The 47,964-nt window shown below is 51.0% G+C and carries 44 protein-coding genes and 1 pseudogene; 18 read left to right on the plus strand and 27 right to left on the minus strand.

The genetic code is table 11. The features are described from left to right. Both WBV27_RS00865 and rlmN read left to right on the plus strand, forming a co-directional pair. Positions 1–550, plus strand: a 550-nt coding sequence (locus tag WBV27_RS00865) for an NRAMP family divalent metal transporter (RefSeq protein ID WP_424198575.1), incomplete at its 5' end; no start/stop codon positions are given. A 204-nt stretch (positions 551–754) separates the two neighbouring features. After that, the gene (gene rlmN / locus WBV27_RS00870; RefSeq protein ID WP_424198577.1) at positions 755–1,819 is read left to right on the plus strand and encodes a 23S rRNA (adenine(2503)-C(2))-methyltransferase RlmN; all 1,065 of its coding nucleotides are present in this window, start codon (positions 755–757) and stop codon (positions 1,817–1,819) included. Positions 1,820–1,866: 47 nt separating this feature from the next. Here the strand turns inward: rlmN and WBV27_RS00875 are convergent, their stop codons facing one another. Beyond that, a complete protein-coding gene (locus tag WBV27_RS00875; protein WP_119092293.1) occupies positions 1,867–2,205 on the minus strand; it encodes a hypothetical protein in 339 nt (112 codons plus the stop codon). Positions 2,206–2,340: 135 nt separating this feature from the next. On the opposite strand from WBV27_RS00875, the gene WBV27_RS00880 reads away from it, so the two are divergent. After that, positions 2,341–3,207, plus strand: a complete 867-nt coding sequence (locus WBV27_RS00880) for a DegV family protein (RefSeq protein ID WP_424198580.1) — start codon at positions 2,341–2,343, stop codon at positions 3,205–3,207. A gap of 60 nt (positions 3,208–3,267) precedes the next feature. Here the strand turns inward: WBV27_RS00880 and WBV27_RS00885 are convergent, their stop codons facing one another. Next, positions 3,268–5,655 carry an AAA family ATPase gene (locus tag WBV27_RS00885; RefSeq protein ID WP_424198582.1) on the minus strand — a complete coding sequence of 796 codons (2,388 nt, stop codon included), beginning with the start codon at positions 5,653–5,655 and terminating at the stop codon, positions 3,268–3,270. A 235-nt stretch (positions 5,656–5,890) separates the two neighbouring features. Here WBV27_RS00885 and pfkB point away from each other — a divergent pair, with 235 nt between their 5' ends. Further along, a complete protein-coding gene (pfkB, locus tag WBV27_RS00890) occupies positions 5,891–6,805 on the plus strand; it encodes a 1-phosphofructokinase (RefSeq protein ID WP_424198584.1) in 915 nt (304 codons plus the stop codon). Positions 6,806–6,871: 66 nt separating this feature from the next. Here the strand turns inward: pfkB and budA are convergent, their stop codons facing one another. Together budA and trxA are read right to left on the minus strand one after the other, a co-directional pair. Continuing rightward, the gene (budA, locus tag WBV27_RS00895) at positions 6,872–7,585 is read right to left on the minus strand and encodes an acetolactate decarboxylase (protein WP_424198586.1); all 714 of its coding nucleotides are present in this window, start codon (positions 7,583–7,585) and stop codon (positions 6,872–6,874) included. 165 nt (positions 7,586–7,750) lie between these two features. Continuing rightward, positions 7,751–8,065 (minus strand): thioredoxin, encoded by a 315-nt coding sequence (gene trxA, locus WBV27_RS00900; RefSeq protein WP_424198588.1) that lies wholly within the window; start codon positions 8,063–8,065, stop codon positions 7,751–7,753. A 182-nt stretch (positions 8,066–8,247) separates the two neighbouring features. Between trxA and WBV27_RS00905 the strand changes: the two genes are divergently transcribed. From WBV27_RS00905 to WBV27_RS00920, 4 genes are all read left to right on the plus strand, one after another. Beyond that, positions 8,248–8,688, plus strand: coding sequence for a MarR family winged helix-turn-helix transcriptional regulator (locus WBV27_RS00905; RefSeq protein WP_424198590.1), 441 nt, complete (start codon positions 8,248–8,250; stop codon positions 8,686–8,688). A gap of 56 nt (positions 8,689–8,744) precedes the next feature. Next, positions 8,745–10,484, plus strand: a complete 1,740-nt coding sequence (locus tag WBV27_RS00910) for an ABC transporter ATP-binding protein (protein ID WP_424198592.1) — start codon at positions 8,745–8,747, stop codon at positions 10,482–10,484. Next, the gene (locus tag WBV27_RS00915) at positions 10,474–12,360 is read left to right on the plus strand and encodes an ABC transporter ATP-binding protein (protein WP_424198594.1); all 1,887 of its coding nucleotides are present in this window, start codon (positions 10,474–10,476) and stop codon (positions 12,358–12,360) included. Before WBV27_RS00910 ends, WBV27_RS00915 begins: the two co-directional genes overlap by 11 nt. 192 nt (positions 12,361–12,552) lie before the next feature. Further along, entirely contained in the window at positions 12,553–13,116 is a 564-nt protein-coding gene (locus WBV27_RS00920) for a DUF6512 family protein (RefSeq protein WP_424198596.1), read from the plus strand. Between the two features lie 118 nt (positions 13,117–13,234). Here WBV27_RS00920 and WBV27_RS00925 read toward each other — a convergent pair whose 3' ends face one another. From WBV27_RS00925 to recQ, 3 genes are all read right to left on the minus strand, one after another. Next, positions 13,235–14,233 carry an asparaginase gene (locus tag WBV27_RS00925; protein WP_424198598.1) on the minus strand — a complete coding sequence of 333 codons (999 nt, stop codon included), beginning with the start codon at positions 14,231–14,233 and terminating at the stop codon, positions 13,235–13,237. 51 nt (positions 14,234–14,284) lie between these two features. Then, positions 14,285–15,952: a L,D-transpeptidase family protein gene (locus WBV27_RS00930; RefSeq protein ID WP_424198600.1), complete on the minus strand. Its 1,668-nt coding sequence runs from the start codon at positions 15,950–15,952 to the stop codon at positions 14,285–14,287. A 188-nt stretch (positions 15,953–16,140) separates the two neighbouring features. Next, a complete protein-coding gene (recQ, locus tag WBV27_RS00935) occupies positions 16,141–18,327 on the minus strand; it encodes a DNA helicase RecQ (protein ID WP_424198602.1) in 2,187 nt (728 codons plus the stop codon). 267 nt (positions 18,328–18,594) lie between these two features. On the opposite strand from recQ, the gene selD reads away from it, so the two are divergent. From selD to WBV27_RS00955, 4 genes are read left to right on the plus strand one after another with little or no spacing between them, the layout of a single operon-like run. Beyond that, a complete protein-coding gene (gene selD / locus WBV27_RS00940; RefSeq protein WP_424198604.1) occupies positions 18,595–19,626 on the plus strand; it encodes a selenide, water dikinase SelD in 1,032 nt (343 codons plus the stop codon). Between the two features lie 43 nt (positions 19,627–19,669). After that, positions 19,670–20,293, plus strand: coding sequence for a sulfurtransferase-like selenium metabolism protein YedF (gene yedF / locus WBV27_RS00945; RefSeq protein WP_424198606.1), 624 nt, complete (start codon positions 19,670–19,672; stop codon positions 20,291–20,293). Then, a complete protein-coding gene (locus WBV27_RS00950; RefSeq protein WP_424198608.1) occupies positions 20,290–20,562 on the plus strand; it encodes a DUF3343 domain-containing protein in 273 nt (90 codons plus the stop codon). The genes yedF and WBV27_RS00950 overlap by 4 nt, the downstream gene beginning before the upstream one ends. Further along, positions 20,555–21,715 (plus strand): aminotransferase class V-fold PLP-dependent enzyme, encoded by a 1,161-nt coding sequence (locus tag WBV27_RS00955; RefSeq protein WP_424198610.1) that lies wholly within the window; start codon positions 20,555–20,557, stop codon positions 21,713–21,715. The genes WBV27_RS00950 and WBV27_RS00955 overlap by 8 nt, the downstream gene beginning before the upstream one ends. Positions 21,716–21,914: 199 nt before the next feature. Here WBV27_RS00955 and mnmH read toward each other — a convergent pair whose 3' ends face one another. The 3 genes from mnmH to WBV27_RS00970 all read right to left on the minus strand — a co-directional run bounded on the left by mnmH (position 21,915) and on the right by WBV27_RS00970 (position 25,199). Continuing rightward, positions 21,915–22,955, minus strand: coding sequence for a tRNA 2-selenouridine(34) synthase MnmH (mnmH, locus tag WBV27_RS00960; RefSeq protein ID WP_424198612.1), 1,041 nt, complete (start codon positions 22,953–22,955; stop codon positions 21,915–21,917). Positions 22,956–23,107: 152 nt separating this feature from the next. Continuing rightward, the gene (locus WBV27_RS00965; RefSeq protein ID WP_424198614.1) at positions 23,108–24,556 is read right to left on the minus strand and encodes a DEAD/DEAH box helicase; all 1,449 of its coding nucleotides are present in this window, start codon (positions 24,554–24,556) and stop codon (positions 23,108–23,110) included. 166 nt (positions 24,557–24,722) lie between these two features. Beyond that, positions 24,723–25,199, minus strand: a complete 477-nt coding sequence (locus WBV27_RS00970; RefSeq protein WP_424198616.1) for a hypothetical protein — start codon at positions 25,197–25,199, stop codon at positions 24,723–24,725. A 438-nt stretch (positions 25,200–25,637) separates the two neighbouring features. Here WBV27_RS00970 and WBV27_RS00975 point away from each other — a divergent pair, with 438 nt between their 5' ends. From WBV27_RS00975 to queC, 4 genes are all read left to right on the plus strand, one after another. After that, positions 25,638–26,735: an RNA-guided endonuclease InsQ/TnpB family protein gene (locus WBV27_RS00975; RefSeq protein WP_424198618.1), complete on the plus strand. Its 1,098-nt coding sequence runs from the start codon at positions 25,638–25,640 to the stop codon at positions 26,733–26,735. 154 nt (positions 26,736–26,889) lie between these two features. Further along, positions 26,890–27,387: a QueT transporter family protein gene (locus tag WBV27_RS00980; protein ID WP_140185451.1), complete on the plus strand. Its 498-nt coding sequence runs from the start codon at positions 26,890–26,892 to the stop codon at positions 27,385–27,387. 18 nt (positions 27,388–27,405) lie between these two features. Then, positions 27,406–27,906: a preQ(1) synthase gene (queF, locus tag WBV27_RS00985; protein WP_086989253.1), complete on the plus strand. Its 501-nt coding sequence runs from the start codon at positions 27,406–27,408 to the stop codon at positions 27,904–27,906. Beyond that, on the plus strand, positions 27,907–28,575 hold the full coding sequence (queC, locus tag WBV27_RS00990; RefSeq protein ID WP_424198621.1) for a 7-cyano-7-deazaguanine synthase QueC: 669 nt from the start codon (positions 27,907–27,909) through the stop codon (positions 28,573–28,575). Between the two features lie 230 nt (positions 28,576–28,805). On the opposite strand, the gene WBV27_RS00995 is transcribed toward queC, so the two are convergent. The 4 genes from WBV27_RS00995 to amrS form a co-directional block, all read right to left on the minus strand. Further along, positions 28,806–29,501 carry a methyltransferase family protein gene (locus WBV27_RS00995; protein ID WP_424198623.1) on the minus strand — a complete coding sequence of 232 codons (696 nt, stop codon included), beginning with the start codon at positions 29,499–29,501 and terminating at the stop codon, positions 28,806–28,808. Next, the gene (gene metK / locus WBV27_RS01000) at positions 29,494–30,723 is read right to left on the minus strand and encodes a methionine adenosyltransferase (RefSeq protein ID WP_424198625.1); all 1,230 of its coding nucleotides are present in this window, start codon (positions 30,721–30,723) and stop codon (positions 29,494–29,496) included. The genes WBV27_RS00995 and metK overlap by 8 nt, the downstream gene beginning before the upstream one ends. A gap of 74 nt (positions 30,724–30,797) precedes the next feature. Continuing rightward, positions 30,798–31,430, minus strand: coding sequence for an AmmeMemoRadiSam system protein B (gene amrB / locus WBV27_RS01005; RefSeq protein WP_424198627.1), 633 nt, complete (start codon positions 31,428–31,430; stop codon positions 30,798–30,800). 16 nt (positions 31,431–31,446) lie between these two features. Continuing rightward, positions 31,447–32,319, minus strand: coding sequence for an AmmeMemoRadiSam system radical SAM enzyme (gene amrS / locus WBV27_RS01010; protein ID WP_424198629.1), 873 nt, complete (start codon positions 32,317–32,319; stop codon positions 31,447–31,449). A 255-nt stretch (positions 32,320–32,574) separates the two neighbouring features. Between amrS and WBV27_RS01015 the strand changes: the two are divergent. Continuing rightward, positions 32,575–33,123 (plus strand): annotated as a pseudogene (locus WBV27_RS01015) (sugar O-acetyltransferase); the annotation flags it as partial. 250 nt (positions 33,124–33,373) lie between these two features. On the opposite strand, the gene WBV27_RS01020 reads toward WBV27_RS01015, so the two are convergent. Then, complete coding sequence (locus tag WBV27_RS01020; RefSeq protein ID WP_424198631.1) at positions 33,374–34,507, minus strand: Maf family nucleotide pyrophosphatase; 1,134 nt, start codon at positions 34,505–34,507, stop codon at positions 33,374–33,376. A 243-nt stretch (positions 34,508–34,750) separates the two neighbouring features. Here WBV27_RS01020 and WBV27_RS01025 point away from each other — a divergent pair, with 243 nt between their 5' ends. Beyond that, entirely contained in the window at positions 34,751–35,992 is a 1,242-nt protein-coding gene (locus WBV27_RS01025) for an OFA family MFS transporter (protein ID WP_424198655.1), read from the plus strand. Between the two features lie 51 nt (positions 35,993–36,043). On the opposite strand, the gene WBV27_RS01030 is transcribed toward WBV27_RS01025, so the two are convergent. The 12 genes from WBV27_RS01030 to pabB all read right to left on the minus strand — a co-directional run. Continuing rightward, the gene (locus WBV27_RS01030) at positions 36,044–38,425 is read right to left on the minus strand and encodes a homocysteine S-methyltransferase family protein (protein ID WP_424198633.1); all 2,382 of its coding nucleotides are present in this window, start codon (positions 38,423–38,425) and stop codon (positions 36,044–36,046) included. Positions 38,426–38,444: 19 nt separating this feature from the next. Next, positions 38,445–39,110 (minus strand): vitamin B12 dependent-methionine synthase activation domain-containing protein, encoded by a 666-nt coding sequence (locus tag WBV27_RS01035; RefSeq protein ID WP_424198635.1) that lies wholly within the window; start codon positions 39,108–39,110, stop codon positions 38,445–38,447. After that, a complete protein-coding gene (gene metF / locus WBV27_RS01040; protein WP_424198637.1) occupies positions 39,107–40,006 on the minus strand; it encodes a methylenetetrahydrofolate reductase [NAD(P)H] in 900 nt (299 codons plus the stop codon). The genes WBV27_RS01035 and metF overlap by 4 nt, the downstream gene beginning before the upstream one ends. Positions 40,007–40,205: 199 nt before the next feature. Beyond that, a complete protein-coding gene (locus tag WBV27_RS01045) occupies positions 40,206–41,117 on the minus strand; it encodes a LysR family transcriptional regulator (protein WP_424198657.1) in 912 nt (303 codons plus the stop codon). A gap of 217 nt (positions 41,118–41,334) precedes the next feature. Then, positions 41,335–41,589 carry a DUF6718 family protein gene (locus WBV27_RS01050; RefSeq protein WP_424198639.1) on the minus strand — a complete coding sequence of 85 codons (255 nt, stop codon included), beginning with the start codon at positions 41,587–41,589 and terminating at the stop codon, positions 41,335–41,337. A 96-nt stretch (positions 41,590–41,685) separates the two neighbouring features. Further along, a complete protein-coding gene (locus WBV27_RS01055) occupies positions 41,686–42,885 on the minus strand; it encodes a hypothetical protein (protein WP_424198641.1) in 1,200 nt (399 codons plus the stop codon). Positions 42,886–42,926: 41 nt separating this feature from the next. After that, positions 42,927–43,811 (minus strand): VOC family protein, encoded by an 885-nt coding sequence (locus WBV27_RS01060; protein WP_424198643.1) that lies wholly within the window; start codon positions 43,809–43,811, stop codon positions 42,927–42,929. A gap of 173 nt (positions 43,812–43,984) precedes the next feature. After that, positions 43,985–44,545, minus strand: a complete 561-nt coding sequence (locus WBV27_RS01065) for an NUDIX hydrolase (RefSeq protein WP_424198645.1) — start codon at positions 44,543–44,545, stop codon at positions 43,985–43,987. A 30-nt stretch (positions 44,546–44,575) separates the two neighbouring features. Next, positions 44,576–45,040 (minus strand): hypothetical protein, encoded by a 465-nt coding sequence (locus tag WBV27_RS01070; RefSeq protein ID WP_424198647.1) that lies wholly within the window; start codon positions 45,038–45,040, stop codon positions 44,576–44,578. A 49-nt stretch (positions 45,041–45,089) separates the two neighbouring features. After that, positions 45,090–45,953 (minus strand): tRNA 2-thiocytidine biosynthesis TtcA family protein, encoded by an 864-nt coding sequence (locus WBV27_RS01075; RefSeq protein WP_424198649.1) that lies wholly within the window; start codon positions 45,951–45,953, stop codon positions 45,090–45,092. Between the two features lie 159 nt (positions 45,954–46,112). Then, positions 46,113–46,925: an aminotransferase class IV gene (locus WBV27_RS01080; protein ID WP_424198651.1), complete on the minus strand. Its 813-nt coding sequence runs from the start codon at positions 46,923–46,925 to the stop codon at positions 46,113–46,115. A gap of 2 nt (positions 46,926–46,927) precedes the next feature. Beyond that, positions 46,928–47,964 (minus strand): aminodeoxychorismate synthase component I (pabB, locus tag WBV27_RS01085; protein ID WP_424198653.1); only part of this gene is annotated, 1,037 nt, incomplete at its 5' end.

Raw genomic sequence — 47,964 nt, forward strand, 5'->3', positions numbered from 1 at the left:
GATTGTCGGGATGTTTTTTACGACTGTCACTGCTTTCATGATTGTGCTGACAACGGCCGGGACCCTTCACCTTAGCGGCATTACCACCATCAATTCCGCTTCGGAGGCCGCTCAAGCGCTTCGTCCATTGGTGGGGGACTTCGCCTATTGGCTGTTCGCTTTGGGCATCATCGGAACAGGCCTGCTTGGTGTGCCTGTTTTGGCCGGCTCCTCGTCCTACGCCATTTCCGAATTTTTCGGTTGGGAGACTGGTCTGGGTAAGAAACTGAAGGAGGCGCATGGTTTCTACGGCGTCATCACCATCGCCACGCTCATCGGGCTGACGATCAATTTTGTCGGGATTGATCCGATGAGGGCTTTGTACTATTCCGCAGCCATCAACGGCTTGATGGCCCCGCCGCTGATGCTGCTGATCCTCTTCATCGGGAATAACAAAAAAGTGATGGGCAGCCATACGAATCACCGTTTGGGGAATGTGGTCGGCGGTATTGCGACGTTGGTGATGTTCATCATTGGCTTGCTTTTCATGAAGGATTTCTTCGGCCTCTAGCAGACGGCTTTTATCGAAAAAAATTTATACAAAGAATTGGCCTCGGATAAATGTTATCCGGGGTCAATTTTTTTGCGCATACATCAGAGCGAACAGGTTTTCGTTTTTGCACTTTTTCACTTATTTTAAGGATGTAATTCCATTTTCATAAAAATGTGTTATGATATGGATTGAAAATTTGCACGGTAAAGAAAGGAAAGTAAAATGAATACACCTTCTATTTATGGATTGACTTTGGATCAGCTGGAAGCTTGGTTGTTGGAACAAGGCCAGAAAAAATTCCGCGCCCAACAGATCTGGGACTGGCTATATATCAAACGAGTCCTGGACTTTTCGGAAATGACAAACTTGTCAAAAGATTTGGTTGCCCTTCTCTCCGACAACTTCCTGCTGCAGCCCCTGAATCAAGTGGTCGTCCAAGAATCAGCGGACGGCACCACTAAATATCTCTTCCAACTGGAAGACAAACTGATGATCGAAACCGTCCTGATGCGTCAGGAATACGGCCTGTCCGTCTGCGTCACGACGCAAGTCGGCTGCGATATCGGCTGCACGTTCTGCGCAAGTGGTCTGAAACGGAAACAACGCGATTTGACTGCTGGCGAAATCGTTGCGCAAATCATGCAGATCCAACACTACTTGGATCAAAAAGGTGAAGGCGAACGCGTCAGCCACATCGTCGTGATGGGCATCGGCGAACCGTTCGACAACTACGACAATGTCATGGCCTTCCTGAACATCGTCAACCATGCCAAAGGTTTGGCAATCGGTGCACGTCACATCACCGTTTCCACTAGTGGATTGGCTCCGAAAATCCGCGAATTCGCGGAAAACGGGCTGCAAGTCAACTTGGCTTTATCCTTGCACGCGCCGAACGATGAAATCCGCAGCCGCATGATGCGCATCAACCGCAAACACCCGCTGAAGGAAGTCATGTCCGCCATCGATGAGTATCTGGAAAAGACAAACCGCCGCATCACTTTTGAATATATCATGATCTCTGGTGTGAACGACAGACCGGAGCAGGCGCACGAATTGGTCGCCTTATTGAAGGATAAGCGTCACCTTTCCTACGTGAACCTGATCCCTTACAATCCGGTTGCCGAACACATCAAATACGAACGCAGCACCAAAAAGGATATTTTGGCGTTCTATGATATCCTCAAAAAGAACAACATCAACTGTGTCATCCGCAAGGAACACGGCACCGACATCGATGCCGCCTGCGGCCAACTGCGCAGCAAACATCTGGAAAAAGCAACTAAATAATTGACCTTTCGCTAAGCAACCTCGGTAAAATGAGGTTGCTTTTTTAATTATTCCTCATCAGGCGCGGTATCCTGCATCCAACCTTTGAATCCGCAATGTGGGCAAGTCAACCGTTTGCCTTGCTTGCCTCCGTTCAACGACAACAGATCCGTCAGGAATTTGATTTTGAATTTGCGCCGGCACTGTGGGCAGACGTATGCATTCACGCGCGAATGGTAGTAGACGATCGCGAACAACGCAGCGATTCCAGCCAAAATCATAAGCGCCGGATAAAAGCCGCCTGCTCTCTCAGCCGCAGGAAAGCCAACCACCAAGAACAGCACATACCCCGCAACCGCAAGCATCGTAACGATATCCGATTTCCGGTTTTTCCCATTTTTTGCCATGCCTCATTCTTCCCTTCCTGTTTCTGATTCAATCATAACACTTTTTGGTTGGGCACTAAAAGTGTGGTATATTGGAACCAACAAATTAAGTCCATTGGCAATAACATATTTGACCATTGGAGACGGAGGAATAGTATGAGCAGAGTAATCCTTACGACTGAAAGCGGCGCGGATATCCCCACTGATTTGGCAAAGAAACACAATATCCAGATTGTATCGATGCACGTCATCATGGATGATATCGATCATCTTGATGGATCTTTTCCGGTCACGGATCTGTATGATTATTACGAGCGAACAAAAAAAACGCCTTCCACGACCGCAACCAATCCAAACGAATATACCGCTTTTTTCGAAAAGATCCGCTCTGAGCTTCCCGACAGCATCATCGTGCATATCGGCTACACCTCCAAGGCCTCTTCCTCATTCCAGAGTGCCGTGTTGGCGGCGGAAGATTTCGAGAACATCCACCTCATCGACGCCCTGAACGTATCCGGCGGCTTGGCCGCGATCGTGCTTTATGCCGCTGATCTGCTTGAAAAGGAACCGGATATCGCAGTGGGAAAATTGGTTTCCGCCATCGAAGCTGTAGTGCCGCGCACGCACTTCTCGTTCATGCCATCCGGTCTCGAGTTCCTGCGGGCAGGCGGCCGCGTCTCCAATGCAGCTTATCTGGGCGCATCGCTCCTGAAGATAAAACCGACTATCGAATTGATCGACGGCAAATTGGTTTCCACAAAAAAATACCGCGGCAAGATGAGCCGCGTCGTTGTCGATTTTTTTGATGACTACCTGAAGGCTTACGCCATCGACGACAATAAGCTGTACCTCATCCAATCGCTCGGCTTGGATGAAGAAATCATGAACCAAATGGAAAACTACGCGAAGGAAAAAGGCTACCAGGACGTCACTTGGATCCAGACCGGCGGCGTCATCACTTCCCATGGCGGTCCTGGCGCTTTCGGGATTGCCGGAATCGAGAAAACAGTAAACGCCGAATAAAACAAAAAAACTTCTGCATTACGGAATAATTCCGTAATGCAGAAGTTTTTTGTTTGTCCACTAATTCTCTTCGATATCCTCCGGCAGGATCGTGAACAGGTCGGCCTCCTCATCTTCGGCCAGGCGGTTGCTTTGGTGCAGCTTCGCCTTCTCGAAGAGGCTCCTGGCTGTGCGGGCGTTGCCGAAATGGCTGTCGCGTGTTGTATAGGACTGCACGAACAGATTCTTCACTTTCTCCTGGGCTTCCTCCGTCAGCACAAAACCTTGCTGGGTGGCGGCCATGTGGAAGATTTCCGTCAGTTCTTCGCTGTCGTAATCCGGGAAATCGACCGTGTAGGCGATCCGGCTGCGGATGCCGGAGTTCATGCTGAGCATCTGCTCCATCTCGCTCGGATAGCCGGCCATGATGACGACCAGTTTGTCGCGGTTGTCCTCCATCTCCTTGATCAGCGTACTGATGGCTTCATAACCGAAGTCGTTTTCGGAGGCGGAATAAAGGGAATAGGCCTCATCGATGAACAGCACGCCGCCGTAAGCTTCCTTGATTTTCTCCAATGTCTTCGGTCCGGTCTGGCCGACGTATTGCCCGACAAGCTCTTCCCTTGTGACTTCGATCATGTGGCCGCGCTTCAGCACACCGATGGATTTCAGGATTTGGCTGATCAGCCGTGCGATGGTTGTCTTGCCTGTGCCGGGGTTCCCGGTGAAGACCATGTGCAAGGACAAATCGTTCATCGGATGTCCCATCTTTTCCCGGCGCTTTTCGGCACGTACGTAATTCATGATCGAGCTGACTTGTTTTTTGACATCCTTCAACCCGACCAGATTGCGCAGCTGCGCCATCAAATCTTCAATATTATCCCCGAACAGTTGATTCGGGTCGATGCCGAAATCAAGCGGCTCGAGGATGACCAGATCATCCTTCGTCACCGGCTTTTCGCTCAGACGGAAGGCTCGTTCGCGCATCGCTTCTTCCATGATGTTCCTGACGGCACGGGCATTGGCGAACTGCGGGACGACTTTTTCCTGATTGATTTTGACCCTGAAAGCCTGCTCCGCTTCCTCAGTCAACGTATAATGATTATCCTTGGCTTGCGCCTTGGCGATTTCCAACAGTTCCTGGTCGGAAAAATCCTCGAAATCGATCTGCATGTTGATCCGGCTAGACAAGCCAGGATTCGATTTCAGCAACTGCTTCATGCCGGTGTCATAACCCGCCAGGATCACGATGAAATCATTACGGTGATCTTCCATCGCTTTGATCAAAGTGTCGATGGCTTCGGAACCGTAATCGAGCGAATCGCTGTCCGAGGACGCCAAAGAATAGGCTTCATCGATGAACAGCACGCCGCCCATGGCTGATTCGATAACGGCCTTTGTCTTCTGCGCTGTCTGGCCGACGTAGCCGCCGACCAGATCCGAGCGATCGACTTCCACCAATTGTCCCGATTCAAGGATGCCCAAGGAATAGAAGATATCCCCCAGAATCCTGGCGACCGTCGTTTTCCCTGTGCCCGGATTGCCGGAAAAGGCGAAATGATAGGAAGGCTGTTCATTCTTCTCGATCGACAGCATATAGGCCCGCTTTTTGTCATATTCGACAAGCTTCACGATCCGGTTGATGGTCTCCTTCACTTCCGTCAGACCGATCAGATTGTTCAGTTCGGCCAAGGATTCTTCAAGCGAGACTTTGACTTTCCGGTTGGAATGGGTCGCATCCATATGGAAGTAATCCGCTTGCGGCCCTCTTCTTGCCAACCGACTCGATTGCATAGTCGCGATCAGCTTGCCGACTTTTTCGGTGCTGTGCGAAAGCGGCCGGGTTCGTTCCAATTCCTTGTGGATGCGGCGGCATTCGTCAAAGCGGCCGTGGATGTAGTAGGCATAGACGCGGTCGTATTCGATGGCATCGTCATAGCCGTATTTCTCGGATTCTTCGATGGAAGCCAGGATTGTTTCCAGTTCCTCTTCTTGTTGCAGGTAGATCTTCGATTTCAACCGCAATGCCGCAAAGGATTTCGGGCTGTGCTTGAGCACCTGATCGACGAGTTCCAGCGCCCTCGGGAGGTCGTTCTTTTCGAAGGCCATCTTCGCCAGTACAAGGGCCGCTTCCCAATTGGCGGGGTTGCGGGTGAAGGCGGCTTGCGCATAGCTCTCCGCTGCCTTATCATCTCCGTCCTCCGTATACAGCTTCGCCAGCAGCGTCAAATAGGCATCGCCGGTGCCGTCCAATTCCACTGCCCGCAATGCATAATGCATCGCTTTTTCCAGATTGCGGTTCTTGTAGTGGCTGAGCCCCAGCAAATAATTCACATGCGGATGGTCCGGATGCGTCCGGATGGCTTCCATCAGGACCGGGACACTGCTCAAGGACATGTTTTTCCTGATGTTGTTCTCGATCCCTTTCAGCCTCTCGTCTATGTTTTCAGTTAAATTCTCGTCTGTCATCCGATGCTTCTTCCTTCCCGTTCATATATTCTATTTATTTAAAATCGACCTTTTCACGATGCCCTTTATTTTAGCACAATTCCGTCCCTTTTCATGCGTTTACGCTCACCGTTTTTCTCGTTCATACCTGGGAGCCTGCGCAAAAAGGCTATCTTTTGAGTTTGCCTGCCGACAGGGTTATACTTTGGTTGAAAGCGAAAGAACTGCGTGCCATCCCAGACTGGAGGAGTTATATATGATTTACACGATCACACTGAATCCGACCATCGATTACATCGTCACTGTCCCTCAATTGACTTTGGGCCATTCCCATCATATGCAGGATGAACTGATCACGCCCGGCGGGAAAGGCATCATGGTTTCGCGCGTCCTGAAAGCACTCGGAATCCCCTCAATTGCATTGGGCTTCCGCGGAGGCTTCACCGGTGACTTTGTGCGCGAATACATGGAGGAACTGAATATCCTCAACCAATTCACCGTGATCAAAGAGCGCACTCGCATCAATCTCGTCCTGAAGTCGGACCAGGATACCGAAATCAGCGACTACGGTCCCAGCGCAACCGACGAGGAAGTCGCTCGTTTCATGAAAGGTTTCGAGGACATCTCAACGCAGGATTTTGTAGTGATGTCGGGCAGCAAGCTCCCTTCCATGCCGAAGGATTTTTATGAACAGCTGATCCGGTCCCTGCACGAGGAGGGCGTGCCTTTTGCCTGTGATATCACCAAAGATGAATTGCGCAACAGCCTGCAGTATCATCCCTTGGTCGTGAAACCCAACCAGAAGGAAGTCGGCGAATTTTTCGGCCGGACCTTCACCACTTGGCAGGAGGTTATCCCTTACGGCAAACAACTGGTTGAATTGGGCGCCCAGCATGCCATCGTTTCCTTGGGCGGTGATGGCGCCTTGCTCTTCACACCGAATGAAGTCATCTATGCGCCGCCTTTATCCGGAAAAGTCGCCAATCCGGTCGGAGCCGGAGATTCCATGGTGGCCGGGTTCGTTGGCACCTTCATCCGGACAGGGGACTCTTCGGAAGCTTTCCGGGTAGCCGTAGCCGCCGGAACCGCGACCGCCTTCTCCCCGGATATCGCAACCACTGAAGAAATCGAGGCGCAATTGGGCCGCGTTGTTCTGGAAAAAATCGAATAGAATACAAATTTTAAAAGCGTTGGATAATCCCGGTCTCCGGAGGTTATCCAACGCTTTTTTTCTTTATTAGCCTTCTGCTTCGGCCATTTCTTCCGCCAAGTTGTGGTAGCCGATTTCTTTGTCCATGAAATCATCCGATTGGACGGCGAAATGTTGCATGATGCTTTCGATGGTTTGGATCTCGCATTTTGCTTCATCAACGATGTAATCGAGGATGTGTCCGCCAAATTTGCGGTCATCGCTGATGAAATGACAATGGAAGCCACCCTTGGCTACGCCATCAAACAATTCAGGTGTATAGATGCCGATTGCCGTCCCTTGCATATCGTAGGACTCGAATTCCGGCTGGACACGCGTCGCTTCGATCAGGCGCGGATACGGTTTTTGCTGCTTCGGCACCGCCCGCGTATGCATGTATTCAAAATGCCCGGTTATTTTGACGACCGAGAACACATTCCGGCTGCGCACGCGCTTGACAATATCCGACCTGACTTTTCTCAGCGTCATCGGCCGGTCGATGTCGTATTCACGGTCCGGTTGAAAAAAAGTCACCGCAGCATGCGGCGTTGTCTGGGATGGATCGACTTTCGAAATCGATCCGTCCGCCTTCGCTTGATAGGCGATGCCGTCCAACAGGATTAGTTCCCCTTCAAAATCATGGAAAGTCCCGATTCCGATGTCCCCATGCTTCAATAGCTCTTCAAATGTCAGGGTTCCGTCGAATACCCCCGCCATCAAATCCCCCAGCGTCTGATGCTGATACAATGTACTTTCGCCCATCTGCTCCCGCCCCTTCTGTTCCCTTATGAGATCATTTTTTCTGTCTGAACATGATAGCCCATTATATCACAGCGGAAAGGCGTCAAACAATCGCATCACACATAATGTCAGGCGGCAAACAATGAGGGCCGCCCCTAAACGAGACAGCCCTCCATTCATACTATATTACGCTAATTTTGTTTCCAGATAATCAACCAAAACATCTTTCGGATGGTAGCCTGTCAGTTTTTCCACCGGTTTTCCATCTTTGAACAACACCATCGTCGGAATGCTCATGATGCCGAACTGGGAAGCCGTCATTTGGTTCTCGTCGATATTCAATTTGACGATTTTCACCTTGTTGTCCATCTCTTCTTCGATTTCTTCCAAAACGGGTCCAAGCATGCGGCAAGGTCCGCACCAAGGCGCCCAAAAATCCATCAATGTCAAACCGTCTTGTACTTCACTCTGCCAGGTTGTATCTGTCACTTGTGTGCTCATTCTTTATCTATCCTTCCTTAAACTGTATATTTTTACTTAAATTTCTTATCAACAAAACGTATTATACCCCACCCGGTATTATTAGTAAATAAAAAAGATTCAAAAGTAAGCAAGATGATTGACAATCCCTCTTAACAGGCATAATATAGTTAGGGCACGAACTACATGGGTGGTGAAAAATAATGAGCAACACAGAACTGCTAGGATTCCGGATCAGGTCGGTTTGGCAACAAGTTAAGCGCCTCATGAACAGGCACTTGACCGAAAATGATGGTTATGGCCTGACAGGCATGCAATTTGCGATCGTTTCCTACATCGCCAAAGAATCCGCAGAGAGGGACGTCTTCCAGAAAGATCTCGAGCAGAAATTCGACATACGCAAATCGACAGTCACAGGCATCCTGAATACGATGGAAAGGGATGGCTTGCTGCTGCGGGAGACCGTTCCTTATGACGCCAGACTGCGGAAAATGATGCTGACGGATAAGGCTTTGCATGCAAAAAAAAATACGGAACAAGTGATTGATTCCGTGGAGAGCCAATTGTCCAAAGGCTTGACCGAAGAAGAAATCGCCACCTTTTTGAGCATTCTCGAGAAAATATCGAAAAATGCAGAAGGCTGATTGCCTCAACAATTTCTAAGAACCCCCAATCATTATTTACGGAAAGGATTAACGCTATGATAAAAAAACTCATGGGCAGCATACGCGAGTATAAAAAGGATTCGATCCTTGCCCCTATATATGTCACTTTGGAAGTCGTACTTGAAGTGCTTATCCCCTATCTGATGTCTATGATCATCGATAAAGGGATCGGAGAAGGAGACATGCCCTTCATCATCCGAATCGGACTGATTTTGATCGTCTCCACCCTCTTCTCATTAGGGTTCGGCGTCCTATCGGGTTTGCATGCGGCAAAAGCTTCGGCCGGATTCGCCAAAAATATCCGCAAGGACATGTACTACAATATCCAGGATTTCTCATTTTCGAATATCGATCAGTTCTCGACATCCAGTCTGATCACCCGTTTGACGACGGACATCACGAATGTCCAGAACTCTTACCAGATGATCATCCGGATCATGGTCCGGGCGCCGCTTATGCTCGTATTCTCATTGTTGATGGCTCTGAGCATCAACAGTGAACTCGGGATGGTCTTCCTTGGAGCGATCCCGTTCCTGGGCTTCGGTCTTTACCTGATCATGTCACAAGCCTTCCCGATTTTCCAGAGAGTTTTCCGCACCTATGACAAGCTGAACCGGGTCGTCCAGGAAAATCTTTATGGCATCCGGGTCGTAAAGTCCTTTGTGCGTGAAGAGCACGAAACCGAGAAATTCAAATCCGTCTCCAAAAAAATCTACACTGATTTCACTAAAGCCGAAAAAATCTTGGCGTTCAACAGCCCTTTGATGCAGTTCACGATGTACGCAAGCATACTGACGTTGTCCCTATTGGGCGCGCGCATGATCGTCTCCGGTTCGATGACGACAGGCCAGCTGATGAGTCTGATCACTTACGCTTCCCAAATTCTGATGAGTTTGATGATGATTTCGATGGTCTTCGTCATGGTCACCATCTCCCGCGCTTCAGCGGAGCGGATTGTGGAAGTACTGAGTGAGGACAGCGACCTGAAGAACAACAGCAATCCGATCATGGTCATTCCTGACGGATCGGTCAGTTTCGAGCAGGTGGACTTCAGTTACACCAACGATCCGCAGAAGCTTGCCTTGAAAAATGTCAGTTTTTCCGTCAAATCAGGGGAAACGGTCGGCATCATCGGCGGGACCGGCAGTGCCAAAACATCATTGGTCCACCTTATTCCGCGTCTGTATGATGCAACCGGTGGTACAGTGAAAGTCGGCGGCATCGATGTACGCGATTATGATATGCAGACATTGCGCAGCGAAGTCGCTATGGTGCTCCAAAAAAATATCCTGTTCTCGGGAACGATCAAAGACAATCTGCGATGGGGTAATCCTGCCGCTACCGATGCAGAGCTGATGACCGCGGCGCGACAAGCTCAAGCCGATGAATTCATCCAACGTCTTCCTGACGGATACGACACTTATATTGAAGAAGGCGGCACAAACGTTTCCGGTGGGCAAAGACAAAGGCTCTGCATCGCGCGCGCTTTGGTGAAACAACCAAAAATCCTGATTCTAGATGACTCGACCAGCGCCGTGGATACCCGGACGGATTCCTTGATCCGGACCGCTTTCAAGGAAGAAATCCCGAACACAACCAAATTCATCATCGCCCAGCGCGTCTCTTCCGTTCAGGATGCCGACAAGATCATCGTGATGGAGAGCGGCAGCGTCAATGGCATCGGAACGCATGATGAATTGCTGGCAACAAACACCATTTATCAAGAAGTCTACTATTCACAAACGAAAGGGGGAAAAATTGCTGATGAAGCCTAATCAACCAAAACGGCGCGGAGCCAAAGATGCCGGCAAAACGACAAAACGCCTCCTGTCCTATATTTCCAAAGGCCACAAATTCACCTTTAGCCTTGTATTGATCTGTATCCTCATAAGCGCCCTTGCCAATGTTGTGGGTTCGCTTTTCCTGAAGACGCTGATTGATGAGTATATCACGCCTTTACTGGGCGTAACCAATCCGGTCTTCACCAGCATGTACCGTGCGATCGCGATGATGGCCGGCATTTACATGATCGGTGTCGTGGCGACGTATGTCTACAACATCCTGATGGTTTCCATTTCACAGGGGATCCAGAAAAAAATCCGCGATGAGCTGTTCGCGCATATGCAGACCTTGCCGATCAAATATTTCGATACGCATGCGCACGGGGATGTCATGAGCCGCTACACCAATGATATCGATACTTTGCGCCAGATGCTTTCGCAAAGTATCCCGATGGCCTTTTCTTCCCTAGTCACGATCATCAGTGTATTTGCTGCGATGCTGGCGGTAAGTTTGCCGCTGACGCTCATTGTTATCCTGATGGTCGCCTTGTCAATCACCGTCACAAAAACAATCGGCGGAAAAAGCTCCGTCAACTTCGTCAAGCAGCAGCAGACGCTCGGTAAAGTGAACGGCTATATCGAGGAGATGATGCACGGACAAAAAGAAGTGAAAGTTTTCGGACGCGAAACGGAATCGAAGGAACGTTTCGACAAACTCAACGACGAGTTGCGCGAGAGCGCGACGAACGCAAACATCTACGCAAATATCCTGATGCCGATTCTAGGGAATCTGGGATTCCTGCAATATGCTCTGATCGCTATGTTCGGAGGAGCCATGGCTGTCGCAGGCATCGGCGGCCTGACCTTGGGGGCGATTGCTTCCTTCCTGCAGTTGAGCCGTTCTTTCACAATGCCGGTCAACCAGATTTCCCAACAAGTTTCATCGATCGTGATGGCTTTGGCGGGTGCTGAGCGGATCTTCGAATTGATGGATGAAAAGCCTGAGTTGGATGAAGGCACCGTCACTTTGGTGAATGCAACCATGGTCGGTGATGAAGTGAAGGAAGCCGAAAACCATACCGGACTTTGGGCATGGAAAGTGCCTCAAGCAGATGGTTCGGTCCGTTATACGCAACTGACCGGTGATGTCCGATTTTTTGATGTCGACTTCTCCTACAATCCCGACAAACAGATTCTGCATGACATCAGTCTTTATGCCCATCCTGGCGAAAAAGTCGCTTTTGTGGGATCGACGGGTGCTGGCAAAACGACCATCACGAACTTGATCAATCGTTTCTATGACATCCAGGACGGAAAAATCGTTTATGATGGCATCGACATCGCAGACATCAAGAAAAATGATCTGCGCCGTTCCCTTGGTATCGTGTTGCAGGATACCAACCTCTTCACCGGAACGATTCTGGAAAACATCCGTTACGGCAATCTGCACGCATCCGATGAAGAAATTTATGCGGCAGCGCGTTTGGCGAATGCCGATGATTTCATCTCCCGTTTGCCGCTGGGATACAAAACAGTCATTTCCGGCGACGGCGAAGGTCTTTCCCAAGGGCAGAAGCAATTACTTTCGATTGCCCGTGCGGCAGTTGCCGATCCTCCCGTCATGATACTGGATGAAGCAACTTCCAGCATCGACACGCGGACAGAATCGATTGTGCAGCGCGGCATGGATGCGTTGATGCAAGGACGGACCGTTTTCGTCATCGCCCACCGCCTGTCCACCATTCAAAATGCGGATGTGATCATGCTGATGGAGCAAGGCCGGATCATCGAACGCGGCGATCATGAGAAATTGATCGGCGAACAAGGAAAATATTATCAGCTTTATACCGGAGCATTCGAGCTCGAATAAAGCATTTAAGAATCAAATCGAAACACCCCGCAAAATGGAAGCTCCAATCAGGAACTGCCATTCTGCGGGGTGTTTTTGGCATGCAGCCGAGTTAGATGAAGCCAAGGCCGACGCGTGGTAAAATGATCACGAAAGATACTTCATCCACCAAATTCGTGACGTTTGCCGGCCCGAGAGAAAGAGGTCCTTGCGATGACTGAAAAGAGAGTTTTCCGATCCGATGCATTCGTCATCCGTTCCTTTGTTGCCGGCATCCCGTTCATCCTGATGTTCGGCGGCCTCTCCCACTTCGCATTCGCATGGTTAGGGAATGTGAGTTGGGCTGCGCCTTTCGTCCCCGTGAACGAGAGTGTCTGGGAACATCTGAAAATGAGTTACTGGTCCACCTTCCTGTGGTTTCTATTCATCTTCCTCTTTTTCGGAAAAAATAACCGTCTTTCGCCATCCCGCTGGTTGCTGGCGGGGATCGTGTCCATGCTGTTCTGTCCGCTCCTCATCGTCACCGGATTCTACACGCTCAAAGGCGCTTTCGGCATTGAATCCCTTTTCACTGATGGGATGCTGTTCTTTTTCGGCATAATCAGCGGTCAACTGTTGGCTTCCCGCACTTATCGCTATGTCGATCCTCGCCGCATTTGGCTTGGAACGGCAGCCGTTCTCTGGCTTCTATTCGCGCTTGCGTTTGTGCTGTTCAGTTTCCAGCCTCCCGCCCTGCCGCTATTTCTGGATACGCCGACCGGAAGCTATGGTTTTTAGATTGCTTAGGGTGGGATCCGCTTAAGGGTGGCTGCGTTCACACCGTCAAAAAATACTAAACCTACGAAAAACAGAAAAGAGCGGAAAAGCCATCCTCAGCGAGGGCTTTTCCGCTCTTTCAATACAGGATATCGTTGCTGATCGTGGTGTAGAACAATTCCTTGATCCGGGCCGGGTCTTGGGTCTGGCCCAATATCCACATCAGTTTGCATACGACCGCTTCGGTGATCATGTCGTAGGCTTCCAAAATATTGACCCGCGATTTCAGTTCGTGGCCGACTTTGTAGATTTCCATGTCGCTGCCCTCATTCGGGACCTGCGTCGTCATGACCACCGTCTTCCCTTGGCCGATCCAGTGGTTGATGACCTCGAAATATCCGTACTCCGGCGCCGAAGGGATGCCGCCGACTCCGTAGCTTTCGATGATGATGGCATCGTTCCGCTCAAGCATGTAAGCAAGAATATCCGAATCCACTCCCGGCGTCAGCTTGAACAACGCGACCTTCGCATCCAGACTGTCGTAGAAACGCGGTGCTGGCGCTTTTACTTTTGTGATGTAGGAGATCACGCGTCCGTCCTGAATGATCGCCAGATAAGGGTAATTGATGCTGGAAAAAGCCTGAAAGCTCTTGGAATGCGTCTTTCTTGCCCGTGTTCCGAGGATGACCTTCCCGTTGAAGACGATCTGGACACCGCTGGCGGAATCGGACGATGCATAAAGGAAACTGTCGAAGAGATTCGTCTTCGAATCAGTGATTTCCATATTGATCGGTTTTTGGGCACCAGTGATGATGATCGGTTTGGGTGAATCCTGGATCATATAGGAAAGCGCGGCAGCCGTATAGGCCATTGTGTCGGTTCCGTGGGTGACGACAAACCCGTCATATTGTTCATACTTTTCCCTGATGGTGTCCGTCATCAGCACCCAGATGTCAGGCGCGATGTTGGTGCTGTCGATATTGCAGATCTGCAGGGTATCGACCTCGCATATTTCTGAGATACCGGGAATAAAAGCCAATATCTCTTCTGATGTCAGTTGGGGATCGAGCCCATTCGGCGTTATTTTTGATGCGATCGTACCGCCCGTTCCGATCATCAATATCTTTTTCTTAGTCACACCTTCACCTGCTTGTTCATTATTTTTTTCATGGTTTTCCGCGTCTGGTGGTTAATAAACCACGACCGGCGTGCCGACGGAATAGGTATTGTAAAGCGTTTGGACCGCATAATAAGGGGTGTTGACGCAGCCGTGCGATCCCAAATACAGATAAAGATCTCCGCCGAAGCCTTGGGTTTGCCAAGAGGCGTCATGCAAGCCGTAGGCATTCCCCAAAAATGGGATCCAATATTGGACCGGTGACTCGTAATCTTCCCCGATCAGAACGCTTGGGGATTCCTTATACGGTTGGATCGCGAACAGTCCTCTTGGCGTCGGCATCGAAGGTCGTCCGGTGATGACGGGAGCATTGACGATCTGCTGGTTGCCGATGTAGGCCCAGACGCGTTGATAGGCGATGCTGATGATGATGTAACTGGAGCCGACATAATAGTTGGTGCCGGCATTCGTCCGGAAGTTGCCGTCCTGGACAGTCCAATCGGGTCCCGTCGGATAGGTTGGGACTGGCGGGGCAGCAGGAACAACCGGAGCGGGCGGCGGTTTCGGTACGTATTCCATGAAGGCGACTGCCGTTTTCCCCGGTGCCGCCGCATCTTTTTGGACCAATTGCATCTGGACGGCGCTGACGTCATAGTCGTATCCTTGTGTTCCGGCTGTTTCGCCATTCTTGGCCCAATCCAACCAGCCCACTCCAGGTACATGGACTTGATAATAGATATCATAATGCGCAGCCAGTTCATCCGTCAACTGCATTTCGATCCGCTCGATGCGTTGACCTGTTCCTGGCAGTCCGGCTTCCAATCCGTCCTGCGTCCACTCAAACCAACCGTTTTCACTTGTGGCGGCACGATAGGAAACCGATCCCGGATAGGGCTGGGAGTCCAATTTCGCCTGCAAACCTTCCAACGATTGCGAAGAATCCGGGGATCCGCTTTGACCCGGATTGAGGACAGGATCCTGCCAGCCCGAGTCCGTCAGATAACTGCCGTAGGACAAAACAGGTTCGGTGCGTTTGATGAAGCTCTGCTCACGTTTGCCTAAAAAAATCTGTTCCTTGTTCATCAGAACGATTTCGACCCCTTCGATTGGATAGCGGAAACCGTCCGTACCGGCTGTCTCGCCATTTATGGACCAGTCAAGCCATCCGAAGCGGCTCGTTTGGACCCGGTAATAAAGATCGTATTGAGCGGCCAAAGCACCCGTCAACTTAAATTGCAGAGCTTCGATCGGTTCACCTGTACCTGTCGTTCCGGCCGTCTCACCGTTTGTGGCATAGCCTGACCAACCACTGCCTTGTCTATAGGTCCGATAAGAAACGCTGCCCGCTTCCGCCAAATGGGTCAAACGCGCCCGGATGGCTTCGAGCGGCAAAGCCGCCCCGCCGCTGATTGCGCCTTCCTGGACTTCAGGATGCCAACCGCTGTCCTGTAAGTAAGTCGTATAAACTAATTCAGCGTTGCCGGCCGTTGGCGTTGAAGGCTGGCTATCCAGTGTCCTTGTTAGGGCAGCAACACTTCTTGTATGTTGCGTGACATGATCCTTGCCGGTTTCGGCAAGCGTCCCATCCAGATTTATGTAAGCTGGATGGTAAAGTTCCAGTAAACTTTTTTCGACAACTGCACCGTTCTCCACCGAATATGCTGGAGCCGCGATGCGGGCAGGGGCTAATCCGGCAACAATGAACAACCCCAATAGAATAAACAAAATGTTCCTTCTCATGATAATCCCTCCCGGCAGAACCGTAAGCGACAAGAATTGGAGCGTCCATTCGTAACCGCTCTCTTTCCTCCATTATACCAAACAATGCCCCGTTAAAAAAAACACAAGCGGGCCAAAGACCCGGATAACTGCAAAAAGTTCAGGGACGCTTCAAAAATGAAGCGTCCCTGAACTTATTCTAAGTCATTCTACTGTTCTCTTTTCCGGAAAGCCAACACCATCCCGATCTGGAAATAGCTGTAGTCGTCCCCCAGTTTTTCCTTGAGTGGTTTCAGATGCTGATCCTCGGCTTCCTCAATCGCTCTGGCGATGGCCTCCGCCTGCTCATCCGTGACGAAATCCGTCAAACGCATTTCGTATGCTGACAACTCAGCCAAATGGCGGAAATGGTTTTCGATGGTCATCCGTGCAAGGCCTCGGATGGCGATGATCTCTTCGACCGTCTTGCCTTCTTTATAAAGGCGATAGGTTTCCTCAAAAGTAGTGCCGGCGTAATTTTTCTGCGCCGGTTTCGGGCGTTTTTCCGCGGTTTCCGGATTGCCTTCCTGCTCTTTCTGTTCCAGCCGTTTCTGCTGCAGAATCGATTTGGCATCAGGAAACTCCTTCAGATAATCGGAAATGACACCCATGAACACTTCGCCGTAGCGCTCCAGCTTCGTTTCGCCGACACCGGACAGGCGAAGGAAGCCGTCATCATCGGTCGGAAAGTTGCGGGCCATCTCATGCAGCGTGCTGTCGGAAAAGACGATATAGGAAGGGATCCCATGCTCATTCGCCATTTCCGTGCGCACACTGCGCAATCGGTCGAACAGCTCGGTATCGTACAAGCCGCCTCCGCTCTGTTTGGCGGTGCCCTTGCCGGTCTCAACCGCATAGGACATCCCGACTTTTTTACCTTCCTTCAGGATTTCCAGCGCTTTCGGAGTGACTTGGATCAACGGATACTGATCGCCTGTCACCTGCAGGTATTCATCCGCAATCAAAACCCCGATCATTTCGCGGATTTCCCCATCATTATAGGCGCTCATCAGGCCGTATGTCTTCAGCTTATCCAGCCCAAAATCGGTGATGCCCTTCTGTTTGCTCCCCGTCAGGATGCCGATGATTTTCTGGACGCCGTAACGTCCGCGCACCCGCACGACGCAGGACAGGATTTTTTGGGCTTCTTCCGTGATGTCTATCTGTTCCGTGCGGCGCAGGCAGTTGGAGCAATGTTGGCAATTCAGCTCAGCTGTCGTTTCGCCGAAATATTCCAGGATGTACCGGCGCAGACATTGGTTCGTGTAACAGTAATTGATCATCTTATTCAATTTGTTGGTCGCTTCGCTGTCATTCGTCTTGCTGTTCAGCAACTGATTGATGATGATATCCTGCGTCGAAAACAGCAGGATGACACGCGCTTCCTCTCCGTCACGCCCCGCCCTTCCGGCTTCTTGGTAATAACTTTCGATGTTTTTGGGCATGTTGTAGTGGTAAACGGTCCGCACATTGCTTTTGTCGATCCCCATGCCGAAAGCATTCGTTGCGACCATAATCGGTTTGCGGTCGAACAGGAAATCATCCTGGTTCCGCTGGCGCTCATGTTCCGGCAGCCCGGCATGGTAAAGCGTCACGGCAAAGCCTTTTTGTTCCAATTTCTTCTGGACCGATTCCACATTTTTTCTGGTCGAACAATAGATGATGCTCGCTTCTTTAGGGTTGAGGTCCTTCACGAGGAACTTGAACTTGTCGGCGGGCTTTTCCACGCTGAAGGCCAAATTGCTGCGGTCGAAACCGGTCACCAACCGGAACGGATGCTGCAGGCGCAATTGAACCAGGATATCGTCCTGGACCGGTTCGGTGGCCGTGGCGGTGAAGGCGGCAACCATCGGACGTCTGTCGAACAGATCATACAGCCGGGCCACACCTTGGTAGGCAGGACGGAAATCGCTGCCCCATTGCGAGATACAGTGGGCCTCATCGACCACCAACAACGGCACCTTCACAAAGCGCAAAGCATTCATGAATGACTCGTTGTCTATCCGTTCCGGCGCGATGTAGAGCAGTTTGAGCTGGCCGGAGCGCATATCGTCCATCAATTGCAGAAACTCTTCCCTGGAGAGCGTGCTGTTCAAGTATGCCGCGGCAATCCCCATTTCCCGCAGGCTATCCACCTGATCCTTCATCAAGGACACGAGCGGGGAAACGACGATCGTCATGCCATCCAGCAGCAACGCCGGCAGTTGGTAGCAGAGCGATTTCCCTCCACTCGTCGGCATGATTCCGAGCACGTCTTTCCCTTGCAGGGTGTTCGTGATCAGTTCCTCTTGGCCTTCCCGGAAGCTGTCATATCCGAAATATTTTTTTAGCGTCGCGTACAGCAATTCTTTATCCACTTGCATCCATCCTTAATTGTTTATCTTTTCCCGTTAACCGAATATTCCTGAACGGGCTTGCCTTCACTCAAGGAAGCAATGGCAAACCGTCAGAAATGACCTCCTCATCATATCACATCCGCGGCCTATTTTTCCCGCACAAAAAATATTGCGGTTCTGTCCGATCAGACACTCCACTTATAAAATATGCAGATTATCCGCCTTATGCTTTGACTGGTGGTATATAATTGGAAGGTGAACACGACAAGACCTACAGGAGTGAGAAATATGGAACAGGAATTATCAAATGAACTATTTATCTGCGGTGGGTGCAATGCGAAGATCGGACCCGGCGTGCTGGGCGACCTGCTCAGCCAGTTTCCGAAACAGGAGAACCCGAATTTTTTGGTCGGTTTCGACTCGTCCGATGATGCGGCGGTATTCCGGATAGACGCCGAGACGGCCATGATCCAGACGTTGGACTTCTTTCCCGCGATGGTTGCGGATGCCACGCTTTTCGGGGAAATCGCTGCTGCCAACGCCTTGAGCGATGTATTTGCGATGGGCGGCGAAGTGTTGACGGCCATGAACATCGTCTGCTGGCCCGAAACAAAAAGCACCGATACACTCGGGAAAATTTTGGCTGGCGGCTTCAAGAAGGTCCAGGAGGCAGGCGGCGTTTTGGTCGGTGGGCATTCGATCCACGACCCCCAGCCCAAATACGGTCTCTCGGTATTGGGCAGAGTCCATCCCGATCGGATCTACCGGAATGATACCTGCGTTCCAGGCGATGTCCTGCTGCTGACGAAGCCATTGGGAACAGGCATCATCACGACGGCCTACAGCGCCGGGGAAATGGCGCAGGAAGCCTTCGACCAGGCGATCGTCTCGATGACGACGTTGAATCGTTATGCAGCGGAAGTCCTGAAAAAGTACACAGTCCACAGTTGCACCGATATCACCGGCTTCGGCCTGTTGGGGCATCTGTCGGAAATGGTCAGCGACCGCTGTTCCGCAACAGTCTACGCCGACAGTGTGCCTTGCCTGAGCGGAGCCTATCAGGGAGCCCAGGAATTCCTGATCACAGCCGGCGGACAACGCAACCGCAATCACTTGGAAGCCGATGTGGACTTCCAGATTGATGACTATGCCTTGGAGGAAATCCTTTTCGATCCCCAGACATCCGGCGGCCTGCTGGTGAGCGTCCCTGTCGAAGAAGCGGCCGCTCTGCTTGCCGAAATCGAAGCATTGGGCTTGCCCTGCGGCATCATCGGCGAAGTGACCGAAAAGGACACCAAGAAGATCACGGTCGTCCATTGAGAAAAGCATGACAAAAATATGATTTAACCAGGAGGAAAAAGGCATGAAAAAAATAGATGCCGTCGGACAAGCTTGTCCGATGCCGGTCATTCTGACCAAACGGGCTTTGAAGGAGAGCAACGGGGAGGCCATACTCATCAGCGTGGACAATGAGATTGCGACGCAGAACCTTGCCAAGATGGCGGAGCAGCTAAAACTGTCCGTCCAAGTCGAAAAAATCAATGATTCCCTTTATGAAGTCCAGCTTTCCGATCCGAACGCCGGCAATGAACCAGATGCCGCTGAATACCCTGCGCTTCCGGATCAAGCCGCCGACACAGTCGCATCATCCGGAGCAAGTTATGTCGTCGTATTGAACAGCGACTTCATCGGCAACGGCAGCGAGGAATTGGGCCGAACGCTGATGAAAAGCTTCCTCTTCTCCCTGACGGAGCAGGAAGTCCTGCCCGACAAAGTGCTCTGCTACAATGCCGGCGCGCTGCTGACAACGGAAGGTTCGTCCGTGTTGGACGACCTCAAAGCGCTGGAGGAAGACGGCGTCGAGGTGCTGACTTGCGGCATCTGCGGGGAATTTTACGGCGTGAAGGACAAATTGGCGGTAGGTGCTTACACGAACATGTACCGCATCGTTGAAATCCTGCGCACCGCCAAGACCGTATCGCCATGATCGACCGCAAACACTACGGCATCGTCGCGTTTCCGACGTCCCAGGCCGCGGCAGCCGCAGAAGCCGTTGTCCGGGATGCCGGTCAGGAATGCCGGCTGATTCCCATGCCGGAACAGATTTCGGCCGGATGCGGATTGGTGCTGCAGACGCATCTCGACGAACTGAACGCTGTCCGAGCATTGTTGTCGGAGCGTTCCATTTCCAATGATGGCTGCTACGAGGTGCGTTTTGAGAACCGAAAAAAATCCGTGGAGGTTTGGCATGACTGAACTCTATTATTTCGACAACAGCGCAACCACGCTGAAGAAGCCGGCTGCGGTGGCTGAAGCTGTCTACCACGCCATCGCCGACGGTCAGCTGGGCAACCCGGCACGCGGCAGCCATACCGTTTCCCTGAATGCTTTACGTTTGACGGAAACGCTGCGCCAAAAAACGGCAGCCCTATTCGGTGTGCCGGATGCGGCAAACGTCGCTTTTACAGCCAACGCCACCGCATCGCTGAACATGGTCCTGAAGGGCTTGCTGAAGCCGGCGGACCACATCATCACCACTGTGACAGAACACAACGCCGTCCTGCGTCCGCTTTACCAACTTGAAGAACAGGGCACTGCCCTATCCTTTGTAGGAGTCGATGCATTTGGGACGCTCCTTTATTCTGATTTCGAGCGCTTGTTGCGAGTAGATACCCGTGCAGTCGTAGTCAACCATGCTTCGAATGTCACCGGCAATACCGTAGATTTAGAACGGATCGGCGCTTTTTGCCGGGAGCACAATCTTATTTTGATTGTCGACGCCTCCCAGAGCGCAGGCGTCCTCGCCATTGACATGGTGAAGCAGCACATCGATATCCTCTGCTTCACCGGCCATAAAGGACTCTACGGCCCGCAAGGAACGGGTGGCATCTGCCTCGGCGACAGACCCTTGGCTTTCGTGCCGGTGTTCACCGGCGGCAGCGGCTTCCATTCTTTCGACAAGCAATACCCGACAGAGATGCCGACTTTGTTCGAGCCGGGCACCCAGAATGTCCATGGCTTGGCGGGCCTTTCCGCCGGTTTGGATTACATCAGCCAGAAAGGGCTGGCAGCGATCACTAGGCACTTGCAGGAACTGACTTCCCGCTTCCATGACCAGATCAAGGACATCCCGGGAATCACCCTCTATGGCAGCTTCGCTGAAAACGTCGAGCGTGCGCCGGTCGTTTCGCTGAATCTGGAGGGCTGGTCCTCCGGCGACCTCAGCGATGCGCTCTTCATGGATTACGCAATCGCTGTGCGCCCCGGCGCCCATTGTGCACCGCTCATCCATCGAGCTTTTGGAACTGAAAAAAACGGCATGGTCCGTTTCAGCTTCTCCAGCTTCAATACGATGGCGGAAATCGACTATGCAGCCAAAGCGCTGAGGAGCTTGGCGGAAGAAGGATAGAAATGAAAAGTTGTCCGATAACCGGGGGAAATCGGACAACCAGACTGCGAATGCTCTACGCGTTGTCCGATAACCCGGAAGAATCGGACAACCAGGGCACGAGCGGCTAAATTTGACGAGTGCCTTCTCGCAAAATACCCAACAAAACAGAGCAGCCACCCCGACCAAGGGCAGCTGCTCTGTTTTATTTTCTATCTGATCAATCGTTGCTGTGCTTCATCCATTCCAGAATGGTTTCGGCCGTTGCTGCGGCATCTTCGTTCCGGAAGATGGCTGCGAATTCCTTTTTGTTGAAATTGTAGCGGGGATCGTAGTATTTCACCAACAGATCTTCGATGACCGCATCGAAATCGTTCTGGCGTACCTGCTCCTTATAACCCTCGACACGCGCTTCGTTCAAATAAGGTTTCAAGCGTTCGAGCGCTGCGATCAGCTCCGATTCATTGCTGTGGAGATAATCCTTTTTGATCTGTCCGATCCGGTAATCCAATGAGGCTTCGATGTTCAGGTTAAGGCCTCTATTCATCGCATCAACCAAGGAAGGCGGCAATACGGCCTGTCCGATCCGCTTGCTTTCGCCTTCGGTAAAGACGATCAGCGGTTCCTTCCAGCCAGCGGCACTTTCGACCAACAGACTTTCGAACATTTTTTGGTTGTGCGGCTGCTTCTTCTTAAGGCCGACGCCTCCGAAAACGGATCCTCTGTTGTTGGCGCAAGCCTCCAAATCAAGCACATTGGCTCCTCGGTTTTTCAGTTCCTCCAGGATGGCTGTTTTCCCGGTCCCGGTATTGCCGTAGAGAGTCACAAATTGGACCTTTTCGAACAACACTGGGATCAGGCTGTTGATCGTGCTGCGGTAGTTTTTGTAGCCGCCTTCCATCCGGTAAACAGTCATTCCCAAGGATTTGAGCAAGGAAAAAATTGAATTGCTGCGGAATCCCCCCCTGCTGCAGAAGATGACGACTTGGTCATAGGCTTTTGTATACTCCTGGAAGAGGCTGAACATCTCAGGTAATCTTGGGGAAATGGCTTGGATGCCATGGCTTTTAGCGTCATCGATCTTGCCGGCAACGTAAAGCGTCCCCACTGTTTTCCTATCCTCATCATTCAGGACGGGCACGTTTACGGCACCAGGTATGGTTGACTTCGCAAATTCGGAAGGACTCCTGACATCCACATACAGAATCGATTTGTCTTCGCGTTGCTGTTCTATTTCTTCATATGTTGCGACTGGTTTCAATTGGTTCACCACTTTCTGGTTCTTAGTATAGCCCCTGTCGGGCAGGAATGCCACCCGAAATCTTGAGGCAAGCGCATCAAAACGACCCGACAAGCTCCTCGTTTAACGGAGACATGCGGGTCGTCGCAATCAATCATTTAATTTTATTTCAGCTATTTCTTTGCTTTGTGTACTTTCAACGCTTTGCCTTTGACGGTGCGGTTCTGCATCTCAGAAATCACAAAGGGGCCTTTGCCGTTCAGGATTTCGATGTATGTCACGTTTTCCTGGATCGTGATGATGCCGATGTCATCCGCATCGATGCCGGGAATATTGGTCAGTGTGCCGACGAAATCGATGGCGCGCAGTTTTTTCTTCTTGCCGCCGTTGAAATAGACTTTGGTGATGTCCTTGTTCAATTCCCGGTTGCGTGCCTGTTTGATGACGGGGCGTTCCTGCAGTTTCTTTTCGAAAGTCGCTTTATGATGCTGCACGAAGCGGGCGCTCGGCGGATTGATTTCGGTGATTTCCTGCTGAGCGAAGTCTTTCACTGCCTGCCAGCTTCTTTCCTCATTAGGCGTAACCAAGGTCAAGGCTATCCCTGTTTTACCGGCGCGGCCGGTCCTGCCGGTACGGTGGATGAAGCTCTCTTTCTCCTCAGGGACATCATAATTGACGACATGCGTCACGTTATCGACATCAATCCCGCGCGCAGCCACATCAGTAGCCACCAAATAACGCAGCCTGCCTTTGCGGAAATCTTCCATGACGGCTGTGCGGTCATCCTGCACCATCCCGCCGTGCATCTTATCGATCGGCAAACCGGCTTTGCTCAAGAATGTGTACAGTCCGTTTACGGCTTCCTGCGTATTGCAGAAAATGATGCAGCTGTCCGGATTCTCAACGGTCAGCAGATCCAATAGTTGCTTGGGTTTGCCCGACTCTTGGACACGGATGAAGGATTGCAGAATCTTCGGCTTGGATGCCTCGTCGCTTTCCATTTTCACCGATACGCGGTCGTGCTTCATATAGAAACTGGCCAAACGCACCACTTCATTCGGCATGGTCGCGGAGAACAGCAGCGTTTGTCTTTGTTTCGGAAGGAAATCGATGATGGCTTCCACTTGCTCAATGAAGCCCATATTCAGCATCTCATCCGCTTCATCAAGGACCAGGTAGCGTATCTTGTCAAATTTCATTGTCCCTTTTTGCAGATGATCCAATACCCTGCCCGGAGTGCCGACTACGATATGGCTTTTCTGTCTCAATTCCGATTTTTGCGTATCGAAGGAAGTCTTGCCGAAGACAGCAGTGGCCTTGATCCGCTTCAGCCGTCCGATGTTGGTGATGTCCTCTTTCACCTGCAAGGCCAGCTCCCTTGTCGGAACCAAAATCAGCGCCTGTGGACGGTTTTCCTCCCAGTTTACACTTTCGCACAACGGTACGCCAAAACTGACGGTCTTGCCGCTGCCAGTCTGCGATTCGACAATGATATCTTTGCCCTTTAAGGTCATCGGGATGACCTCCTGTTGTACTTGCGTCGGTTTGAAATAACGCAATGCCTTTAGTGCCGTAACGATTTCTTCGCTGATTGCGAAGTCTTCAAATGTTGTATAATTCATCTTGTCCTACTTTCACTTTTGATTTGTCGTCTCAGTATAACAGGAAAAACGTAATAAATCCGCGTTTTTGTGAAAACGAGTGTGCGGGATGGAATTAAAAACGGAACTGGAACTGAATCCCGTAAAGGGTTCCGCTTCCAGTTCCACCATCACCGTTTGCACCAATTCACTCTTCGCAGAACAGCCTGATCCGCTCGATTGCTTGCTGCGCCATTTCATCCCGTTTTTCCTGGTAAGCTTCTTTGTCGAATATTTTGTTCTTATCGACATAAGGAATATTCTGGATGCTTTCCAAATTCAAGGTCGTTCCGCCTTCCTCCGCTTTGGCCGTGTAATTTTGCCGCACGAAAGAATCTTCGGCCGGATCGACAGTGTCCACCCGGATGGCTGCGCGCATGACGAACTCCTCAGGGAACAGCTCCGCCTGCTGCACTTCGATGTTCACCGGCACCATTTTCCCGAACATGTCGTATTCTGCTTTGTAGACACTGGACATGCCGCCGTCCCCACTGATCTGCTTGACGATTTTCAGGCCCTCATGAATGTCTTCCCAATTCCCCACATTGGCGGCGTATTGCCATACTTTTCCCAGCGGTGCTTCGATAAAAATGCTTTTCTTGATGTGGCTTTTGATGTAGTCCATTTTATTCATCCTTCCTGCTGATTGAACCTACTGCCCTCATATGCGACTGTAATAGCGTTATCTTTATCTTCATTATAATCAAATAAATTCCCTTATACAAACTTGGCTCGCTAAACTTCGAAAACCACTCTTGGCAAGAACACCATTCTTTGTTAAACTGTTCGGGACAGTTCGTAACCATCCTGTCGTAAAATAAAACTAGGGTAATAGAATCATGCAATCAAAACGCAGGAATGTTTTTTGAGTTGGCTTGTTCTCTCCTTAGAGACAACCTTCTCGGCATCCGTGCGTCTTTTTTTGTGCATATTCCTGTAAGGCGTTGAATAAAGTATTATGAGGCTTTTAAACAGTCAATAAAAATCTCCTCAAATGCATTCAATTCTTTTATTTTTGATTCCATTTCCTCTATACTTTGCGTATAGAAAGGGATGATGCGAGATGATGCTGACTAAGAAGGTCCGTTTGATTTTGACAGACGAAACTTCCAAACTCTACCAAGCAGCCGGCGTTGCCCGCTGGGCGTACAACTACACGATCCGGATGCAGGAAATGAACCATCGCTTCGGTGGGACGTTCATCAGCGATAATGACTTGCGTAGGCACATCACCAAGATGAAGAAGCGCAAAAAATACGCCTGGTTGAACAACGTTTCCAATAATGTCGTCAAACAAGCGGTCAAGGATGCCTGTAAAGCCTACAAAGCCTTCTTCAAGGGGCAAGCTCAGCATCCCCGTTTCAAGACCAAACGCCGCTCCACGCCGAGTTTCTACAATGACTGCGTCAAGCTGAGAGTGAAAGGCAACCGCGTTCTGTTGGAAAAAATCGGTTGGGTGAAAACCAACGAACTGTTGCCCGTGGACTGCAAATACTACAACCCGCGCATCAAGTTCGACGGCAAATACTGGTATCTGACGGTTGGCATCGAGGTGAATCCGGTAAAAGTTGAATTGGATGGTCGAAATGTCGGCGTGGATATCGGCATCAAGGAGTTAGCTGTCACCTCCGATGGCGTTTTTTACAACAACATCAACAAGACAGCCTCCGTGAGGAAAGCGGAGAAACGCCTCAAGAGATTGCAGCGGCGTGCAAGCAAAAAATACAAAAAAGGAACGCCTAAATCTAAACATCTCCTAAATCTAGAAGGTGAAATCCGAAAGCAGCACCGACGCTTAGCCAACATCAGAACCAATCATGTCCATCAAGCAACGGCGGAGATCGTGAAATCCAAACCCTCCCGCATTGTGATGGAAACGTTGAACATCCGCGGCATGATGAAAGACAAGCCTTTGGCTAAGGCGGTCGCAAATCAGAAACTCTATTTCTTCAAACAATGCCTGCAATACAAATGCGAACTAAATGGCATTGAATTTGTGGAAGCAGACCAGTGGTTTCCGAGCTCCAAGTTGTGCAACAACTGCGGAACGCTCAAAAAGGACCTGAAACGTAGCGACCGAGTCTACCACTGCGCCTGCGGCCACCATTGCGATAGGGATCTGAACGCAAGCTACAATCTGAGGGATTACCAAGCAGTCTAACGGTAACTCGGATATGTACGATTCGTTGCATCGGAATTTACGCCCTCGGAGTGCTGCATCAAACGAAAGTAGTCCGTCAGGACCAAATCGGGCACGAAGAACAGGGAAGCAAACATAAACTAGATTTAGTTAGATTTATGGCAACGGTGGACCGATGCAAAAATCATTCACAAAAACACAAAAATTGACTTTCTCAGCAATGTATATCGCTATGTACATCGTCATCATGGCTCTGACACAATCTTTCGCTTTTGGACAATATCAAATCCGCATCGCCACAACTCTTTACGCCCTAGCTTATTTTAACCCGTTTCTGATCATCCCGGCTGGTCTCGCCAATCTTATGTCGAACCTGTTCTTCGGCGGACTTGGGATCATTGACATGCTTGGAGGAACCCTCGTCGGTATCATCACGGCTTCGCTCGTTTACGCTGTCCGCAAATACAACCTGCCGAAGTGGTGTCTGATTTTGCCGATCATCTTCATCCCTGGAATCGTTGTGCCTATCTACCTGTCGCAACTGTTGGCCATCCCGTTCCTGCCGCTTGTCGTCAGCCTCTGCATCGGCCAATCGGTACCGGCATTCGTCGGCTACTTTTTGGTGCAGGCACTGGAAAAACGATTCTACAAAAGTGCATTATTAAAACCCTAAGCGCAAGGAGGAAAAACAATGACAGCAGGCAGAAATGAAGCCGATCTGAACGGCATCACCCAATTAGGCAACCAACAGACTAAATATCCGCAGGACTACGATCCGAAAGTCCTCGAGACTTTTCCGAACAAGCATCCTGACAATGATTACTTCGTGAAATTCAACTGCCCCGAATTCACAAGCTTGTGCCCGATGACGGGACAGCCCGATTTTGCGACCATCTACATTTCCTACGTCCCGGGAGAGATCATGGTCGAAAGCAAATCGTTGAAGCTTTACCTTTTCAGTTTCCGCAACCACGGCGACTTCCACGAGGATTGCATGAACATCATCATGAAGGATCTGATTGCATTGATGGCGCCGAAATACATAGAGGTGTGGGGCAAATTCACACCGAGAGGCGGCATCTCGATCGATCCTTACTGCAACTACGGCAAACCCGACACAAGATGGGCAGACGTGGCTTGGCAACGATTGGCGCAGCACGATCTTTATCCTGAGAAAGTCGATAACCGCTAGATGGAAAATGTGAATGGGACAACGCAAAAACAAGCCTTGGTCATCTTTTCAGGCGGGCAGGATTCCACAACTTGCCTGATCCAAGCCATCCAAAAGTACGGCGCGGCAAACACAGTGGCACTTTCATTCAGCTATGGCCAGCGCCATGGCATCGAACTGGAACGGGCGGCCTGGATCGCCAAAGATTTGGGGGTCGAGCACCACATCCTGGACGCGAGCGTCATGGGCAAAGTCACGACGAACGCATTGATGGACGAGTCGCAGACCATCAAGGAAGCCGATGCCGAAGACTACCCGAACACCTTTGTCGATGGACGGAATGCTCTGTTCCTGTTGCTGGCCGGCATCTTTGCCAAGTCCAAAGGCATCCGCATAATTATCCTAGGCGTGTGCGAAACGGACTTCAGCGGTTATCCGGACTGCCGGGATGTGTTCGTCAAATCGATGAACGTGACCCTGAACCTGGCCATGGATTACAATTTCAACGTCGAAACGCCGTTGATGTACCTGACCAAAGCGCAGACATGGGAGCTGGCTGATCAGCTGGGCTGTCTCGCCTACATCGAGGAACATACCCATACTTGTTATATGGGCGTTCCCGGCGGTTGCGGCGAATGCCCATCGTGCAAACTCCGCAATGCCGGACTGACAGAATATTTGAATAAATAAGAAAAGCGGAACGGGTTCGCTCAGCCCTGAAAGAAATTTAGGAAATCGTGCCGACTGAGCATCGTAGAGCGCAATAGGTACGATTTATCTAATTTCCGAAGGGCTAACCCGTGAAGCTAGCCATCTAATCACCCAATAATCCAAAACAACCCGCTGACTATTCGGAAAAATCCGAACCAGTCAGCGGGCTGTTTTTTTGTTGTATGAATGAACGTACCAGACTCGCAAACTCACCAAATGTAGGGAATCAAGCGGTACTTGACTCGCTGGGAATAGGCTGTGTAGCCCGCCAGCCCTGCCTTCAGCATCTCCTCCTCGTCCTTGATCCGCGCAATCAGTTCGAGGCAACTCAACGCCATCGGAATCACGGCATAGTAGGACCCGAGCATCAGCGGAATCGAAAGGTACAGGATGATGGAAGCCGAATACATTGGGTGGCGGATGATCGCATAGAGACCGGTATCGATCAACTGCTGCCCTTCCTGGATTTCGACGACGCGGGAGGCATAGCTGTTTTGGGCGAATACGGCGACCACCATCGCATAGGAGCATTCGAACACAATGACGCTGACAACAATCACCCAAATCGGGACATCGGACCACTGGTAGCGGTAGTCCAATCCAGGCAGGAAAAAGCCCAAGAGCATGAACAACCCTGAAATTTGGACGATTTTGCGTTGCTCTTTGCGCGGTTCCTTCAGGTTCATCCGTTTTTCCAGCAACTCAGGGTCCTTCCGCAACAAAAAGACGAGCGTCATGACTAACGGAATCATCAATGCCGCAAGAAAAAGCCAAGCCTGCCAATACCGGAAGGTGCCCGCCAAAGCGAACAGGATGCCTCCGATCACAAGCACCCCTGAAAAGAGACGGATCAGGACCAACTTTAGCAAATTGCTCCTTTCCTGCCGAAGCTGCTTTCTATCCATGAAATTCATCCCCAGTCTGATGTTTCGGCATTCTTTTCAAATCCAGCGCCTCTTTTTCCAGCACGGCAGCCTTATCGATCCGCTCCCAGGGAAGGTCCAATTCGGGCCTGCCGAAATGACCATAACAAGCAAGATTTCTGTAGATTGGCTTCCGCAGATCGAAATTGCGGATGATTGCAGCTGGACGCAGGTCGAAGTGTTTCTTGATCAATTCTTCGATCTGTTCTTCGGCGATGCTGGCCGTCCCGAAGGTTTCGACTCGGACGGAAACGGGCCTGGCCACCCCGATGACATAGGCCAGCTGGATTTCGCAACTGTCTGCCAATCCTGCTGCCACAACGTTCTTCGCCACATAACGGGCTGCATAGGCGGCGGAGCGGTCGACTTTTGTCGGGTCTTTACCGGAAAAGGAGCCTCCTCCGTGCCGTGCATAACCGCCATAAGTATCGACGATGATTTTTTTGCCGGTCCATCCCGAATCGCCGGCAGGGCCGCCGATGACGAAACGGCCGGTGGCATTGACGAAATATTTCGTCTGATCATCCAACAGCTCCGCCGGAATAACGGCCGGAATCACCATTCGAAGCATGTCCTCTCTGATCCGTTCCTGATCGACCGATTCGTCATGCTGACAGGCGATGACGACCGCTTCGACCCTTTTGACCCGGTCGCCCGCATACTCCACGGTCACCTGCGTTTTCCCATCCGGCCTCAGATAAGGCAGCCCCCCTGATTTCCGCAGCTCCGCAACCTTCTCGGCCATCTTATGCGCCAACGTGATCGGCAGCGGCATCAACTCCGGCGTTTCCTTGCAGGCATAGCCGAACATCAGCCCCTGATCGCCGGCTCCCAACCGATCCGTTTCGTCATTTGAACCGAGCCGCTTTTCCAATGAGGAGCCGACCCCTGCAGCGATATCCGCCGATTGCCTGTCCAACCCGATCAGGACGGAGCAGGACTTCCCGTCGATGCCAAAGCCGCTGTCCGTATAGCCGACTTCCTGGATGATTGTCCGGACTATAACCGGAATGTCCACCGTGCTGACAGTTGTAATCTGGCCGAAAACCGTGATCAAACCGGTGCTGGCGGAAACGTCGCAAGCCACCCGCGCGAACGGATCCTGCTCCAGAATGGCATCCAGGATTCCGTCGGCTATCTGATCGCATAGTTTATCCGGATGCCCCTCCATGACCGATTCTGAGGTGAAAAATGTTTTTTTCATAGAACTCGCCTCTTCTTAATTAACAAAATTATTTATACAACTTTCCATAGTCCGCCTTATCAACTTCGCGTGAGCTATATTTGCTCTTCGGACTCCAAAGGCGTAAAAGTGGCGACAAGGTACCCCACCCCGAAAGGACCTTCGTAGGAGAGCACTTCCGCTTCGTATTCCCTGCCTTCAAACGCTCCCATCAGGAACAGGATGGAGCGCAGTCCGCACTCCGCCGCCCTTTCAAGGAACCCGGCATCCAACCGCAACAGCTGCCCGGCATCCTTTTCCTTAATGGCTTTGATCACTAATTTATCAAGCAAAGGTCCCGCCGAATGGTAGCCGTAAGGCCCCTCTGGCTTCAGCACGTGCGACAGATCGGCAGAGGCGATGATCGCAGTGCGCAGATTTGATTGGTCGCAAGCTTCCCCATAGCGCTTTCCCCATTCGTAGTAGTGCTCGTAGGAAGGCACCGTCACCAAAATCTTTTCCGTTTCCAGGTTGGGCGGCAGTTGTCTGTCGAGATAATGCATGGGCACTTCAAAACCGTGGCCTTCATGCGGCGATATGATGAGCAGACGGTCCGGCATTGCGGCGGCGAGTCTTTCGGCTGCCATCTCCAAAGCCGCCACTGTGCGTTTTACCCTTTCGATGTCCGTCCCGCCTATTTCCGGAATGATGAGCGGCGGATGCGGACTGATGACGCCAAAAACCAACATAAGGGATCCCTCCTTTTCAGACGTTGCCGATGTGCACGTGCAGCAATCCGAATTTTTTCCCAAGCGCTGCGGCTGTTTCCAGAGTCTCCATCGGCGTGATGGCTGTGTCCATCATTTTCCAGCCCGGGAAGAAGCGGTTGACATGCCACGGCACTTCTTTGCCGACCTCCTCGGCGATGAAACGCGCCATCCGTTCGAGTTGGTCGATGCGGTCATTCACCCCAGGGACGATGAGCGTGGCGATTTCGAGATGCACGCCTGATTCATGAAATCTGATGATCGTATCCAGCACCGGTTGCGCTGTGCCGCCGCAATATTCTTTGTACACTTCGTCATCGGTGCCCTTCAGATCGACATTGACGGCATCCAGATATGGAATGATTGCATCCAGCGTCTCTTTCGTCGCATAGCCGGCTGTCTTCCAGATATTCTTCAGCCCTGCTTCACGGGCCAGCTTCATTGTGTCGAGTGCGTATTCGACAAAGATGATCGGTTCCGTGTAAGTGTAGGCGATGGAAGGACAACCGGCAGCCAAAGCCCGCCGCACATGCTCTTCCGGGCTGATGTCCTCCCCATAAATCGGACGATTCGGTTTGGAGGCCTGCGAAATCGCCCAGTTCTGGCACCAAAGACAACGCAGGTTGCAGCCGATTGTAGCAAAGGAATAGGCTGTAGTGCCGGGAAGGAAATGATTGAGCGGCTTCTTCTCGATGGGGTCGATCGCAACCGCGATTGCTTTCCCATAATTCAATGCATACAGAGTCCCCTCCCGATTCTCCCTGACGGCGCAGATTCCCCTCTTGCCTTCCGCGATGATGCAATGATGCGGGCAGACGCCGCACCTGACCCTGCCGTCCTGTAACTTTTCGTACAACATAGCTTCTTTCATTTCACCAACCCCAATCATCCACTTCGTAAATGTTATCGCTTACACATATCTTACTGCATTTATGCTTTACAATCCAAAATTTAACAGGACGATTTCCGAAAAGTCCAACATGCCTTGATCCAACCAAAAAAATTTTGTAAACGCAAAAATAAAATAGCTCCTGATTCATTTCGTATATCAAATTAGTAAATGTTTCGATATAATTAGTAAAGATAACCAAAAAATTTACTACCCTATACGTAAGGAGATTATATAATGAAATCAGAAATTGAAAAAATGATTGCCGGTGAACTTTATTTTTCCAGCAATCCGGAGCTTTCCTCGATGCGGCACAGTTCTCGGGAAAAGATGTACCTTTTCAACAACGAAACGGATGCCCACAAGCGCAGTGAGCTGTTGAAAAACTGGTTCGGAAAAACTGGGGAAAATATCTATATCGAACCGACATTTTCGCTGGATTACGGCTTTAATATTTTTGTCGGCGAGAATTTCTATGCGAACTTCAATTGTACGATACTGGACACCTGCCCGGTCACATTCGGAGACAACGTGATGATCGCGCCGAACGTCAGCTTCTATACGGCTACCCATCCGATTGATCCGGTCGAACGGAACAGCGGCTGGGAGTACGGGAAACCGATCACGATCGGGGACAATGTCTGGATCGGCGGCTCTTCCGTAATCGGTCCGGGCGTCACGCTGGGGGACAACGTCGTCGTCGGGATGGGCAGCGTCGTGACCAAATCCTTCCCGGACAATGTCGTGATTGCTGGGAATCCGGCACGCGTGATCCGCCAAATCCAGCTTTCCGATTCCAAGTCCTAAATACATGAATAAATGCTAAAAAACCGACGAATGCCTTTGCGAGGCTTCGCCGGTTTTTTTCGGTATTCATTTTTTTGTTGTAGCTCCGGTGAATGGGGCTTTCCCCGGAGTTGGCGCGCTCATTCTGTGTAGTTTCTCCGGCCAGCGCTCCTTCCCCGAAGTTGAAGCCCTCATTCTGTATCTTTCCTCCAGCCAACGGGCGCCTCACCGGAGAAAACGATCGATAACGTTATTCCTCTGATTCCGCCCCCGTCAGCAAGCGATGGATGGCTTTATCGACCAAGGCGATCGGAAACCCGACGATCGTGTTATAGTCGCCTTCTATACCGGAAACCCAGAGCGCCGCTTCCTCCTGGATGCCGTATGCTCCGGCTTTGTCCATCGGCTTGCCCGATGCCACGTATGCCTTCACTTCCTTCGCCATCCGATCATCCCACTCAAAGAAGCTGACTTTCGTCTCAGAAGCAAAGGTCTCTTCCTTTTCGCCCCATAAAATGCTGACGCCGGTCAGGACCGAATGGGTCTTTCCTGCCATGGCGCGCAGCATCGCATAGGCATCGGCCTCATCAACCGGTTTGCCGAGGATCTTTTCGTCCAACCCGACCACAGTGTCCGAACCGATGACCATCGCTTCTCTGTCCTCACGATGGATGACCGTCGCTTTTTCCCGCGCCAACGTTTCCACCAGTTTCGTGGCAGTGTCCAGAAACGTTTCCTGCCCTGCTTCGGAGAGAACGCGTTCTTCTATCGCTTTTTCGTCGATATCCGCAGCCTGGACCGCAAAGTCCTTTATGCATAATGACAGCAATTCGCTGCGTCTTGGCGATTGACTCGCCAATATGATTTTCGGATTCATTTGCTCTACCCTTTCTTCTTCAAAATGCAAAATCATGTCATACCAAACGGCATTCCCATGCGTGGAGCTCGATTTGCCACTGTTCACCAACCCAAATTTCTCGTAATAAGGGATCTTTTCCTCTTTACAGCAAAGCGTCAAGCCTTTTCTGCCCGCTTGCCTGGCCGCATCGATCAGTGCCGTCAGCAATTTTCCCGCAATTCCTTGCCTTCTGAAAGCCGGACTCACGTCCAGACCGAACACGCTTTGATAAGCGCCATCCGGATTATGTAGCGCAGCATCATGGTAATGGGCATCGCGGATGATCGGTTCATCGATGACGGCGCCGTTCACGAACCCCACCAGTTCGCCCTCGAGTTCGGCAACAAGGAAGCTTTCAGGAAACAGTTGTAGCCGCTCGCTGAGTGATTCAAGCGTAGCCGCCTCGGCTTCCGGGAAACAAGTGTCCTCTATTATTTTCAGTGCGTCCAAATCCTGCAGCTCCGCTTTCCTAATCTCAACTTGCATCCACTGATTCCTCCTTCACTGTCCATAGTTCATATTACCGACAAATCTCCGATTTTTCCAGAAAATTCCGTCTGCACAGCCTCCCAGGGAAAAATATTGTCCGGATTGGACAAACTGCCCTCTCCCGTCGTCCTAGAAAGCGATTGCATTTCCGGTAAATCAGGGTTAAGATGACGATAGCATGATTAAATATTCACGCAATCCATACTATCATTACCTAAGGGGGGCTTCATAATGAATAACATCGAAAATAAATGGATGCGTGCCGCTGTACCGGCACTGCTGATCCATTGCAGCATCGGGACAGTCTACTGCTGGTCTTTGCTGAAGGGGGGCATCGCCGAATATATCGGCAGGCCGAAAGGAGATGTCGAATGGGCTTTCAGCATCGCTATCTTCTTCCTTGGCATGTCGGCTGCCTTCGCGGGCAGAGCCGTGGAAAAAGATATCCACAAGTCTTCCCTGATTGCGGCGGTTTGCTTCGCCACCGGGATGGCCGGTACCGGATTCTTCATCCAGCAGAAATCCTTGATCGGCATCTTTCTGACTTATGGTGTCCTGATGGGCATCGGTTGCGGCATCGGCTATCTCTCGCCGGTCAAAACCCTGATGCTCTGGTTCAAAAACAATAAAGGCTTAGCTACGGGGATAGCGGTTGCCGGATTCGGATTGGCAAAGGTCATCGCCAGCCCAATCATCGAGATGCTTTTGGGTGCAACAAATGCGGACGGTACGCTCGTTGACCCGACACGTCTCTACAAACTGTTCTATATCCTGGCTGTCGTTTATTTCATCATGATGTTCATGGGCCATCTGCTGTTGAAAAAACCGTCCGATTGGGTGGAAGTATCCGTGAAGATGAAGAAGGGTGAAAACATCCTCGACATCTTCAAGAACAAAACCTTCATCGGCATCTGGTTGATGTTCTTCATTAACATCACTTGCGGCTTGGCGCTCATCTCACAAGAGAAGGATTTGCTGCACTTCATCGGCTTCGGTGCAGTAGGAGTGATCAGCTCATTGACGGCACTCTTCAACGCAAGTGGGCGGCTTGGCTTTGCATCTTTCGGAGACAGGTTGAAGGACAGAAACACCATTTATATCTGGATTTTCGGTCTGTCTATCGCTGCTACGGCGCTTACGCTTTTGGCGAACGGCATCAACAATGCAATCGCTCCTTTAGTCATTATTACGCTTTGTGTCATCAACGCCGGCTACGGCGGCGGTTTCTCCAGCCTTCCGCCATTGCTTGCCGACCGCTTCGGGATGAACAGCATCAGCACCATCCACGGACTGGCTTTATCGGCCTGGGCTTTTGCCGGACTTTCCGGGAACCAATTGAGTGCCTTCATCATTGCGAAGACAGGTTCCTTCAACAACGTTCTCTATGTCGTGTTGGCACTGTATTCGGTCGCACTCTTCATCAGCGCCTTCCTTCTAAGAAAAAAACCGGATGACGTGAATAAAACGAGACATCCAGCCTAAAAAAAAATCCCGGAAGATATCCATTTTGAATGGAGTCTCTTCCGGGATTTTTTAGTTTGTACTGAAGACTTCTTCGGCTACCGTGACGCCGGCTCGGGCATCTTTGCAATAGTAGTCCGCACCGATGGCTTTGGCATATTTTTCGGTCAGTACGGCGCCTCCGACGAAGACCTTCACAGGCAAACCAGCCTCGCGCAAGGCTGTGATCGTATCCTCCATCGCAGTGACGGTCGTCGTCATCAACGCAGACAGCCCGACCAGTTTGACTTGATGTTGCTTGGCAACCGCCACAACCTCCTCAATCGGAACATCTTTGCCCAGGTCGATGACGTCGTAGCCATAGTTTTCAAGCAGAACTTTCGCCAGATTCTTTCCGATATCGTGGATATCCCCTCTTACGGTAGCCATCACGATGGTCCCCTTCGATTCCAGCTTCTCATTGCCTGCAGCAAGTTTTGCACGGATCGTCTCGAAAGCTTTGCCGGCCGTTTCGGCGGCGCGGATCAGCTGAGGCAGGAAGATATTTTTCTGCTCATAGAGTTTGCCGACTTCATCCAATGCCGGCACGATGTGATCGTCCACGACAGCCAATGGCGTATTGTCTTTAAGCAGCGCGTTGGTTGCCTTCATGATCCCAGCTTCATCGCCTTCCAACAACATTTCCCGGTAGGAACGGACCACGTTTTCCTGCTTGGGACCATCGGATTTGACCACAGCCTTTTTGTTGTTGTAGTCGATATAGTCGATGGCACCTTCGTCTTGCCCTGACAAAACATTGAAGGCGCGCATCGTGTCGACGATTCCGTCGGCCCCTGGATTGATGATGACCGTATCCAGTCCCGAAGTCAGGGCCATCGCAAAATAGGTTCGGTTGATCAAGGCTCGGAAAGGCAGTCCATAGGAAACATTGCTCAGTCCCAAAGTGGTCAATGCTTTCGTGTTTTCCTTGACCCAACGCAGGGCCTTCAACGTCTCCATTACCGCTTTCTGTTGGGCAGCCGCAGTGAGCACAAGGCAATCCACCAACAAGCGCTCTGCACCGATGCCGTACTCTGCTGCTCGGTCAATCAGCTTTTGGGCGACCTTGGTCCGGCCGGCAGCATCATCCGGGATGCCCGCTTCATCCAGACACAAGGCAACCACAAAAGCGCCGTATTTCTGGACGATCGGATAGATTTCGGCCATCGAGGATTCTTTCCCGTTGACCGAATTGACGATCGCGACACCGCTGTAGCGTCTCAAGGCTGCTTCAAGCACTTCCGGTTTTGTCGAATCGAATTGCAGCGGCGCTTCCACCAAGCCGCTCATCCCATCGATGATTTTTGTCATGTAGTCCGTTTCGTCGATCATCGGCAAAGAGGTGTTGACGTCCAAAACATCCGCACCTTTTTGGACCTGCTCAAAAGCGACTTTGATGGCCGCTAATGGATTGCCTGCCACGAATTGTTCCTTCAAAGCCTTGTTGCCTGACGGGTTGATCCGCTCACCGATGAGGGTGATTTGGCCATCCAGGCAAACTTTTTTCTGCGCGGAACAGACGTACCGTTTCAATTGATTGATTTCCCTTTTCGCAAAAAATGTTTTTGCCTGCTGCAGATCGCGGATGTACTCCGGTGTCGTGCCGCAGCAGCCGCCGATCACGGAGACCCCCAAACCGGCCAGCTCCTTCGCGACCTCAAGGTAATCCGCGGAAATGACGTTATACTTGGCGACTCCCGCTTCCGTCACAGGGATGCCGGCATTCGCCTGCACCATCACCGGCGTGTTCGTGAATGCCAATATCCTTTTGATGATGGGAATCAGCTCCTTTGGCCCCAATGAGCAGTTTACGCCCAGCGCATCCACACCCAAAGCATCCAAAGAGAGCGCCATGATCTCCGGCTCGGTCCCGGTCAAAGTGTTGCCGTCCTCCGTAAAGGTCATCGTCGCGAAAATCGGCAGGTTGCTGTTTTCTTTCGCCGCCAACACGGCCGCGCGCATTTCCGCCAAATCCGACATCGTTTCGATGAGGATCAGATCCGCTCCAGCCGCAGCCCCGATCGTCACTTGTTCGCGGAAATAGTCGTAAGCCTGATCGAAATCAAGCAATCCGATCGGTTTCATCATCTTCCCTACCGGTCCGATATCGAGCGCCACTTTCGCCCCGGATCCTGCCGTTGCAGCTTTGGCGATTTCGACGGCCGCAGTGATTACTTCCTCAACGGAGTAGCCGGTCTCCTGCAGTTTGTAGGCATTGGCACCGAATGTATTTGTCGTGATGAATTGTGCGCCGGCTTCGACGTATTCCCGATGGATCCGGCTTAGCAGCGCGGGATCCTCCAGGTTCAACGCTTCCGGGTTTTGGCCGGCTTTCATCCCGTATTTCTGGAGCATCGTGCCCATCGCTCCGTCGAAGAGAAGCAGCTCTTCCCCAATTTGTTTTCTGATATCCATTCTTTTTGTCCCCCCTAACTTAACTTCTGGCCGTGCAGCTGTCGTTCAGATCGCACTCGCTGCAGCTTGTGTTCCCGCAGCGATGATTCTTCCCTTTGGAGATGCCTTCCTCCAGAACGCCCAATATCGCCACTATCGATTTTCTTGGCGTCATCAGCATCGAATCCGTCAGATGGACCCCGATCCGCTTATCTGACTGCAATTCCCCGAGCAGCGTTTTGTTGGTGGCCAATGGAAGGTCTCCGTATCCAGGCGCGTAGCGGAAAGTCAATGCGGCTCCTGCCGGCAGCAGGCTTTCGATTTCCTGCTGGCAACTGTCCGCGATCGTCTCGACGAATGCAGATGCACAGGCATCCGCGATCATGCCCATAGTAGGCGACATCATTTTATTTCGCTCAATGAGGAGGTCTCCTTGTGCGCCTAACGTGCAGACCATGATATAGACTTCTTTGCAGCGCTTAAGCATGCGGGTGATGCTTTTCCCTTCCAGCACCACAGCGGTTCCTTTCAGAGTGATCAATCCCTCAACTGAGTGGTCCAGAAGATAGTGTCCATAAGTCCATTTCCCATTGACTGACTGCTCAAATTGGGCGGCGATCGCCTCCATGTCGTTCCTTGTCCGTTCGTCCGGTTGTTTGTTGCCGAAGCCAAGGTACTTCGCTACCAGCTTCAGATCCGTCTTCATCTTTGCGGCTCTTTTCTGCAGACCGCCTTGCGGACGCAGGAGATGTTCTCCATGATCCTTCTTGTCGCGTCTGGCTTGTTCATCGTGTAGATGTGGACGCCATCCACTCCGGAAGAAAGCAGATCGATGATCTGATCGACTGCGTAGGCGATGCCGGCTTCCTGCAGTGATGCCGGATCATGTTCGTATCTTTCGAGTATCCGCAGGAATTTCGGCGGCAGGTTGCATCCGGAAATTTCCTGGATCCGTTTCACTTGTTTGATGTTCAGGACCGGCAGTATCCCTGCGATGACAGGCTGTTCGATGCCGACAAGATCCAATTTCTCCTTGAACTGATAGAAAAGATCGTTGTCATAGAAAAGCTGCGTAATCATGAAGTCAGCGCCATGGTCCATTTTCCTTTTCAGATTTTTCAGGTCATCCACTTTGTTGATGGAATCGACATGTCCTTCCGGATAGCAGGCCGCTCCGATCGAAAAATCGCCTGCTGCTTTGATGTCGTCGATGAGCTCGGAGGCATAACGGTATTCCGGATTCCAATTCTTGTCCGCCAATTTTTCTTGCGGGATATCCCCGCGCAAAGCCAGGATATTTTCGATGCCGCTTTCTTTGATTGATGCCAATGTCCGTTTCATGCCCTCTTTTGTCGAGGTGCAGCCGGTCAAATGGGCGATCGATTCGATGCCGAAATCCTTTTTGATGCGCGATGCGATTTCGACCGTGTTGCTTTGGGCTGTCCCGCCGGCGCCGTACGTCACGGAAATGAAATCGGGATGCAGGTCCTTCAATTCGCCCAATGTGTCGAACACCGTTTCAAGGGAATAACTGCTTTTCGGCGGAAAAATTTCAAACGAAACAGTTGGTTCCCCTTTGCTGATCATATCTCTAATCTTCATAATCATGTCCTCCTTCAATTTGTTCAAAGTGGCAAAGGTTAAGCGCACTTACTTTGTGTACAATTGATCATGTCAGTTGATGACTTCCACAAGAAGTCATTTATTTCCAATAGTATGCCATGAAATGAAGATATAGAGTAACACCAAAAAAATATATTCAGTTATAGTGAAAGGCTATACCCAGAAAAGAGCGAACCTATTAATTCCCATAGGTCCGGATCACTGCTTTCAACTCCTTGATATAGGCGGCCGCCTGTCGACTGATTCCAGCTTTCTTGTTGGCGATCCAACCGATCACCATCCGGTCCTCGACATCCAACGGAACCGAAACGATATCCGTGCCGTTCAACTCTTCACTAAGTACGCCGGTGGAGATGGTATAGCCATCCAAACCGATAACCAGGTTGAACAAAGTCGCGCGGTCGCTGACCAGGATGCTTTTTTTATGGAAGACGGTGCTGAGTATCTCTTCCGAAAAATAAAAGGAATTATGCTCGCCCTGTTCGAACGACAGGTAGGGATAATCCTCCAGATCCGCCAAGTTAACGCTCTGTTTGGCCGCTAACGGATTGCGGACACTGACAAAGATGTGCGGTTCCGCCTCAAAGAGGGGGTGAAACTCCAACTGGCTCTCCTGCAGGATCTTTTTGAGCGCATTGCGGTTGAACGAATCCAGATAGAGGATGCCGATTTCACTCTGGAAACTTTTGACGTCCTCGATGATTTCATGGGTCCGCGTCTCACGCAGTGTGAACTTGTATTCATCCGCTCCGCTCTTTTTGATCATGTTCACGAATGCGCTGACGGCGAAAGCGTAATGTTGGGTCGAAATGGAACACAACTGCTTGGCCGGTTTTTTGTCGAGGTAGCGCTGTTCCAGCAATTCCGCTTGCTCGATCACCTGCTGCGCATACTTCAGGAATTCGCTGCCTTCCGCGGTCAACGTGATGCCTTTGGCGGTCCGGATGAACAGTTCCAAGCCAATTTCTTCCTCAAGGTCCTTGATGGCGTTCGATAGGCTCGGTTGCGAAATGAAGCATTTTTTTGCAGCTTCGTTGATCGATTTGTACTGCGCGACTGCCAGCATATATCTTAATTGTTTTAAGGTCATCTGTCTTCCCTCTCCTCTCGCTGCTTTGGCCGCCACAGCGGTTATTTGGCATGTTTTTTTGATTCTGCCTCGATTATACCAGATGGGTTCCCGCACGGCCAAGGACGGGCTGATGCGCATCGGAAAAACGATGCCTGCTCCGGCCAGGCTTGCCTTCATCGGAGCAAAAAAAGATCGGCGCGGCAGCATTTCCATATGCTCCCGCGCCGATCCGATGCTATTTTTTCCGGCTGACTTTTTCTTCAATCGTGCGTTCGAATGTTTCCTTGTTGTCCGCCACCGCGATGGGCGCGTATTCCGGCCATGCCTCTTCCAGTGCTTCCGCGGAGTCCCCACTCAAGATAAGCACCTCGATTTTCCGCCCGAAACGCTGCTCCAATTCTTCCGAATAGCCAAAAATGGATGGTACCGCATCGATTGCGATCGCCGCACTGCCGTTCTTTTTGAATGTCCTTGCCACTACGAATTTCATAGATTCACCTCAGGGTCCATTATAGCAAAAAGGCCAAGCTACCGGTGAAAAAAATTGGCAATTCCTTTGCTGATTCCACACTTTCGGATCGGCTCCTTATACGTCCAGTTCGGTCTGAACGCTGGTTTCTTCAGGCGTAGCCTTGTAGTGGGCCATCACTAAAGCACCTAAGCCCGCCATAACGGTCAGCAAGGAGCTGAGGAATTTGACAAACGGTGGCAGCCCCAAAAGCCCGAGGACAGCCAAGCCCAAGAGCACCAGCCAGACTCCCTTATGCAGCTCTGGCCATTTGAAGCGCTTCGCCACCCACTGTCCGATGAAAACCGCCACGATGATCCGCGACAAATACAGCGAAAACGTGTAGACGGCACTTAACATGAAGCCTGCCGGTATTCCAATAACGGTGACCATTGCCAAGATGATCATCGGCGGCACCACCAGCAATGTGAGTAAACCCACCCCTAACGTCTTTAATGGCTTCTCAGCCAATGGGCGGGCCGTGTTGTTCCAGAAATTAGGCCGCCAGATTCGAATCAGGAACCAGATCAGCAAAGCACTCGCCAAGCTCCAGAGGAACCAGAAAAATTTCCTTACCGGAGTTCTCGTCTCTTTCACCGCGACTTCTCTGTCCACGTTCGTCGTTTTAGCAAATTCCCAATCGGTGTCACCCGCGATCGTTGCGCCAGTGCCGATGTCAGCTTCGTTTTCACCCTTGTAGTTGAGGTCGCCCGCAATGTTCGCACCGTCCTGGAGTTTCAGACTGTCCGTCTGAAGATTGACATCCCCGCCGATCTGCCCGCTCAGGACAATCTCAGCTCCGCCGCCGAAGAGGTTGCGTTGGATGATCCCTTCCTGCAGGATGGTTGCGCCAGCCGCAAACAAGTCCCTGCCAATGGACGCATCCTGTCCGATGGAGATACTCTGACCGGCAAAGAAAACATCGCTTTCCGACTGCCCATCAAAGGTAAGTGCTTGCCCAGCTCCATAAATATTGCCGGTCACTGTCCCGCTGATGGTAATCGTTTGGGAAGCCACAAAAAGATCACCGTTGATGTTGCCGTTGATCCGGACATCCTGCCCGGACACAAACGTCGTCCCCTCCACATTTCCATCGACTTTCACCACATTACCCGCAAAGAAACCCGGTCCTTCAATCGTCTCACCTGCAGCCAAATGATCCAGATTTTCCGCATTCATGGTAGTGGCCGAAGCAACACCTGAAAATCCCAACAAAATCGCCAAAAATAACAAGTTGATACTCCAGAAGAACCCTTTCCACCAAACCTTCTTATTCATCCTGCATCCTTCTTTCATGCAACCATGCAAAAAAACAGTGACTAGGCTTCGTAAACTCTTCTCAGTTCCGCAAGGTCTAATTTTTTCATTTTCAGAGTTGCCTCTGTGACGCGTGCCAATTTTTCAGGATCCGCTGTCTGCAGCATTTCATTCATGTCCGTTGGAACGATTTGCCACGATACCCCGTATTTATCCTTCAGCCATCCGCAGTTTTCCGCTTCCGGAACATAAGACAGGGCTTCCCAATAGTAATCAATTTCTTCCTGATTTTCACAATTGACGATGAAAGAGACGGCTTCATTGAATTCAAAATCATGGGCCTGAGCGCTGTCCATGGCTGCGAACGTTTGGTCTTCCAGCTTGAAAGAAGCGAACCTTACAGTCCCTGGTGCATCCGGTTCCTCCCCCACTCCGTAGTAATCCATTCCATCGATTGAAGTATCTGAAAATACCGCCTCATAGAAAAGGATCGCCTCCTCTGCTTTGCCGCATTGTTTTTTCGTGAACATCAGCGTCGGCGTCAATTTCTGCTCTATCTCCCGTTCGCCGACATGCATGACCTGCCAGGACAGGCCGTAGCGGTCTTCCGTCCAACCATACCTTTTACTGAAGGGATAAGCGTCCAACGGCATGAGCACCGCGCCGCCATCGGAAAGCTTTTCCCAAAGGAAATCGACTTCCTTCATTGATGCGCAATCGACCCGGATGGAAATGGACGGATTGAAGCGGAAATACGGACCTGCCGAGATCGCCATGAAATCCTGACCGGCCAACGTCATCGAGACAATATCGGCATTTCCATATGGTGGTGGATTTTGGATTTGGCTGACGTTTGTGATTTTGGAATTATCGAACAGTGAGGTATAAAATTCGGCTGCTTCAACAGCCTGCGTATCGAACCAAAAATGCGGAACAATTTTATTCATAAGTTAAATCCTCCTTAATCTTATGATTACCGATCCCGACAGTGCAAATGGACAAAAAAAACAGCGGCTGCACCGACCCGCCGAAGACGTTCTTCGGCGCAGTCGATGCTCTCCACTGCCATTATGCCACTTTTCGTTGCCGATGGAAAATGAGAACCATCGGCGCTGAGCGGCTATTGCATTCTGTTTAATTTATCGTTCAGCTTGGCGTAAATGCCCTTCATGTAAGGCTCGGTGCACTTGTTGAGCGCCTCCTCCAACCCCATCCAGGCGACGCCACTGTTCTCGTCCGGTTTGATGCTCGTCTCTTGCGTTTCGTCCGCTTCCAGCAGGTAGGTCAGGTTCAGATGCACATGTGTTCCTACCTGTTTGCCGTTTTTGACATGCCCGTCCACACTCAATATTTCGAGCGAAAAGAGTTCCTGCGATACCGGTGTTACCTGCTCGACACCCGTCTCTTCCTTCGTTTCCCGGATGGCTGTCGCCAGAAAGTCGGTTTCGCCATCCATGTGGCCACCGATCCAGGACCAGGAACGGTAGATGTTATGGTAGACCATCAGCACCTTGGTCCGCTCGCGATTGACGACCCAACTCGAAGCGGTGAAATGGGCGAACTCATTCTCACGCCTGAACAGATTATCGAACTGATCCAGATAGCGAAGCATCAACTCACGATCCTTTTCTTCCTGCGCATTGAAGGGAGAATAGTCCGCAAGCATTTGTCTGATTCCCATGCCAGCCTTCCTTTCGCATGCGTTTGGCGGTTAATTGGTTCGCGAGAAACCTTCATCATTCAGATAACCGACAGCCGCATCACGGGTTTTGAAGATCCCTTCGATTTGACCGTTCGTCAAAGCAACCGACCACATCGGATTATCGTAGATCAGTAACAGAACATCTCCGGACCGATCCACCCATTTTTCCGAGTAACCTTCCTCATAGCCGTCTTCGGTTTTTTTCAGAAAGGAAATCGCCTTTTCCAGAAGGAAGCGGATCGTTCCTTCGTCGCTTTCCAATACGGAAATATAGCCTTTATCCGTCTCTTCTTTCGGCAGGTAGCCTGCATAAATGAAGGCATTGCCGTTTGGATGCAGGAAGCGGACAGCGATTTTGTGGTCCACCGCACTCGCATTGAAATGATAATTGATCCGGTTCATCGAGACCGGAACAGCCGTCAGTTCTTTATAATCATCAAATATCGCTTTTTTTTCTTCGAATGACAAGGTCATTTCTTTCAACTCCCTAATAATGTTCTCCGATTTTTTGCGGAGGTTCGACTCATTCTACCATATCCGGACGCGGCCTTTCAGCCCCATCCGCGTATTTTTCCAGAAAATGATGCCTTCCGTCCCGATTGCGGTAAGAAATGATCTTTTCGAGGTTCACACTCTGCACACTCTGGAAGATATTCACGTCGATAAGCGGACTCGTTTCGCGCAACTGCCCGATCAACGCCTTCATCTCTTTGCGTTTGAAACCTCCCAGATCGCTCGGTTGATTATCGTACATTTCCGTAAAACGGCAAGCGCACTGGAGGAAGGTCAGCTGATGGTAGTCCTTCCAAGCGATGATATCCGCTTCCTTCACATGATAAAGCGGTCGGATCAGCTCCATCCCTGCGAAGTTCCGGCTGTGCAGTTTCGGCATCATCGTCTCGATGGTCCCACCGTAGAACATATTCATCAGGATCGTCTCGATGACGTCATCAAAATGATGGCCCAAAGCGATTTTGTTGCAGCCGAGCTCCTGGGCTTTTTGGTACAGATTGCCTCTGCGCATACGCGCGCAAAGGTAACAGGGGGACGAGTCCACATTCTCCACGACATCAAAAATGGAGGACTCGAAAACGGTCAGCGGGATTTCCATCAATGCGGCATTATCCAAAATCTGTTGTTGGTTCTGTTCACTGTATCCCGGATTCATCGCCAAAAAGACCAGCTCGAATCGTATCGTGCCATGCCGTTGCAGCTCCTGCATCAGTTTGGCCATCAGCATGGAATCCTTCCCGCCGGAGATGCAGACGGCTATCTTATCGCCGTTCTGGATCAGGTCATATTCCTGGATTGCTTTGATGAAGGGCCGCCATAAGGGTTTCCTGTATTTTTTTATGAGACTTCTTTCGATTTGATCGCATTTTTCCATCTAATCGGTTTTCCTTTCTTGCGGGCAGTCCGGTTGATTTTTTATTCTTTTGCTCCGGGGAACGCAGGCTTCGCCGGAGTTCAACCTACATTTCGCAGGCGTTCTCAGATAAAGCTGGCTTCATCTGAGTTGCGGCTAGGAATCAACGGTGTGCTCCGATTAGCGCCCGTTTCCCCGGAGCTGGGGCACCACTTGGTATGCCCCGAGGTCCAAATGCCGCTCCTCAAGAAGACTCACCGGCATGATGTCCATCAGAGCATTTGTGACGAATACTTCATCCGCACTCAAAAGTTTCTCCAGGCCGTACGCCCCTTCCTGGAACGGAATCTGAAACTCAGCGCATTTCTTGATTACCCTTGCTCTAGCCGTCCCTCCCAGGATGCCGCAGTTCAGCGATGGGGTGTATACGATTCCGTCCTTCACCCAAAAAACATTCGAAACGCACCCCTCGGCAACATGATCATGCGTGTTCAAAAAGATTGCTTCATCAAAGCCTTTCTGAACGGCTGCTTCTTTTTCCAGGATGTTTTCCGTGTAGTTCATGCTTTTGATGCCGACGAGCTTGGAGAATTCGTTCCTTCTCGCATCGGCCAGGCACACTTTCAAGCCTGTCGCGTATTCATCTTTATAGGTTTTCGTTCCTGTCAGAATCAGGATATCCGCTTCCTGTTGCGGCTGTTTTTTTGGGATCGGTTTGCTGCAGACGACCTTTACGAACCCTTCGGAAACGCCATTCAGATCCAGCAGTTTTTCGATGATTGGCTGGAGTTCGTTTTCTTGATAAGGGCAAGTCATCCCCAGAACGGAAAGAGCACGGACCATGCGCCCGTAATGTTGGTCCAGAAACAACACTTTTTTACCGGAAACACGGATCGTCTCAAAAACCCCGTATCCGTACATGAAGCCCGGGGACAGCGGACTGATCAGTGCTGCAGCTTCCTCAAGATAGGCATCATTCAAAAATACTTGCATTGTCATTCCCCTTCCGGTAATTCCGCTTGCAGCGCTTCGATGAGTGCCTTCGCCTTCACAAGCGTCTCCTCGTATTCCATCTCCGCATCCGAATCCCAGACGATGCCGCCACCGACCTGAAAATAGGCCGTATCATCTTTCTGCAGGATCGTCCGGATGACGATATTCAGATCGGCATCTCCGTTGAAGCCGACATAGCCTATTGATCCGGTATAGACGTTGCGCTGGGTCGGCTCGATTTCGTCGATGATTTCCATCGCCCTGATTTTTGGCGCGCCCGTTATCGATCCGCCCGGGAAGGCAGCTTTGATGCAATCGAGCGCATGGATGCCTTCCTCCAACTCCCCTTCGACTGTCGAAACGAGCTGAAAGACGGTGCTGTAGTCTTCGATATGGTACATTTCCGTGACCTTGACGCTGCCTGTTTTGCAGACCCGGCCCAAATCATTGCGCATCAGATCGACGATCATCAACAATTCAGCCCGGTCCTTCTCGCTTGCCAGCAGCTCCTGGCGGTTCGCACTATCCTCTTGTTCGGTCGCGCCCCGCGGTCGGGTGCCTTTGATCGGCCGTGTCTGCACATTGCCGTTGCGGATCTGCAGGAACCGCTCCGGCGAGCTGCTCAACAGCTGGCCCATGCCGAAGTCGATGTACGCAGCAAAGGGAGCCGGGTTGATGTTGCGCAAGCGCGTGTACAACTCGTAGGGCGATGCTTCCGTCCGGCATTGGAAGCGTTGGGTCATGTTTACCTGATAGATGTCGCCGGAACGGATGTACTCTTTGATGCGTGCGATTGCCGCCAAATAGTAATCCTTTGTCATGTTCGCAGTGAGCTTCGTTCTGGCTTCGCTGGCCAATTCAAAGCCCGCAGCCGGAAAATGCATCCCTTCCGCTGCCGTAATAGCTTTTTCCACCTCGGAAACCCACTTTTCCGGATCGCCGAAGAACCCCGGCGAAGCAAGATGTACCTTCCCCAAAAGGTGGTCCACCACAATCGCCCCATCATAGATGCCAAAGAAGCTGTCCGGAATCTGGACAT

It is taken from the genome of Trichococcus sp. (assembly GCF_049589555.1).
Classification (GTDB): domain Bacteria; phylum Bacillota; class Bacilli; order Lactobacillales; family Aerococcaceae; genus Trichococcus.

Coding starts and splice junctions, on each gene's coding strand:
- rlmN (WP_424198577.1), top strand. CDS start 755: ATGAATACACCTTCTATTTATGGATTGACTTTGGATCAGCTGGAAGCT.
- WBV27_RS00875 (WP_119092293.1), bottom strand. CDS start 2,205: ATGGCAAAAAATGGGAAAAACCGGAAATCGGATATCGTTACGATGCTT.
- WBV27_RS00880 (WP_424198580.1), top strand. CDS start 2,341: ATGAGCAGAGTAATCCTTACGACTGAAAGCGGCGCGGATATCCCCACT.
- WBV27_RS00885 (WP_424198582.1), bottom strand. CDS start 5,655: ATGACAGACGAGAATTTAACTGAAAACATAGACGAGAGGCTGAAAGGG.
- pfkB (WP_424198584.1), top strand. CDS start 5,891: ATGATTTACACGATCACACTGAATCCGACCATCGATTACATCGTCACT.
- budA (WP_424198586.1), bottom strand. CDS start 7,585: ATGGGCGAAAGTACATTGTATCAGCATCAGACGCTGGGGGATTTGATG.
- trxA (WP_424198588.1), bottom strand. CDS start 8,065: ATGAGCACACAAGTGACAGATACAACCTGGCAGAGTGAAGTACAAGAC.
- WBV27_RS00905 (WP_424198590.1), top strand. CDS start 8,248: ATGAGCAACACAGAACTGCTAGGATTCCGGATCAGGTCGGTTTGGCAA.
- WBV27_RS00910 (WP_424198592.1), top strand. CDS start 8,745: ATGATAAAAAAACTCATGGGCAGCATACGCGAGTATAAAAAGGATTCG.
- WBV27_RS00915 (WP_424198594.1), top strand. CDS start 10,474: ATGAAGCCTAATCAACCAAAACGGCGCGGAGCCAAAGATGCCGGCAAA.
- WBV27_RS00920 (WP_424198596.1), top strand. CDS start 12,553: ATGACTGAAAAGAGAGTTTTCCGATCCGATGCATTCGTCATCCGTTCC.
- WBV27_RS00930 (WP_424198600.1), bottom strand. CDS start 15,952: ATGAGAAGGAACATTTTGTTTATTCTATTGGGGTTGTTCATTGTTGCC.
- selD (WP_424198604.1), top strand. CDS start 18,595: ATGGAACAGGAATTATCAAATGAACTATTTATCTGCGGTGGGTGCAAT.
- yedF (WP_424198606.1), top strand. CDS start 19,670: ATGAAAAAAATAGATGCCGTCGGACAAGCTTGTCCGATGCCGGTCATT.
- WBV27_RS00950 (WP_424198608.1), top strand. CDS start 20,290: ATGATCGACCGCAAACACTACGGCATCGTCGCGTTTCCGACGTCCCAG.
- WBV27_RS00955 (WP_424198610.1), top strand. CDS start 20,555: ATGACTGAACTCTATTATTTCGACAACAGCGCAACCACGCTGAAGAAG.
- WBV27_RS00965 (WP_424198614.1), bottom strand. CDS start 24,556: ATGAATTATACAACATTTGAAGACTTCGCAATCAGCGAAGAAATCGTT.
- WBV27_RS00970 (WP_424198616.1), bottom strand. CDS start 25,199: ATGGACTACATCAAAAGCCACATCAAGAAAAGCATTTTTATCGAAGCA.
- WBV27_RS00975 (WP_424198618.1), top strand. CDS start 25,638: ATGATGCTGACTAAGAAGGTCCGTTTGATTTTGACAGACGAAACTTCC.
- WBV27_RS00980 (WP_140185451.1), top strand. CDS start 26,890: ATGCAAAAATCATTCACAAAAACACAAAAATTGACTTTCTCAGCAATG.
- queF (WP_086989253.1), top strand. CDS start 27,406: ATGACAGCAGGCAGAAATGAAGCCGATCTGAACGGCATCACCCAATTA.
- queC (WP_424198621.1), top strand. CDS start 27,907: ATGGAAAATGTGAATGGGACAACGCAAAAACAAGCCTTGGTCATCTTT.
- WBV27_RS00995 (WP_424198623.1), bottom strand. CDS start 29,501: ATGGATAGAAAGCAGCTTCGGCAGGAAAGGAGCAATTTGCTAAAGTTG.
- metK (WP_424198625.1), bottom strand. CDS start 30,723: ATGAAAAAAACATTTTTCACCTCAGAATCGGTCATGGAGGGGCATCCG.
- amrB (WP_424198627.1), bottom strand. CDS start 31,430: ATGTTGGTTTTTGGCGTCATCAGTCCGCATCCGCCGCTCATCATTCCG.
- amrS (WP_424198629.1), bottom strand. CDS start 32,319: ATGAAAGAAGCTATGTTGTACGAAAAGTTACAGGACGGCAGGGTCAGG.
- WBV27_RS01020 (WP_424198631.1), bottom strand. CDS start 34,507: ATGCAAGTTGAGATTAGGAAAGCGGAGCTGCAGGATTTGGACGCACTG.
- WBV27_RS01030 (WP_424198633.1), bottom strand. CDS start 38,425: ATGGATATCAGAAAACAAATTGGGGAAGAGCTGCTTCTCTTCGACGGA.
- WBV27_RS01035 (WP_424198635.1), bottom strand. CDS start 39,110: ATGAAGACGGATCTGAAGCTGGTAGCGAAGTACCTTGGCTTCGGCAAC.
- metF (WP_424198637.1), bottom strand. CDS start 40,006: ATGAAGATTAGAGATATGATCAGCAAAGGGGAACCAACTGTTTCGTTT.
- WBV27_RS01045 (WP_424198657.1), bottom strand. CDS start 41,117: ATGACCTTAAAACAATTAAGATATATGCTGGCAGTCGCGCAGTACAAA.
- WBV27_RS01050 (WP_424198639.1), bottom strand. CDS start 41,589: ATGAAATTCGTAGTGGCAAGGACATTCAAAAAGAACGGCAGTGCGGCG.
- WBV27_RS01055 (WP_424198641.1), bottom strand. CDS start 42,885: ATGAATAAGAAGGTTTGGTGGAAAGGGTTCTTCTGGAGTATCAACTTG.
- WBV27_RS01060 (WP_424198643.1), bottom strand. CDS start 43,811: ATGAATAAAATTGTTCCGCATTTTTGGTTCGATACGCAGGCTGTTGAA.
- WBV27_RS01065 (WP_424198645.1), bottom strand. CDS start 44,545: ATGGGAATCAGACAAATGCTTGCGGACTATTCTCCCTTCAATGCGCAG.
- WBV27_RS01070 (WP_424198647.1), bottom strand. CDS start 45,040: ATGACCTTGTCATTCGAAGAAAAAAAAGCGATATTTGATGATTATAAA.
- WBV27_RS01075 (WP_424198649.1), bottom strand. CDS start 45,953: ATGGAAAAATGCGATCAAATCGAAAGAAGTCTCATAAAAAAATACAGG.
- WBV27_RS01080 (WP_424198651.1), bottom strand. CDS start 46,925: ATGCAAGTATTTTTGAATGATGCCTATCTTGAGGAAGCTGCAGCACTG.